The sequence below is a fragment of the Zoogloea sp. genome (genome assembly GCF_028689785.1).
GTDB lineage: Bacteria > Pseudomonadota > Gammaproteobacteria > Burkholderiales > Rhodocyclaceae > Zoogloea.
On sequence record NZ_JAQVCN010000032.1, the window covers coordinates 1 to 50425 of the forward strand.

Genomic DNA, 50425 nt, shown 5'->3' on the forward strand with positions numbered 1-50425 from the left:
ATCTCCTACGGCTCAATTCGACGGTCAAGGCCGGAATAAAGAACAAGCGCCTGCTCGCCTCCGCTTCCGATGAGTTCCGGGCGGAGGTGCTCGGGTTTATGACGTAACGGTGCGATTGCCCTGCCTGGGTTATGGCCTCAAATACACCGCAGGATTCAAGTTTACCCACTTGGGTATCATTGGCCGGTAACGCCGACACTTAACGTACAACAACCACCCAACCAAGCCCCATGCAGCGCTTTCTCTCTCCCAGCAAATACATTGACTTCGACGATCCCCAGGTTTCAGCCCTCGCACGTGATCTGGCACGGGGTGCCACCTCCGAGAGTGATCTGGTCAGGCGGTGCTTCGAGTTCGTCCGGGACGAAATCCGTCATAGCGTCGATTTCAAGCTCAACCCGGTCACCTGCAAGGCTTCGGATGTTCTGCGCTACCGGACGGGCTATTGCTATGCCAAGAGCCATCTGCTCGCGGCACTGCTGAGGGCCAATCGTGTTCCGGCTGGTCTCTGCTATCAGCGCCTCTCGGTTGGAGATGGGGGGCCGCCGTATTGCCTCCACGGCTTGAACGCCGTTCATCTCCAGGACCACGGGTGGTACAGGATTGATGCCAGAGGCAACAAGCCCGGAGTCAATGCACGCTTCTGCCCACCGGACGAAGCCCTTGCTTTCTTCATCCACGAAGCGGAGGAGCGCGACTTGCCCGAGATCTGGGCCGAACCCCTGGCTCCGGTCATCGAGGCGCTGGAGCGTCATGAGCGTTACGACGAAGTGCTTGCCAATCTCCCCGATGTCCTGCTCGCCTACTGACAAAGGGCAACGCCCACTCCAGGAAGACAGGCAGGACACCGCCATGAACAGCACGATCAGGTTTGTTGCGCTGTTTGAAGCCCTCAAGGGGCTGGTCGTTCTGCTTGCGGGGACAGGCCTGCTGAGCCTCGCACACCAGGATCTGCACGCACTGGCGCTGTCACTGGTCCAGCATGCCCATCTCAACCCGGCCGGAAAGTATCCGCAGATCTTTCTCGACGCCGCGAACAACATCCATGAATCCCGCCTGATCCTGCTCGCCTGCGGCGCCCTGGCCTATTCGGCCCTGCGCTTTGCCGAGGCCTTCGGACTGTATTACCAGCGCGCCTGGGCCGAAGTGCTCGCCGCAGCGAGTGGCGGTATCTACCTGCCCTTCGAGCTGCTGGCCTTCCTGCGGGAGAGCACCCTCCTCCACGCCACGCTGCTCATCGCCAATGCCGCTGTGGTGTGGGTAATGGTGGTCGCACTGATGCGCAGGCGTGGCTGAGCCTTGCACGCCATGTCGTGGTGCTCTCGAATGGCCAGCGTTGTCCTTCGCCTGCGGCTAGTCAGTCGCTCTTTCCCGACCATCACCCCAGGACTCCCTCATGCGTACCCCCAAGCTCTTGCCCCTGCCTTTCCTGGTCTGGACTGCATTCTTGTCGATGACAGCATTTGCGGGCCAGAGGCCCACATTTGACTGTGCCAAGGCGCAAGGGGCGGTCGAGAAGGCCGTCTGTGCCGATGCCACCCTTGCCGCCCTGGATGTAAGGCTGGCCGAGGTCTATCAAGCAGCCTACGCCAAGGCACAGGGCGAGTTTGCCAAGCGTCTGCGGGTCGAGCAGCGCGGATGGGTCAAGGGACGTGATGATTGCTGGAAAGCCAGGGGCGTCGAAACCTGGATCACCGCTACCTGGACGGTCAGATCGGTGAGGGAATGCGTCGATGCCCGTTATCGGCTACGCATCTCGGAGTTGCAGTCAGTGTGGCGCCTGATGGAGCCCCGGACGGTCTCCTACATCTGCCAGGGCAAGCCCGCCAACGAGGTGGTCGCCCACTTTTTCGACACCCAGCCGGCTACCATCCGACTGGAGCGGGGCGACCGGACGATGACGCTATGGCACGTAGGTCAGGCTGGCGGCACCTACGAGGGGCAGAATGTGAGCGTGGCGCACGAGGGAGGCAGCCTGAAGGTGAAGTGGTTCAACACCAACACCGGCAAGGGCGAGGACTTGCAGTGCGTGGCAAGGTAAATCACGAGGCCGGGGCTGACTGCCGCAATTCGTCGTTACTTCGCGAACCAACACCAAGCCCTGCATCACGGGCTGCAGCCAGCAAAAAACACCTTCCAAAAAGCTAATTGGGCTCGGTCGGACACTTCCAGCCAGCAATCCAGCGTCGCAACTCTTCGACACTCACTTTTGGGGCGGCCTGCACACAGAGGCATACGCGCCCGGACTCCAGCAGACCCAGGGCAGCCCAGGAGCCTGCCTCAAGTTTGCGAGCTTCCACCCCCGGAAGACGGACGGTGGCGATCTGCCCCGCGTTGTGCGCCCCCTGCTGATCAAAGATGACGCTGACGTCCGTCGCTTCGGGCAGCGCATTGGCCATTGAGGGCGAGGCGAGGATGCCAAAAAAACCTTTTGAAGCCGGTTTGATGGATTGCACTTTAACAAGTGCAGCCATATCACTGGCCCTGCCAGCAGGCCACTCCCATTTCAGTTCCAGATTACTGGATGCCATACAAGCACCTCCAACTAAAGCAAATACCACCACACCATTGCGTGGCCTGGCGATGGCAGAACAAGTTCTCAAGAACCGGCTCGGCAGGTTCATGGCGCAACCGGCTCAACGGTCAGCATATAGCCGGACCCGAAGCTGGAAAATCCGATATACCCCGACGCAACGGAGAGTTTCCCGCGCTTCTCCACACACAACTGTTTGTAAAGATTGTTCGGCGTATCCAGCCCGGGGATTCCCGCACTCAGAATGCCCGCCTTGCGAAAGGCCTGCGAGGCATGTGTCGAACAGTTCCACCCCAGAAGCTGGAAACTGCCGGGGTCTTTGGTCATGTCCTGCCATGCGCCATCAAACAAGGCCGCCTCTGCCGCCGAGACCTGAACAAGGAGCACCGTGGAGACCGTCTTGGTGGCCCTGGCCACCGCAAGATCCACATAGTTGGCGCGGTTTCGCGCCAGCCCGGCCTGGTCATACACCACGCCTGTCATACCCATGCCGGAAGAATTCGAGAAGCTGGCGCTCGATCTGCTTGACGCCCCTATCCCGGAGGAGCCACCACCGGAGCTGCCGGTATTTCCGGCGCCAAAGAAACCCACTGGCGCCCCGGTGGAAAGAATGCAATCCGCATGTTGCGCAAACACGCTCGGGTCGTCTTCGTGGGACGATTTCCCCCGAACAATGAGACCCACGCGATCGCCTCCGGCGAAGACCACGTTGAGAGCCATTTCTTTCTTCCTTTACGAAAAAAAATGATCGGGCGATCAATGCCTCATTGATCTTCGGACACGACGCACAATAGGGCTCGAAACAGGTTTCAGGACTCCGCTTGTTGCTGGCCCAGCCCAGGCCCGCGGTTCTCGATGCGTTCCCGCCGGCACAGCGTCACCGTCTGCGCCCATCTGCAGCTGAAAGCCGGCCTCAGCTACGCAAGACAGCGCCTGGAAAAGGCGGGAATCATCGATGAAACGTCCTCGTTGGCTTGCAGAATGATGACCCCGGCCCCGGATGGGTCCATCTTTCTGACAAGGGGCATATTCAAATGCTGCCGCTGATTTTGCAACATCATTTTTCAGATCCATCCCCTTGTATGCCCCTCCAAACCGACCCTTGTCAGCCCCGCCGACGGCCAACTAAGATTCATACGCCCTTGGCGGGCCGTCCTCCACACTCCCGGTAAGCCCTCGATGAAACTCCACGCCTTCGTGGCCATGCCCTTCGGCACCAAGCCGAATGACAAGGGCGAGCAGATCGACTTCAACCGCATCTATGATGAACTGATCAAGCCGGCCCTGGAGGATGCCGGGTTGGAGGTGTTGCGGGCCGACGAGGAGCAACGGGCTGGGGACATCCGCCTGGACATGTTCCAGGAGTTGCTGATGGCCGACCTGGTGGTGGCCGATCTGAGCATCGACAATCCCAACGTGTGGTACGAGCTGGGCGTGCGCCATGCCCTGCGCGCCCACGGGGTGATCCTCGTCCAGGGGCCGCGCGGCAACAAGCCCTTCGACATCTACACCGACCGGATGCTGACCTACCACCTCAAGGGCGGCGCGCCTGACCCAGCCCATCTGGTCGACGACCGCAAGGCCATCGCCGACATGACCATCGCCACCCTCGCCGCCTGGCACGAAGGCCCGCTCAGCCCGGTGTATGCCCTGCTCCCCAACCTGCAGGAGCCCGACTGGAAGAGCCTGCGCATTGGCGCCGTGCGGGAGTACTGGCAACGTCACGATGCCTGGGCTGCGCTCATCGAACGAGCCTGCAAGGCCGGCCGACCCGAGGATGTGCTGGTGTTAGCCGACGAGGCGCCCGTCACCGCCCTGCGGGTCGCGGCCCGGCTCAAAGCTGGCACCGCCCTGCTCAAGGGCCAGCACTACAACTACGCCCTGGAGCAGTTCGAACTGGCGCTCAGCTTCGACCCTGCCAACCCGGAGGCCGCCCGCCAACGCGGCATCTGCCTGCAACGCCTGAAGCGGACGGACGAGGCCCGCGAGGTCTACAACGCCATCCTGGCCAAACGCCCCGGCGACGTGGAAGCCCTGTCTCTCCTCGCCCGCCTCGACAAGGACGCGTGGACAGACGCCTGGAACCGCCCGGAGCACAGCCCGGCAAAGAAGCGTGAAGACGCAGCCTACGAGGAAGGCTTGCTGAAGGCCGCCATCACCGGCTACACCCGCGCCTTCCGTACCGCACCGGGCCACTACTACTCGGGCATCAATGCGGTCACCCTGATGCATCTCCACCACCACCTCACTGGCAAGGACAGCTTCAACGCCGAGACCCATGCCATGGCCGGCGGCGTGGGCTGGGCGGCCACCTGCGAGCAGGCACCGGCCCAACGCTTCTGGGCTGCGGCCACCCTGGGCGATCTGGCCGTGCTCAATGGAAGCGCCGCCGAAGTGACGGCCGCCTACCAGGCCGCTATCGCCCTGGCCGACAAGAACTGGTTTGCCCTGGATGCCTGCCTGGCCCAGCTCCGGCTACTGGCCAGCCTGGGCTTTCGGCCTGACGAGGTAGGTGCCGGCATCACCACCTTCGAGCGCGCGCTTACCCGGCTTGAGCCTCCCACCGAAAAGGGCTGGCAACCGCGCAAGGTGTTTCTGTTCTCCGGGCACATGATCGACGCACCCGGCCGCCCCACACCACGCTTCCCGGCCGACAAGGAGCCCATTGCCGCCCGGGCCATCGCCGACACCCTGGCCAGACTTGGCGCGGGCAAGGACGATCTGGCCATCACCCAGGGCGCATCGGGTGGCGACCTGCTTTTTGCCGAGGCCTGCATCGCCCTGGGCATGCACGTGCAGCTTCTGCTACCCCTGCCCGAGGCCGACTTCATTGAACAATCCATCCTCCCGGCCACCAATGGCGATGCCTGGCGCGAACGCTACCTTGCAGTCCGCGACCACGCCCTCACCCTGCCCAATCGGGTCATGCCGGAAGTCCTTGGCCCCTTGCCCAAAGACGCGTCTGGCAAACCAATGAGCCCTTTCGAGCGCTGCAACCACTGGCTGCTGCACAGCACCCTGTCCCTGGGCATCAAGCGCGGCTACATGATCTGCCTGTGGAACGGCAGTGGCGGTGATGGCCCCGGCGGCACCGAACACATGGTTCGTGATGTAAAGACACGCACAGGCCAAGTGGTCTGGCTGGACACCCGCAAGCTCTGGTAGGCCTTTTCTGCACAGAAACCCACCATACCCACCCTCGCGAGGCACACCAAGGCCACCAACACGCAGGCCTTAGAGTCGGCAGACTTCATCAAGAGACTCAGGAAGCGGGGATGGCCGGCACGGCCTCTGAATGGAAACGGCCCCCTCGAAAGGGGGCCGCTCATCCGCAGCAACAAAGCCACGGAGACCTCAGCCGGCACAGCCCGGAAAATCGGACTGTGCCCGGCAAACGCAATTACTTGCTGTTGTGCAGCTTGAACACCCACACGGAACCGCCCTGCTCCAGGTAGTTCACGCGACGGGCCACGTCGCCGCCCCACAGGGGAACAGCACCACCCCAGCCGGACACCACGGCCACGTACTGCTCGCCGCCTTCCATCCAGGTAACCGGGGGAGCCACCACGCCGGTGCCGGTCTGGAAGGACCAGACTTCCTTGCCGGTCTTGGCGTCCAGCGCCTTCAGGTAGCCCTCGGGGGTACCGTAGAAGGTCAGGTTGCCGCCGGTGGTCAGGACACCGCCCCACAGGGGAGCGAAGTTCTTGTTTTCCCAGACGATCTTGCCGGTGGTCGGATCCACGGCGCGCAGGGCGCCGATGTAGTCGTCGTGCAGGGCCTTGATGGTGAAGCCGGCGCCCAGGTAAGCGGCACCGCGCTTGTAGGAGACGGGCTCGTTCCAGATGTCCATGCCCCACTCGTTGGCCGGCACGTAGAACAGGCCGGTCTGCGGGTTGTAGGCGATCTGCTGCTGGTTCTTGCCGCCCAGGAAGGACGGTGCGGCGAAGACGTTCTTGCCCTTCTTGCCATCGGCGCTGCCGGACGGGTCGCCCGGACGGTTCTCATCGACGTAGATGGGACGGCCGGTGGTCATGTCGAAACCCTTGGCCCAGGTGATGTCCTTGACGAAGGGGAAGATGTTCAGCGGCTTGCCGTTGGTACGGTCGAGCACGAAGAAGAAGCCGTTACGGTCAGCCTTGCCGCCCGCCTTGATGATCTTGCCGGTCTTCGGGTCCTTGTAGTCGAAGGACACGAATTCGTTCACACCGTCAAAGTCCCAGCCGTCGTGGGGGGTGGTCTGGTAGTGCCAGACGATCTTGCCGGTATCCGGGTCGATGGCCACAGTGGCGGAGGAGAACAGGTTGTCGCCAGGGCGCAGGTGGCTGTTCCAGGGAGCGGGGTTGCCGGTGCCGGCAAAGACCAGGTTGGTGTCGGGATCGTAGGTGGCGCCGTTCCAGGTGGCCGCGCCGCCGGTCTTCCAGAGGTCGCCGGTCCAGGTGGCGTTGAGGGTGCCGGAGATGCCGTTCTCGACCTTCTCGCCATTCACCCACTTGTAGCCCATGTGGCCTTCAACGGTCGGACGCACCCACACCATCTTGCCGGTCTTGGCATCGCGGGCTTCCATGCGGCCCTGCACGCCGAACTCGCCACCGGACACGCCGGTAATGACCAGGCCCTTGACGATCAGCGGAGCCGCCGTGGCAGAGTAGCCGGCAGCGTAGTCGTCGATCTTCTCCTTCCACACCACCTTGCCGGTGTCCTTGTTCAGGGCCACGAGCTGGGCGTCGAGGGTGGCGAAGATCACCAGGTCGCCATACAGGGCGGCGCCGCGGTTGACCACGTCACAGCAGGGCATGATGCCCTCGGGCAGGCGGTGTTCGTACTTCCACAACTTCTTGCCGGTCTTGGCGTCCAGGGCAAAGATGCGGCTGTAGGAAGCCGTCACGAACATCTTGCCGTCATGGATCAGCGGCTGGGATTCCTGACCACGCTGCTTCTCACCACCAAAGGAGAAGGACCACACCGGAACCAGGTTCTTGACGGTCTTGACGTTGACCTTGTCCAGCGGGCTGAAGCGCTGACCTTGCTGACCAAGGCCGAAGTGGGTGACGTCGCCGGTGGTCTTGGCGTCGTTGGCAATGTCAGCATCCGTAACTTCCTTGGCGTGGACCGAACCGGCCACCATCACGGCTGCCGCGATCAGGCTCAACGCAAACGGTTTTTTCATTGTTTTGCTCCTTTGGATCATTGAATGTCTCCTTCGAGAAGGTGCTTAAGCGCAACCTGGGGCGACCACCTCCCGGCCCAACCAGGTCGTGCAGCGCTTTCCATGCGCAAGAGCTGTGCCAAGGACTCGGCGCCGCGCCGGAAAATAGATCGGCCGGGAAAAATTCCCGATAGAAAACGGGAAGTTGGCTCTGGCTGAAAACACGTTCGAATGGGAAAAATGCAGCCAATCTGGGCTATTCCGCCCAGCTTCTGCTTCATTCCACACCAACTGCTCCAAGCTGGAGCACCCCGAAGCAGAACAGGCGCGACAGCTGTACCACTTGCGACAGATGTCCGCAGCACAGAACAAGCGAGCCCGTGGCTCTCCGGTCCACGCAAACCCTTGCCCCCCGTGCCGAAGACCGTTTCCGGCTGACGGGCCGCCGACCTTTCGGGCCATGGCACAGCTCTTGCAGCACCTTTCGCAGCAAACAGAGCGCGCCGCCACCGGCAGGCCGCCGTCAGGAGACAGAATGAAGAAGCAAGCCCTCGCGGCCTTCGCGGCCCTGTGGATGGCCTGTGCCTGCACTACAGGCCATGCGGCCACCCCTGCCGAGCGCCGCACCGACCCCCTCGACTCGCCCCGCTGGGCCGACATGCGCAAGGAGATGTTCCCCGCGTCGTCTCAGGTCGTCTTTGACGACCGGGTCAAGGTCACCGCCCCCCTCACCGCCGAAAACGCCATGAACGTTCCGGTGAGCGTGGACGCCAGCGCCCTGCCGGGTGTGCGCGAGGTGCTGGTCTTCGCCGACTTCAACCCCATCGTGCGCATCGTCCGCTTCGAGCCCAGCGGCGCCCACGCGGCCCTGGGCTTCCGCATCAAGCTGCAGCAGTCCACCCCCGTCCGCGCCGCGGTGCGCACCGCCGACGGCACCTGGCACGTGGGTGGCACCTGGGTCAATACCGCCGGCGGCGGCTGTACCCTGCCGTCCACCAGCAGCGGCTCCCCCGAATGGCAGAAGCGTCTGGGCGAAGTGAGCAGCCGCGTGTGGGCCCGCAAGGAAGGCGGCGAGCGCATCCGTCTGCGCATCATCCACCCCATCGACACCGGCCTCGCCGCCGGCATTCCGGCCTTCTTCCTGCAGGACCTGGATCTCAGCGACGACCAGGGCAAGGCCCTGATGCACATCGAGGGCTTCGAGCCCATCGCCGAGAACCCGGTCTTCACCGTCGACATCCCTGCCGCCCGGGCCGCCGCCGGATATCGAGTCAGCGGCCGCGACAACAACGGCAACGCCATCTCGGCAGAGATCGAAAAATGACCGCCCTCCCGCGCCCCATCTCCTGCTTCGCCCGCGGCCTGATTACCGTCTTCGCCCTCGGCTGGACCCTGCTCCTGGCTGCCGCCGACCGGGACTATGGCCTCGCCCCCGTGCGCATCGCCGAAGACACCTGGGTGCTGGTCGGGCGCAGCGAAGACTTCAGCTTTGCCAACGGCGGCAACATCGTTAACACGGCCTTCATCGTCACCCGTGCCGGCGTGGTGGTGATCGACAGTGGCCCGTCACGGGTCTATGGCGAGCAGCTCAAGCGCGCCATCGCCCGCATCACTGACAAGCCGGTGACTCTGGTGCTCAATACCCACCACCACCCGGACCACTTTCTGGGCAATCAGGCCTTTGCCCCCGACACCCTGGCGGCACTGCCTGCCACCATCAAGGGCATCCACAGTGAAGGCGGCAGCCTCAACGAGAACATGTACCGCCTGGCCGGTGACTGGATGGCCGGCACCGAGCCCGTCGCCCCGGCTCGCCCCCTCGCTGCCGGCCCCCTGGAGATGGGCGGGCACCGCTTCGAGCTGATCGCCCTTGCCGGCCACACCGTGGCCGACCTGGTCATCCTCGACCGCAGCACCGGGGTGCTCTTTGCCGGCGACCTGGTGTTCAACGACCGCACCCCCACTACGCCCCATGCCAACCTGCCGCGCTGGCAGGCTGCCCTCGACCAGCTCGAGAAGACCCCCTTCACCACCCTTGTCCCCGGCCATGGCCCGGTGGCTGGCGATGCCGGCCCGATCCGCCAGACCCGTGCCTGGCTGGCCTGGCTGGACCGTCAGCTGCGCCAGGCGGCCAACGACGGTCTTGACATGACCGAAGTCCTGGCCCTGCCGCTGCCGGCGGAATTCCGCAGCCTGGCCGTGGTCGACGCGGAATACCGCCGCTCGGTCGGCCAGCTCTATCCGGCCTACGAGCAGGCGGCCCTTTCCGGCGACCGCCACAAGCCATGAACACCGCCCTGCCGCTGCCCGCCATCGCCTGGCCACGCCCCGCAGCGCTGCCGCGCCCCCTGCGGCTGGCCATCGGCCTGTCGATCGGCATCCACGCGCTGGCCCTGCTGGTACAGGGCAAGGGCCTGACGCCTCCCCCGGCCCCACCGCCTACCCTCGAAATCGTGCTCCGCGCACCGCTACCCTTGCCACAACCCGTCCAGCTTGCGCCGGTCAGCCAGCCGTCTGTTGAAAGGCAGCCACCAGCACAACTGCCTCCCCGCATCGAAACCCGCGCGCGCGCGCCGCAGGCTGCGCCCCACCCGGCGCCCACCCTGCCCCGCCCGCTTGCCCAGCCCTCCAGCACTGCGCCGGCCCTGCGCTCCGACCCCAGCCCGACCACCTCAGCACTTGCCGCGCCTGTCATCGAAAACCCAGCCCCCCCTGCAGTCGCCATCGCCGCTCCGCGGCCGGTCCACGCCGAACCTGCCGTGGTCGCCGCCCCAACTGCCGATGAGCCCCTCGATCCGGCCCTGCTCGAACGCTACGGGCGCAGCCTCTCCAGCCTTTTCGCACGCCAGCAGAACTACCCTCGGCTGGCCGCCATGCGCGGCTGGGAGGGCGAAGTGCAGGTGCGCATCACCATCGCCCGCAAGGGCAACATCGTGGCCGCCCAGGTAGTGCGGTCAAGCGGCTTTGAAGTCCTCGACCAAAGCGCCATCCAACTGGTCTCGGGCGCAGGCCAACTGCCCCGACCGCCTGAAGCCCTGCAGAACCGCGAACTTCAGATCGTCGTCCCCGTGCTCTTCAAACTGGAGAAACCGGCATGAACGCAGCCGCCGGCACCCTTCCCTCCGGTCCCGAAATCAACATCACGCCCAGCCCTGTGGGCAACAGCCAATCCCTGCGGCTGCGGGTTAGTCTGGTGCTCACTGCGCTCGCCGCCGCCTTTGTGATCGCCAGTGCCGCCCTGTGGGTACGCGACGCCCGCACCGCCATCACCGAAGAGATCACCGCCGCCCACCGGGTGGCCGCCCAATGGTTGTCCGTATCCGCACAGGGCACCGCTGCCGGTGATCCGGCCTGGACGGAGGCCCGACTGCTCGCCCACCTCAACGCCGTCGGCCGCATCCGCGCCCACCAGCTCGAAGCTCGCGACGAATCAGGCCGTCTGCTGTACACCTCTCCACCCTCCGCTTACAAGCCCGGGCGCGACGCCCCCGACTGGTTCACCCATTGGATGGAGCCCGGCATCCCGGCCATGACCCTGCATGCCGGCAAACTCACCCTGCACCTGCAGCCCGACCCTTCGCGAGCCCTGGTGGACCTGTGGGACGACGTCAGCGCGGCGGCGGCCCGCGCCCTGCTGGCCCTGACCGGCCTGTTCATCGGCAGCTGGTTTGCCATCCACCATGCCCTCAAACCCCTTGAAGACGTGATGGCCGCCCTGGACCGCACCGGCCAGGGCAAGTTCGACACCCGCCTGCCCACCGACGGCCCCGCCGAGCTGGCCCGCCTGGGCCACGCCTTCAACGGCATGGCCCGACGCCTAAACGAAGCCGTGATCGAGAACGTCCGCCTGACCCACGAACAGGCCGTGGCCCGGGCCATCACCGAGCGCCTCGAAGCCGACCGCCTGGCCATCGCCCGGGATCTCCATGACGAACTCGGCCAGAGCATCACCGCCGTCGCCGCCCTCGCCGGCGCCATCGTCCAGCGCAGCACCGACACACCCCAGATCCACCAGAGCGCCGAGGTCATCCGCGACGTGGCCTCACGCATGCAGGGCGATGTGCGCGCCCTGCTCACCCGCCTGCGCCCCCCTGGCAGCAGTGCCCAGCGCGAAACCCTGGACGACGCGGTGCGCAGCTACCTCGCCAGCTGGAGCCGCCATCACGCCGACATCGAGCTGTCCACCGAGCTCTTCGCCGGCCCCCAGCCCCTGCCCGACGACATCACCCTGGCCACCCTGCGCATCGTTCAGGAGTCGTGCACCAACATCGTCCGCCACGCCCTGGCCAGCCGGGCCCGGGTGCGCCTGCTGCGCGAGGGCGACACCCTGACCATCGAGATCAGCGACAACGGACGCGGTATCTTGCCCGCGCCGGGCCAGGCGGGCTTCGGCCTCGCCGGCATGCGCGAACGGGTCATCGGCCTGGCCGGCGACCTGGACATCAGCAGCCCGCCGGGCGGTGGCACGCGCATCCGCGCCCGCCTGCCCCTCACCCCGCTGGAGCCCCCTGCCCCTGCCCCCCTCCCGGAAGGCCGCCCCTCATGAGCGCACCCGCCCCCATGTCCACCCTGTCACTGGTCCTTGCCGATGACCACGCCATCGTCCGCATGGGCTTCCGCCTGCTCCTGGAGGGCGTCGGCGCCCGGGTACTGGCCGAGGCCGACAGCGGCGAGGCCGCCCAGCAGCTGATGCACGAGCTCGACCCCGACGTGCTGGTGATGGACCTCTCCATGCCCGGTTGCGGCGGCCTTGCCGCGCTGGAGCGCATCCTCGCCCGCAAGCCCGGCCAGAAGGTGCTGATCGCCTCGGCCCACGCCGACGCCCTCACCGCCGAGCGGGCCCTCAAGGTGGGTGCCGCCGGCTATCTGTGCAAACGCAGCCCCCCCGACGAACTGCTCAAGGCGGTGAGTCTGGTGGCTGTCGGCCAACGCTACATTGACCCGGAGATCGCCGCAGCCCTGCGCCGTGCCGATCGCCCGGAACACCCCGCCGAGACCCTGACCGACAAAGAATTCAGCGTCTTCCTGCAACTGGCCCAGGGCCGCTCGGTAGCTGAAGTGGCCGAAACCTTCCACCTCAGCCCCAACACCGTCGGCACCCATCTCTATCACATCAAGCAGAAACTCGGCGTGCAGAACATGGCCGAACTGGCCATGGCTGCCGTGCGCTCCGGCCTGATCGAGGTTTAAGCCACACGGCCTGCCGCCCCCCTCCTTTCCCCACCTGAGAGAGCTCCATGAACAACAAAGCCGCAGTCCTCATTGCCACCCTCGCCCTGGCCGCAGCCACCCCAGCCCTGGCCGCCCGCCAGCCCCTCAAGGTTACCGAGCATATCGACATCTCCGCCCCGCCCGCCAAAGTGTGGGAAGTCGTGCGCGACTTCGGCAACCTGGCCTGGCATCCGGCCGTGGGCAGCACCACCATCGACAAGGGCGTCAAGGACAAGCGCGGTGCCGTGCGCACCGTCACCACCAAGGACGGCGCCAAGCTGGTCGAAGAACTGCTCAGCCACCAGGACTCCACCCGCAGCCTCAAATACCGCATCATCGACTCGCCGCTGCCGGTAAGCGACTACGTGTCCACCCTCAAGGTCAAGGCCGCCAAGGGCGGCAGCCGCGTGGAGTGGTCGTCCACCTTCAAGCGCAAGGACGAAAAGCCCGCCGAAGGGGCTGACAACGCCGGCGCCAAGAAGGCGGTCACCGGCATCTACACCAGCGGTCTGGACGCCCTCAAGCAGCAGCTCGAAGCCAAGTAAGCCCCAACGACGCCCATGGATGCACGCCGCCTCCTGCGCCGCGCTGCATCCGGCGCCGCCCTGCTCCTCGCCAGCCTGGGTCTGCCGGCCCTGGCTGGCGACCTGAACCAGGCCGACATCGCCCGGCGCTTCCAGCCCCCCCTGCATGTGGGCGACAAGCTGCGCGATGTCCCAGCCTGGCCCATCACCAGCGAACTCGAACCCGAAGCTGGCCCGGTGGCCTACGCCTTCGAATCCATCGACCTGGCCCCCATCCCGGGTTTCGAGGGCACCCCCATGAACCTGCTGGTCAGTATCGACCGCAAGGGCAACTTCATGGACGTGGAGCTCTTGCGCCAGCACGAGCCGGTGTTCCTGTCCGGCCTGGGCGAAGGCCCCCTGCGCGACTTCCTGGCCCAGTACGCCAACAAGAGCCTCAAGCAGGAAATCACCGTCTCCAGCCTGTACGGCAACACCCGCGCCGGTGCCGGCGGCAACCGGGTGGTGCTGGACGGGGTGAGCAAGGCCACCGCCTCGGTGCGCATCGTCAACCAGACCATCCTCACCTCGGCCCTGGCCGTGGCCCGCGCCCGTCTGGGTTTTGCCGCGCCGGCAGAAAAGGGGCCACTGGCACGCGTCCGGGACGATCTTTACGAGGCCCGCAGCGTTGACGCGCTACTCAAGTCTGGCGCCATCGGTCGTCTGCACCTGAGCAATGCCGATGTGGAGCAGCGCTTCGCCGGCAGCGACGGCGCCGGCGTGGATGCAGAGGCCCTGGCCCGCCCCGGTGAGACCTTCATCGACCTGTACGTGGCCTACCTCAACGCCCCCACCATCGGCCGGGCCATTCTTGGCGACGCCGGCCACGCCGACCTGATGCGCCGGCTGGAGCCTGGCCAGCACGCCTGGTGGGTGGCCAGCGCCGGGCGCGACGCCTATATCGACGAGAACTTCACCCGCGGCACCGTACCCGCCCGCCTCGCCTTCAGTCAGGGCGGTGCGCCGGTCGAGCTGCGCGACCTGGACCTGTCACCCCGCCCACCCAGCGGCGCACCGCCCCTTAACGCCGCGCTGGTGCTGCGTGTCCCCCCCATGTCCGGCATCGACCCGGCCAGCCCGGTGCGCTTTGAGCTCACCCTGAGCCGGGCCAAGGGCTCCATGCTCCCGGTGATCACGCAACGCAGCGCCCACCTGGACTACCAGGCGCCGGAAGCGCTGTTCTACCGTCCCCCGCCCCCCCTGCCCGACTGGCTCATCGCCTGGAAAGACCGCCGCGTCGAGCTGGGCATCATCATCACCGCCCTGGCCCTGCTGTCGGTGGTGCTGGCCCGGCCCCGCTGGATCTCCGTATCGGCGCCCCGGCTGAAGGCCTTCCGCCTAGCCTTTCTGGCCTTCACCCTGGGCTACATCGGCTGGTATGCCCAGGGGCAGCTGTCCATCGTGCAGATCACCGGGGCGATCAAATCCCTGGTGGCCGGCGCCGGGCTGAAGAGCTTTCTCTACGACCCGGTGAGCCTGCTGCTGATCGCCTTCACCTTGATGAGTTTCGTGGTGTGGGGCCGCGGCACCTTCTGCGGCTGGCTGTGCCCCTTCGGCGCGCTGCAGGAGTTCGCTGCCCTGCTCGCGCGCGCCCTGCGTCTGCCCCAGCTCAAGCTGCCCACTCAGCTGGCTGGCCTGCTGGACCGGGGCCGCTTCGTCATTCTGGCTGCCCTCGCCGCGCTGGCCGCCATCGCCCCCCAGTGGGCCGAGAAGGGCGTCGAGGTGGAACCCTTCAAGACCGCCATCACCGTGGGCTTTGACCGCAGCGCACCCTTCGTCGCCTATGCACTGATCCTGCTCGTGCTCGGGGGCCTATACTACAAGTTCTTCTGCCGCTACCTGTGCCCCCTGGGCGCCGCCATGGCTCTGGGCGGCAAACTACGCCTGCTCGACTGGTTGCCCCGCCGCAGCGAATGCGGCCAACCCTGTCAGACCTGCCGCCACCGCTGCGCCTACGACGCCATCGAGAAGAGCGGCGCCATTCGCTATGAGCGCTGCTTCCAGTGCCTCGACTGCGTCGGCATTTACCACGATGCCGGCCGATGTGCGCCAATCATGCTGATACACAAGAAGGACAAGGGCCGAAGCGATGGCCCCCGCCGTGGCGGGCGGCAACCTGAACCAGATCATCGAGCCGGGCAGGCATGACGAGCTTGATGCGATCCCTACCCCCTGGCCCTGGCCATCCATCGCTCAGTAACGGGCCCGCACAGTCAGCACCACGTTTCGCGGATCGCCATAGAGGTTGTAGGTGTTGGTGCCACCCAGCCGGGTGTAGTAGTCGCTGTCGAAGACATTGTTGACGTCCAGGGTCGCCGACCAGTTGCGGTCGATGGCGTAGCCGACCTGCAGCTTGTACACCGTGTAGGCATTCTGGGTGCGGGCCGCCACCGTGGAGGTGGCGGCCCCGCTGGCACTCGTCCCCTGCCCCTGGAGGCCGAACCCGATGCTGAAGCCGCGCAGGGGGCCGCTGTCCGCAAAGCGGTAGCGGGACCACAGCTTGATCAGTTCCTTCGGATACCAGAAGCTCACCGGCAAGCCGGTGCTGGCGCCATTGTTCACCCAACGTGTGTCCATCCAGGTGTAACCGGCGGAGACGTCCCAGCGAGGCATGATCTGCCCCACCAGCTCCAGCTCGCGGCCTTTGCTCTCCAGCTCGCCGGCGGTGGTGAAATAGCCGGGATTGGCCGTATCGGACTGGGCCCGGTTGGTGTCGCGGATGTTGAACACCGAGGCATTGACGGACAGGCGGTCATCCAGCAACCCGGCCTTGGCACCAATCTCGTACTGACGCCCGACTCGCGGATCGAGGATGCTGTTGTCCACCCGCTTCTGGGTCTGGGGTACAAAGATGTCGGCGTAGCTGGCGTAGAGGGTGAGTTGACGGCTTACGTCCCAGGTGAGCCCTGCATAGGGGGTGAACTCGCCCTCAGCCCGTGCGCCGCGCGCCCATGCCGTGGGGGTGGGGTTGGGGGCTGTCGTGCGGGACTTGTAGGTGTAGTCCGAGAAGCGGCCCCCCAGGATGAGCTTCAGCGGGTCGGCCAGATTGAGTGTCAGGCGGCCATACAAACCGGTCTGAGTGGTTACGCTGTGGCTGCCGGTGCGATACGTCACTTCCAGCTCCGGCACGGCCGGGGGGTCGGCGAGGAGCACGTTGGTGTAGGTCAGGCTGGAACTGCCCGGCGAGTTCGGATTGGCACCCCGGCCGCGGCTGTCGAAGCTGCTGAAGTTGGCCCCGACCAACACGTTGTGCTCACGTCCGAACAAACTGAACGGACCGCCAGCGTAGGCATCCACGGCTTCATGCACGTAGTCGTATATGAACTCCCGGCGGGCATAGCTGGCAATCACGTTGGTCGCCGGGTTGACGCCGGCATTGGCATAGCCGTCCTTGAAGAACTGGCTCTGATCGCGCCGCTGCAGCTTCAGGGTGGCGGTCCAGCGATCACCGAAGCGGTGGCTCAGGTCGGCGCCGATATCGGTGGTGTCCCACTCGATGCGGTTCCAGTCCGGATACGGGTTGAAAGAGCGGGGCACCGACAGCTGGCGTCCATCGGTGTAGGTCGGCAGACCGGAAAACCCGGTCGAGTCATTGGTGAGATTGGCCACGAAGAGATTGAGGGTGGTCGCCGGGGAGAAGTCATAGTCCACGGTCAGATAGCCCAGCCACTTGCGGTCATGGACGCGATTGAATACGTAATCCCGGTCCACCACCGACAGCACACCCCGGGCGCGCAGGCTGCGGGACTCATTCACGACCGCGCTCACGTCTGCCTCAAGTCGGTTGTTGTTCCAGGTCCCCGTGGAGGCCAGCGCCGATGCGGCGAACACATCATTCGGACGCTTGCGCACCAGGTTGACTGCCCCCGAGAAGGAACCAGCCCCCTGGAGCAGGCCCGCCGGGCCACGCATCACCTCAACGCGGTCGTACAGGGCCAGGTCGAACTGCTGATAGCCGGAGAGGGGCAGGGTGGACGGCAGACCGTCCTGCTGGACTTCGAGGGCGCCACCCCGCGAATGGAACTGGCCCTGGGTGATGTCGTTGGCGATGGCCTGAACACCGGTGATCTGGGACAGGGCGTCCCAGGGGGTGACCATGTTCTGGTCGTCCATCTGCTGGCGGGTCAGCACCGATACCGAGTTGGGAATCTCCCGAGGCGACTGGGGCAGCTTGCCGGCCACCGTAGCCGTCTCGGCCCCGTAGGACGACACCCTTGATGCCTCCACCCTGACTTCGGGCAGGATCGGAGCGGGCCCAGGCGCCCCCTCTGTCGGGGAGGCAATGGCGCCTCCGGAGTGAATGGCACCGATCAGCGCGGCAAATCGCAGCGGAATATGCATGAAGACAGTCTCTTTGAACGCAATCTGGATGGCAGGGCCGGCAACAGCCGCCGGCCCTGCGGAAGGTGCGATTCTAGAAACATGTCCGGCAACGGGTTTGCGGCCTATTGCCGCAGCCGCTGGACGCGAAGCCCTTCAGGGTGCCAGATCAAAGACCAGAACCTCCGCATCGTGTCCGTCGGCCAGGCCCAGCACGGGCTCGTTGGCCAGCAGCAATGCATCCCCGGCCCGGAGGGGCTGGCCATTGACGGTCAGGGCACCACGAACCAGATATACATAGGCCTTGCGGGCAGGGTCGAGGGCCAGGTGGGCGGACTCGTCGCCATCGAACAGGCCAGCGTAAAGGGTTGCGTCCGCGTTCAGGGTCACCGCCCCGTCGGCGCCGTCGGGTGCCGCCACCCGACGCAGGCGACCCAGCTTCTCGGCTACCGGAAACAACTTTTGCTCGTAACCCGGGGCCATGCCCACCCGGCGAGGCTCTATCCAGATCTGCAGGAAGTGGGTGGTGGCGTCGGCCGCGTGGTTGAACTCGCTGTGGCGTACGCCCGTGCCGGCACTCATGCGCTGCACCTCGCCCGGCAGGATCACCGTGCCATTGCCTATGCTGTCCTTGTGGGCAAGGGCACCAGACAGCACGTAGCTGATGATCTCCATATCCCGATGCCCGTGAGTGCCGAAACCGCTGCCCGGGGCGATGCGGTCCTCGTTGATGACCAGCAGGTTGCCCCAGCCCATATGGGCTGGATCGTGGTAGCCGGCGAAGGAGAAGCTGTGACGGCTGAGCAGCCAGCCATGATCGGCAAGGCCGCGGTCTTCGGATTTACGCAGGGTAAGCATGGTGTGACCTCCTGTAATGAAGCCCAGTGTAGCGTCCGTTCCAACCCCGATGATCCAGGGGCTTTGATGGCATCATTCAATTAATTTGAATCAAAACAACTGTCGATGTCCAAATTTCGTCTCTCGCCCCGGGATGTCCTCACCCCCGACGCCCTCGCCATGCTCCAGCGCATTGCCGAGGCGGGGAGCTTTGCAGCCGCGGCCCGGGCAGCGGGCATGGTGCCCAGCGCCCTCACCTACCGGGTCCGGCAGATCGAGGATGCGCTGGATGTGCTGCTGTTTGACCGGAGTTCGCGCCATGCCCGGCTTACGTCGGCAGGGGCGGAACTGCTGCGGGAAGGTGCCCGCCTGCTGGACGAGCTCGACGCCGTGGCCAACCGGGTAAAGCGGATCGCCACGGGCTGGGAAGCCCAGTTCACGCTGGCGGTGGATGGCGTCATCAACCGGACAACCCTATTCGAATTGTGCGAGGCCTTTCTCGCCCTCGAACCGCCGACACGCCTGCGCCTGCGGGACGGGATCCTGTCGGGAACCCTGGAGGCCCTCACCTCCGGACAGGCCGATCTGGCCATTGGAGTGGTCGCCGAAACGGTGATGCCCGAGAACGTCGAGTCCCTGCCCCTCGGCAGTCAGCGCTTCATCTTCGCCGTCGCGCCCCACCATCCTCTGGCCACGGCCACCTCAGCGCTGGACGACGCGACCATCGGCCGCCATCGGGCGGTGGCCGTCGCCGACTCCACCACCCGGGGCAGCGGCATCACCATCGGCCTGCTGGGTGGTCAGGATGTATTCACCGTACCGGGGCTCGCCGAAAAGCTGGAAGCACAACTGCGAGGCATCGGCGTGGGCTTTCTGCCCGAATGCCTGGCGCGCCCCTATATCGAATCCGGCCGCCTGGTGGCCCCACCGGTGGCCCGCCAGGAACGTGTCGCCCACATCCGCTATGCCTGGCAACGGTCGTCCGGGCTATCCGGCAAGGCGATGGTCTGGTGGCAGGCCCGCCTGGCCGATCCGGTGACGAGGGAAGCACTGCTGGAACGCCGCTCCCTCCCACGATGAAGCGTGGCCAGGATCAATCGCAGCGTGGAAGTAAGGCAGGCCACGTCTCAATGCCCTGATGGAAGGCACGGCTGCCCCGTGTATTCGGTGTCGACCATTTTTACACATGGACAGGAAGGCCATGCCCAATACGCCCGGACAGCCGCGCCGGCGCTGGGAAATTCACAAAGGGTATGTAAATTGCATCAATCCGGAACTGACGGGGTCGCACCCCTTGCGACCGTCATTTTCAGGACAGGAAAGCATGTTGAACCCGCTGCGCACCCTTAAGAACTCAAAATCCCGACTTGCAGGCGGCATCTGCAGCCTTCTCATCGCTTGCGCATCCCATCAGGCCCAGGCGAGCCTGATCCAGCTGGACGCCAGCCAGAGCCAGGTGACCTACAGCAGCACCTTCGTGATCTGCGACGCCTTCGGCTGTGCCCCTCCGGCTCCGCAAACCTTCACGCTGTCGGGCGCCCTGCAGGTGGACGTGCAGAGAAAGACATTCACCGTCGGCTTCCTCCCGACCGACCCGACCATCGAGGTGGACCTGATTCAATTCACCCCTGTCGCACTCAACCTCAATGGCGCGGACGCCCTGGGTTTCTCCTTCCCGACCTTTGTCGGGATCCTGAACGGCAATACCTACGTGGGCAAGGAAGACCCCTGCACCCTGATGCTCCTCCAGGGCGTGAGCTGCATGTCCATGGGCAGCTTCGGTGATTTCGAGGCCACCTATGACGGGCATACCCTGAGCGTGGAAGGCACCGACCCCAACAATGGCATCTTCGATTCGTTCCGCTATCGCTTTGTCGGTCAGAGCATCGCCAGCCAGACCGTGCCCGAACCCGGGGGCCTGGCACTCACGGCCCTGGCCGGACTCGCCGCAATCCGGCGGCGCCGGCAGCGCTGAGCGGGCCTGGCGCAAAGCCTGATCCCATATGACAGGGGCCGATACGCATATCGGCCCCCGCGGTCACACGATGTCGAAGACGCTCAGCGCTTCGGCACCATGATCTCCGCTTCGCCTTCCAGCACCACCTTGCCCTTCACCGTGCACACGGTGTCGAACTTGGCCTTGCGCTTTTCGGGGGTGAGTTCCTTGATGGTGCAGCGGGCCACCACGGTGTCGCCAATCTTGACCGGCGCCTTGAACTTGAGGGTCTGAGAAAGGTAGATGGAGCCCGGCCCGGGGAACTTGGTGCCGAACACGGTGGAGATGAAGCCGGCGGACAGCATGCCGTGGGCAATACGGCCCCCGAACATGCTGGCGGCGGCCAGCTCTTCATTGACGTGCACGGGGTTGAAGTCGCCGGTGACGCCGGCAAAGGCCAGGATGTCAGCCTCGGTCACGGTGCGTGCATAAACACCGCTCTGCCCCACCGCCAGGTCTTCGAACTTGGCGCCGTAAAACTCTTCGAAGTCGTTTGTCTGCTCGCTCATTGCTGCTCCCTTTGCGCGTGTTATTGGATAGGGTGAAGCCGTGTGGCCCAAGGCACATCAACAGCCTGCCCGGGACACTTCCGCAGCATACCGCAAAGCCGTGACGGCTTTGAGACGGCAAGCGCTCAAGCGCCCACCAGCAGGCCCTGTTTTTCGATGAAGGCGATGATCTCGGCGAGACCCTGGCCGGTCTTGAGGTTGCTGAAGATGAAGGGGCGCTCGCCGCGCATCTTCTTCGCGTCCCGGTCCATCACTTCCAGGGACGCCCCCACCAGCGGCGCCAGGTCGATCTTGTTGATCACCAGCAGGTCGCTCTTGGTGATGCCCGGGCCGCCCTTGCGCGGAATCTTGTCGCCGGCCGACACGTCGATCACGTAGATCGTCAGGTCGGACAGCTCAGGGGAGAAGGTGGCCGCCAGGTTGTCGCCGCCGGATTCCACAAAGATCAGCTCCACGTCGGGAAACAGGCGGATCAGCCGGTCCACCGCCTCCAGGTTGATGGAGGCGTCCTCGCGGATTGCGGTGTGGGGGCAGCCGCCGGTCTCCACACCGATGATACGCTCGGGCGTGAGAGCTTCATTGCGCACCAGAAACTGGGCGTCCTCGGCGGTATAGATGTCGTTGGTCACCACGCACAGGTCGTACTTTTGCCGCAGTGCCTGGCACAGGGCCAGGGTCAGGGCGGTCTTGCCGGAGCCGACGGGGCCGCCGATGCCGACGCGGAGGGGTTGGCCTTTCATGGAATGTCCTTGTGAGGTCTTGTCTGTGGATTCGGGAGGGGTCAGCGGGTAACAAGGGCCTGCCACTGGCGGGCCAGCCCGGCATCGTCGAGCAGCCCTTCCAGGGCGGCCGGCGCGGGCCAGGCGGGGTTGGGATAGGAGAAGGCGCACACCTCGTTCATGCAGGCGTGGGGGCGGATCAGCTCGCCGGCCACAGCGGCCCGATGGGCAGCGGCAATGCCCTCGGCCATCAGGGCGTCGATGAAGTCCGGGTCCCGGTCGAGCTTGGAGGCGTAGTCGAGGCGGTACGGGGCCAGGGGACCTTCGTCCCGCTGGCCAAGGCGCACGAAGGAGACGGTCACCGGTTTGTAGTCGGCCAGCGGGCCCTCCAGCTTCGGCAGCTCGGCCAGCTCGAAGGCGATGCGATTGACCACGTCGATGGCGCGCAGCTCCTGGGCCAGGGACAGGTTGCCGGCCAGCTCGTTGCGCCGGTCGGCCTGCTCGTCGGGCGTCAGGGGGCCGGTGTCGGGCCCCTCATAGCGGTTCGGATTGATCTGGATGACCCACAGCAGGTCGGGCTTGCAGTCCCGCGGGCGGCCGATGAAGAAGTCATTGATGGGCGGGTTCTGGGAATACAGGCCATCCCAGAAATAGCGGGCCTCCCGCCGGCCCGTACCGTCACGACTGTCCACAATGAGGGGCTGGGCCACGAAGAGCTCGGGGATGCAAGCGCTGGCCAGGAGTTCATCAAGACGCAGGCCATCGGCCGGCCGGTCGGGGAAAGTACGGAAGGCGGTCTGGGGTTCGCCATCGGGATTGACCACATCCACCGCCCCCACAAACAGATCCAGCCCCGGCCGGCCGGTGAAGCGGTCGGCGTGATCGGGCACGCCGGTCACGGCACGCAGGTCGTCCTTCATGCGCGACTGCACCAGGGATGACATGAACGGCGAAGGCGGCAGGCTCACCGATGGCAGGTAGTCCTGCCAGGCCGCCAGGGCCCGGCTGGTGGCGTTGCTGAAATACTCGCCCCACCAGAAGGCCAGCTTGCCCCGGGGGTCCAGGCTGGCCTTGTTGCGGTTCCAGTAGCGCAATACCCGGCGCGCGCCTTCGGCCCAGCTGCCGTCCGGCGCCTCGCTCCAGGCCATGGCCGCGGTGATGGCGCCGCCCGAAGTGCCCGACAGGCCCACCAGCTCGAACCAGCGCCCCTCCTCACCCTGGCTGCGGAAATGCTCGAAGGACAGGAAGAGGTAGGCCAGCACGCCTGCCGTAAAGGCGGTGTGGGCACCGCCGCCTTGGCAGGCGATGGCGAGTCGGGGAACGCGGCGGCTTGCAGTTGGCATGGTGTCAGGATCGGAAAAGCCGGGAATACTGGACCTCGTGCTGCGAACTGGCAATGGCCAGCCCGGGCTGAAAATTGCACCACGCCTCGGGCGGCAGGCTCAGCGCCTCGGCCACCCGCGCCGGCACCGCCTCGGCCAGCGTCGACAGCAGCCGCTGCCCGGCGGCCTGCCCCAGGGGCACGGCCTTGACCGCCGCCATCACCTGATTCTCGATCCACGCCCAGGCATAGCCGTTGAGGGCCGGCTCGGGCGCAACGCCCCAGGCCACCGCCGCCGCAGCCCACACGGTGGGAAAGACCGGCTCATGGAGGGCCCTCAGGCGCTCGACCCAGCCCGGCAGATCACGAAAGGCCGGCAGATCACGAAAGGCCGGCAGATCCACCAGCAGCCGCACCAGGGAATAGCCCATCTGCACGGTTTCGGCCCGCAACTCGGAAGTCTCCCGGCTGGCCAGGCACTGGGCGTTGAGTTCGCCCACGGCGGCCTTGTCCCCCTGCTGCCAGGCCACCATCAGGCGTGCGAGCAGCGGCAGTTCGTAACGGCCAAAGGCCCCGGCGAGAGCATCGCCGATCCACTCGCCCACCTGGGCTTCGGTCTTCACCGCCCCGGTATCCACCACCCACTCCAGCCCCTGGGAATAGGTGTAGGCCCCCACCGGCAAGGCCGGGCTGACCAGCTGCATCAGGCGGATCAGCGGCAGGCTCATGACTCACGCGCCCGCCTGAGTGGGGTCAGCCCCCGGCCTACCGCAGCTTCCCGTGGGGTCGAATGATGCTGCCCCCATGAGGTGGGCTTTGAACTGGACTCACAGCTCATTTGTACTGGTGAATCTTCGCCTCGGTAGCGCCCCGCTCCGCATGGTGGTGACCATGGGCGTAAGCGCCTGCTTCAGGCTCGAAGGGTGCCGACAGGGCATGCACCTCAGCCCCCAGCCCCGTGAGCATGGTCTTCAGCACATGATCCGTCTGGATGCGCAGCCAGCCCTCACCCACCTGCACCGCCACATGGCGGTTGCCCAGGTGATAGGCCACCCGGGCCAGGGCGAAGGCATCGGCACAGCGCGCCTCCAGCAGATCTTCCGGCGCCGACACCACCTCCACCACCCGCCCGTCCTGGGCCAGCAGGCGGTCACCGCCGCGCAGGATGGTGCCCCGGGGCAGGAACATTCCCACCTCCTCCCCGCCCACCAACTGGGTGCGCAGGCGGCTCTTGGTGCGGGCATCGAAGTTGAGTTCAAGACGCGCGGCCGGGGCCACGTCACCGGTGTAGAGGGATTCGATCAGGAGCAAGATTCAGCTTTCCTTGTTTAGTTTATTGAGGCCCCTGCTTTTACGGACAGCGGTGAAGGTCACTGCTGCACCCGCAAGGTGCGAGCCCCATGTGTGAGCCCGGATTGCAACACTGGCTGCGGTATTACCGTGACACAAGGGTTCTATCAGCAACACGGTCAACTCTCCGTACTGTCCAAGCGTGCCAGAAGCCGTCCGTTGCGACGCACCGAAAGCGCATTCAATATGCCGATAGAAAATAAGAGCGACACAATCCCGATTTCAATTGCGTTCATAGGGTCAGGAATCATCGCGGGTATTGCAAACAGTGCACCAACAAAAAACATCACCCATGCCTTGTTACGTGCTCGGCTTACCATGGAGACAAGCGAACCCGTCAGCTTTCCTCGCCCTTGGTCTCGCCAAGCAAGCAGCCCCTCCGGCTCACCTCGGGCAGACATTCGGACCAGCGCAGGCACATCCTGCCACTGCCCCTCCTCTGGCTTGTCGATCATCAAGAGGCTCCATTCCTTGCGCCCATCGTATTCCACCGAGAAAGCCCAAGCCTCATCTCTTCCAATAATGCTCCGTGAAACATCAAATACCCGGAGATAGCCCAACTTCAGAACAGTCACATTTGTCATAGTGACCGAAAGTCTAAAACAGGAAATACCTCTGGGCCATGGGCAGCACGCTGGCCGGTTCGCAGGTGAGGACTTCGCCTGCAGCCCGCACCTCGTAGGTTTCGGGGTCGACGCTGATCTCGCCCTGCCAGTTGTTGAGGATCATGGATGACTTGGTGACGCCGCGGATGTTGCGCACGGCTTCGAGGGGCTTCTGGAGGCGGAGTTCCTCCAGGTTGCCGCTGGCCAGGGCGGCCTGGGAGACGAAGGTGAGGGAGGTTTTGAGGCCGCCACCGAAGGCGCCGAACATGGGCTTGTAGTGCACCGGCTGGGGCGTGGGGATGGACGCGTTGGCGTCGCCCATGGCGGCGGCGGCGATCATGCCGCCCTTGAGGATGAGGCTGGGCTTGACGCCGAAGAAGGCGGGCTTCCAGATCACCAGATCGGCCAGCTTGCCCGGCTCGATGGAGCCCACCACGTGGCTGATGCCGTGGGTGATGGCCGGGTTGATGGTGTACTTGGCAATGTAGCGGCGGGCGCGGAAGTTGTCGCTCCTGGCCGTGTCGCCGGGCAGCGCGCCGCGCTGGACCTTCATCTTGTGGGCGGTCTGCCAGGTGCGGATGACCACCTCGCCCACCCGGCCCATGGCCTGGGAGTCAGACGAGAACATGGACAGGGCGCCGATATCGTGGAGGATGTCCTCGGCGGCGATGGTCTCGCGGCGGATGCGGCTCTCGGCGAAGGCCACGTCCTCGGCGATGGCCGGGTCCAGGTGGTGGCACACCATCAACATGTCCAGGTGCTCGTCGATGGTGTTGATGGTGTAGGGCCGGGTCGGGTTGGTGGAGCTGGGCAACACGTTGGGCAGGCCGGCCAGCTTGACGATGTCCGGCGCATGGCCGCCACCCGCCCCTTCGGTGTGGAAGGTGTGGATGCTGCGGCCCTTGAAGGCGGCGGCGGTGGCCTCCACGAAACCCGCCTCGTTGAGGGTGTCGGAGTGGATGGCCACCTGGATGTCCATCTCCTCGGCAACGGTCAGACAGTTGTCGATGGCCGCCGGGGTGGTGCCCCAGTCTTCGTGCAGCTTGAGGCCGATGACGCCGGCCTCCACCTGCTCGCGCAAGGGCTCGGGCAGGCTGGCATTGCCCTTGCCGAGAAAGCCCAGATTCATGGGGAAGGCGTCCGCCGCCTGCAGCATGCGGGCGATGTGCCAGGGCCCCGGGGTGCAGGTGGTGGCGTAGGTGCCGGTGGCCGGGCCGGTGCCGCCGCCAATCATGGTGGTCACGCCGCTCATCAGGGCCTCTTCGATCTGCTGGGGGCAGATGAAGTGGATGTGGGTGTCGATGCCGCCGGCGGTGACGATCATGCCTTCGCCGGCAATGACTTCGGTGGCCGCGCCAATGGCGATGGTCACCCCGGGCTGGATGTCCGGGTTGCCGGCCTTGCCGATGGCGCTGATACGCCCGCCCTTGATGCCGATGTCGGCCTTGACCACGCCCCAGTGGTCGAGGATCAGGGCGTTGGTGATGACGGTGTCGGCCACTTCCGCCGCCAGGCGCTGGCCCTGCCCCATGCCGTCGCGGATCACCTTGCCGCCGCCAAATTTCACTTCCTCGCCGTAGAGGGTGAAGTCCTTCTCCACTTCGATCCACAGCTCGGTGTCGGCCAGGCGCACCCGGTCGCCCACGGTGGGGCCAAACATTTCCGCATAGGCGCGGCGCGAGATCTTTGCCATGTCAGGCCTCCAGGTGGATTGAGGGGCGATGCCGATCCCGTGGGGTCGAATTCATTCGACCTCGGTGGTGGATCGACGTGTGCTGGTCGAATGAATTCGACCCCACAACAACTGCGTACCTGCCGCTCATAACGCCCCCATGACCTGCCCGTTGAAACCAAAGACCTTGCGGTCTCCCGCCAGGGCCACCAGCTCGACCGTGCGGGTCTGGCCGGGCTCGAAGCGCACGGCGGTGCCGGCGGCGATGTTGAGCCGGTAGCCCCGCGCCGCGGCCCGGTCAAAATCCAGGGCCAGGTTGGTCTCGGCGAAGTGGTAGTGGGAGCCCACCTGGATCGGGCGGTCGCCGGTGTTGGCCACCGTGATGGTCAGGGTGGCGCGGCCGACGTTGAGCTCCAGCTCGCCGTCAAGGGTGTCGATTTCACCGGGGATCATGATTGCGCCTCACACAATGGGCTGATGGACGGTGACGAGCTTGGTGCCGTCGGGAAAGGTGGCCTCCACCTGGATGTCCGGAATCATCTCCGGCACGCCTTCCATCACGTCGGCGCGGGTCAGCAGGGTAGTGCCGTAGTTCATCAGTTCGGCCACGGTACGGCCGTCGCGGGCCCCTTCGAGGACGGCGGCGCTGATGTAGGCCACGGCCTCGGGGTAGTTGAGCTTGAGGCCGCGGGCCTTGCGCCGCTCGGCCAGCAGGCCGGCGGTGAAGATCAGCAGCTTGTCTTTCTCGCGGGGGGTCAGTTCCATAGTGAATCCTTCCTTTCGTGTCAGTGTGGGGCACCGGCCGGCAGCTGGCCATCCGCGCCCGTGAATATCAGGTATGCCAGATCCGGGGCACCGCTGCCGGGCGCCCCACGATGGCCGGGCGCAGCACCGCCCAAAGGGCGACGAACCAGGCCCGGGCCGCCTCGGCCGACGGCCCCAGGTAGCGGGCCACCAGCAGGTCGGGCAGACGAGTCACGGCGCCCTCCCCCACCTGCGGCCGAATTGCCCGGCAGGCCTCCAGCAGGCTCCCATCGAGCGCTTCAGACGCCACCAGCAGGCTGCCGGTGACCGGCTGCCCGCACAGGCCCACCGGCGAATCCAGCAGGCGCGAGCCCCCTTCGATCAGCCCCTGCTCGCTCCAGATCAGCCGGCCATCCCGCTCGATGCGCGACGCCAGCCGCAGCTGCCCGCGGGTCAGGCGCTCGCCGGACGCGGTACGGCCGAGGCACAGCAGATCCAGCCCGATGAAGGTGGCGTCGCCGGCCAGACGCCCGACGGTCTCGGTGCGCCCATTCACCCGGGCGAAAACAATGCTCTCCTGGGGCAGCCACTCCAACACCCCGCCCGCCCCCACCTCGAAGTCCAGGCGCTGGGTGGCCAGCGGGCCATTGCTGCGATACCACTTGCCGGCCCCCGGCGTGGTGATCAGGGCCTTCGCCCCCTCGCCCACCCGCACCTGCACCGTCAACGCATCCCCCCCGGCGATCCCTGCCGGCGGGTGCAGCATCAGGGCGTGGCACACCTCCGGGCCCTCGGGATAGAGCGCCTTCTGCACCCTCAAGGGGCCTTCATGGCGCCTATGCACCAATACCGTGCCATGGCCAGCGCGAGCCTCGAAGCCAAGCTCCAGGCGGGCGCACCAATTGCGGGCGTTATTGTTTGATAAATCAGCGGCCTCGGAAGGCCTCACCCCGTCGGGGGAAGAAATTGTCACCAACATGGAGCATCAGACAGCAAAAGGCATGCCGGGGACGGAGATGAAGCCTGGTACGACCGCAATAACAAGGAGTCTTTTCAGAATATTTAAATTGAATATAATTCAATGGATCCAAAAACTGAATTTTCATACACTCCATGGAACATATCCGGTCATACCTTCTCAGTGCCTTCCTCCTCGTACCCGGGCTCGCGGCATCTCAAACCCCGGACGTCCGCGAGATCCCCATCCGGATCGCGGGCGGTCAGACTGTTCAGGTCAAAGTCGGGCCGCGAGGCGCCAAGCCTGCCGAAAACGAGCGCGTCAGGATCACAGCCGCCGCGATCATCATCACTCCGCCCGACACCCTCGACGGCCACCCGTCGCTGGTGTGGTCCTTTGGCCTCGAGGCCAAGACCTCCGACCCCATCACCCGGATTACCGTGGAAAACGTATTTCCCAGCGACCCGGCCGTGCTGTTGCACACCGATGAGGCCCCCCGCCTGAAAGACGGCAACTGGATCGGACAGGCGAACAATGGTGACCCCATGGCCAAACAGAATGGCTGGTTGCAGCAAAAGGGCCTGTCAGCCTTTGTCTTCCGCTTCACCCTCCGCTACCAGGACGGCACCGAAGGCGTCCTCCATCAGCTCGCGGCCTTTGGCGACGACGACAAGCGCTTCTTTCTGGACGCCACCCGGCAGGCGTCAGAGCGCTTCACCATCAAGAGCAGCCAATAAGACAGCGCAGCCCCTCACACCGACAGCATCTCCCGCACCTGCTTGGCCTCCATCTCGTCGCCGCGGCCGGCGCTGATGATCTCGCCGCGTTCCATCAGCAGGTAGTGGTCGGCCAGGGAGCGGGCGAAGTCGTAGTACTGCTCCACCAGCAGGATGGCCATCTCGCCGGTTTCGGCCAGGGCGCGGATGGCGCGTTCGATGTCCTTGATGATGGAGGGCTGGATGCCTTCGGTGGGCTCGTCGAGGATCAGCAGCCTGGGCCCCGGGGCCAGGGCGCGGCCGATGGCGAGCTGCTGCTGCTGGCCGCCCGACAGGTCGCCGCCGCGGCGCCGCATCATCTGTCTGAGCACCGGAAACATCTCGAAGATGCGGGCCGGCACCTCGCTGCCGGCGGGCCGGGTGGCGAGGCCCATCAGCAGGTTCTCCTCCACCGTGAGGCGCGGGAAGATCTCGCGCCCCTGGGGCACGTAGCCGATGCCGGCGCGCACGCGGCCATAGCTGGGCGCCCGGGTGATGTCCTCGCCGCCCAGCTGGATGCTGCCGGTGGCGGCGGGCACCAGGCCCATCAGGGTCTTGAGCAGGGTCGTCTTGCCCACCCCGTTGCGCCCGAGCAGGGTGGTGACCTTACCCATGGGCACGTCAAAGCTGACATTACGCAGGATGTGGGAGCCGCCGTAGTACTGGTTCAGGTTGGTGACGGTGAGCATTGCGTGTTCCTCTTTCAATATTCCCTTTGGGGTCGAATTCAATCGACCTCGGTGGCTCATCGACGCATGCAGGTCGAATGAATTCGACCCCACAGGCCTCGTTATCGGCCCAGATACACCTCAATGACCCGTGGATCGGCCTGCACGGTGGCCAGGTCGCCTTCGGCGAGCACCGAGCCTTCGCACAGCACCGTGACCTTGCCGCCCAGGGCTTCGACGAAAGCCATGTCGTGCTCGACGACCATCAGCGAGTGCTTGCCCTTGAGGCTCACAAAGAGTTCGGCGGTGCGCTCGGTCTCGTCGTCGGTCATGCCGGCCACGGGTTCGTCCAGCAGCAGCAGTTTCGGGTCCTGCACCAGCAGCATGCCGATCTCCAGCCACTGCTTCTGGCCGTGGGAGAGCAGGCCGGCGGGCCGGTCGGCCTGGTCGGCAAGGCGGATCTGCTTAAGGGTGTCGGCGATCTTGTCCAGGTCGTCGCCAAACAGGCGGGCAAACAGGCTCTTCTTGACCCGCTTGTCGGTTTTCAGGGCCAGCTCCAGGTTCTCGAACACCGAGTGGTTCTCGAAGATGGTGGGCTTCTGGAACTTGCGGCCGATGCCGGCGTGGGCGATCTGCGGTTCGGTGAGGCGGGTCAGGTCGATGGTCTGGCCGAAGAAGGCCTTGCCCGAGTCAGGACGGGTCTTGCCGGTGATGACATCCATCATGGTCGTCTTGCCCGCGCCGTTGGGGCCGATGATGCAGCGCAGCTCACCGGCGTCAATTTGCAGCGACAGCTTGTTGAGGGCACGGAAGCCATCAAAGCTCACCGTGATGTCGTCCAGGTAGAGCATGACCCCGTGGGAGAGGTCGAGCTCGCCGGGCTTGAGCACGTGGCCGGTGTTGGCGGCCCCGTCCCAGTGTTCCTTCTGGCCGTCGGCCGGGGCATTGCGGGAGATGGAGGATTCGACGCGCATGCTCAGGCTCCTTTGGCTGCGGTGCCGTTGGGTATTTTGGAATCGGCAGCCGGGGCGCGGGGCGCCGGTGCTGCCGCCACCTCGGCCCGGGACGCGGCGATGGCGGCCTTCTCGGCCCGGCGGGCCTTGATCTTGGCCCACAGCCCGACCACGCCCTGGGGCAGGTAGAGGGTGACGAGGATGAACAGGAGGCCCAGGAAGAACAGCCAGTATTCCGGGAAGCTGGTGGTGAACCAGGTTTTGGACAGGTTGACGATGCCCGCGCCCAGCACCGGCCCGACCAGGGTGCCGCGCCCGCCCACCGCCACCCAGATGGCGATCTCGATGGAGTTGGCCACCGACATCTCGGAGGGGTTGATGATGCCCACCTGGGGCACGTAGAGCGCACCGGCCAGACCGCACAGCATGGCCGACAGGGTCCAGATGAAGAGCTTGTAATGCACCGGGTTGTAGCCGATGAACATGACGCGGTTCTCCGAATCGCGGATGGCGGTGAGCACCTTGCCGAACTTGGAGGCAATGAGCACCTTGCCCAGGATGATTACCGCCAGCAGCAGGGCCACCGAAAGGCCGAACAGCACCAGCCGGGTTTCCGGCGCGGTGATCGAGTAGCCGAGGATGCGCTTGAAGTCGGTGAAACCGTTGTTGCCGCCGAAGCCGGTCTCGTTGCGGAAGAAGAACAGCATGGCCGCGTAGGTCATGGCCTGGGTGATGATGGAGAAATACACCCCCTTGATGCGCGAGCGAAAGGCGAAGTAGCCAAAGATCCAGGCCACCACGCCGGGCACAGCAATGGCCAGGAACAGAGCCCACAGGAAGTGATCGGAGCCGGTCCAGTACCAGGGCAGCTCCTTCCAGTCCAGGAAGACCATGAAGTCCGGCAGGTCGCTCTGGTAGCTGCCCTCGCGGCCGATCTGGCGCATCAGGTACATGCCGAAGCTGTAGCCGCCCAGAGCAAAGAACAGCCCGTGGCCCAGGCTCAGGATGCCACCAAAGCCCCAGATCAGGTCCATGGCCACCGCCACCACGGCGTAGCACAGGATCTTGCCGATCAGGGTGATGGCGTAGGTGGATACATGCAGCGGGTGGCTCTCCGGCAGCATCAGGTGGGCCACGGGGACCAGCACCCAGGCGATGAAGGCGATGGCCGCCACGGCCAGCCAGCCCCGCGGGCCGAGGCCCGCGAAGAGTTTGACGGTCAAAGGTGTGCGCATGGGCGTGCCCTCCGCTCAATCGACGAACCGGCCCTTGAGGGCAAACAGCCCCTGGGGTCGCTTCTGGATGAAGATGATGATGAAGACCAGCACCAGGATCTTGGCGATCACCGCCCCGGCCCAGCCTTCGAGGAACTTGGTGACGATGCCGAGGCCCAGGGCCGCCCACACCGCGCCGGCCAGCTGGCCCACGCCACCGAGCACGACGACCATGAAGGAATCGACGATATAGCCCTGGCCCATGTCGGGGCCCACGTTGGCGATCTGTGACAGGGCCACCCCGCCCAGCCCGGCAATGCCGGAGCCGATGCCGAAGGCCAGGGTGTCGATGCGCGCCGTGGGCACGCCCACGCAACCGGCCATGGGGCGGTTCTGGGTGACGGCGCGGACGAACATGCCCAGGCGGGTCTTGTTCATCATCAGCCACACCAGCAGCAGCACGAAGCCGGAGAAGGCCACGATGACCAGGCGGTTCCAGGGCAGGGAGAGGTTCTCGGCCAGCTGCACGCCGCCGGACATCCACGCCGGGTTGGCCACTTCCACGTTCTGGGCGCCAAAGAGCAGACGCGCCGCCTGGATCAGCACCAGGGACAGGCCCCAGGTGGCGAGCAGGGTTTCCAGCGGCCGGCCATACAGATGCCGGATCACCGTACGCTCCATCAGCATGCCCACGGCCGCCGCCACGAAGAAGGCCACCGGCACCGCCGCCAGGACGTAGTAATCGACGAACTCGGGAAACTTCGCCCGGAACAGGGCCTGCATGGCGTAGGCCGAGTAGGCCCCCACCATCAGCAGCTCGCCGTGGGCCATGTTGATGACGCCCATCACCCCGTAGGTGATGGCGAGCCCCAGGGCCGCCAGCAGCAGGATGGAACCCAGGGAGATGCCGGTGAAAATCTGGCCCGCCGTGTCGCTCCAGGCCAGACGTGCGTCAATGGCCTTGATGGCCGTGCCGGCCTCCAGGCGCAGCTTTTCTTCGGGTTCGTTCGCCGGGTCGAGCAGGGGCAGGAGCAGGGCTTTGACTGCCGGGCTGCCTGAGCCGGCCAGGTCACGCACGGCCTGAAGGCGGCGCGCCACGTCCGGGCTGCCGAGGGCGGCCTGGGCGGCAAGTTGCACCAGGATGGGCTTGATCTCACGGTCCTGCTCCTGGGCCAGGGCCTTGTCGAAGAGGGGCAGCAGGGGCGCGCCCTCACCCATGTCGGCCAGCAGGGCCCGCGCAGCGGTGAGGCGTTCGGCCCGGTCGGTGGATAGCAGGCGCACGGCGGCCAGAGCGCCATCCACCTGCTGGCGCAGGCTGTTGTTGAGATTGATGGATTCAGGATTGGCCGGCGCGGGCTTGATCGCCGCGCCCGTGGCGGCGTCCAGCACCTGGTCACCGGCCACGATGACGAGCCGCTCACCGGCCACCGCCACCGCATCCTCGGACAAGGCCTTGAGCAGGCGCTGGGCGTCGGTGTCGTCACCAGCGGCGGCCAAGGTGGCCACGGCGGCCTGCTTGACGTCGAAGTCGTCCGAGGCCAGGTCCTTGAGCCTGGCCGGGTCGAGAGCAGCGGCCACGCCGCCGGCCCACAGATACAGGCTGATCAAAAAGAGGAGTCGTTTCATGGGTGTTCCCCGGATGCGGGTGGTGTAGGGGCGGCTTCAGCCGCCCGCCGACATCGATCAACGGACCGTGCCGGTTTGGCGGGTCGCGGGCGGCAGAAGCCGCCCCTACAGGGCCCCCGCAGGGCCCCTGCAGGCCTGCCGCTTACAGTTTCTGCTTGCCTTCGTTGCCAGGGATGAAGGGGCTCCACGGCTGGGCGCGGATCGGGCCCTTGGTCTTCCACACCACGTTGAACTGGCCGTCGGCCTTGATCTCGCCGATGAACACCGGCTTGTGCAGGTGATGATTGGTTTCGTCCATCTTCAGGGTGAAGCCGGACGGCGCCTTGAAGGTCTGCCCCGCCATGGCCGCAATGACCTTGTCGGTGTCGGTGGACTTGGCCTTCTCCACGGCCTGAGCCCACATGTGGATGCCCACGTAGGTGGCTTCCATCGGGTCGTTGGTGACCACGGTATCGGCCTTGGGCAGCTTGGCCTTCTTGGCCCAGTCGCGATACATCTTGATGAACTTGTCGTTCTCGGGGTTCTTCACCGACATGAAGTAGTTCCACGCGGCCAGGTGGCCGACCAGCGGCTTGGCATCCACGCCGCGCAGCTCTTCCTCACCCACCGAGAAGGCCACCACCGGCACGTCCTTGGCCTTCAGGCCGGCGTTGCCCAGTTCCTTGTAGAAGGGCACGTTGGAGTCGCCGTTGATGGTGGAGATCACCGCCGTCTTCTTGCCCTCGCCGGCAAACTTCTTGATCTTGGCGATGATGGTCTGGTAGTCGGAGTGGCCGAAGGGGGTGTATTCCTCCATGATGTCCGCATCCGCCACGCCCTTGCTCTTGAGGAAGGCCCGCAGGATCTTGTTGGTGGTGCGCGGATACACGTAGTCGGTGCCCAGCAGCACAAAGCGCTTGGCCGAACCACCTTCCTTGCTCATCAGGTATTCCACTGCCGGGATGGCCTGCTGGTTGGGGGCCGCACCGGTATAGAAGACGTTCTTCTCGAGCTCTTCACCCTCGTACTGCACCGGGTAGAACAGCAGGCCGTTGAGTTCCTTGTACACCGGCAGCACCGACTTGCGGGACACCGAGGTCCAACAGCCGAAGGTCACCGCCACCTTGTCCTGGGACAGCAGCTGGCGAGCCTTCTCGGCGAACTTCGGCCAGTCGGAGGCCGGATCGACGACGACCGGCTCAAGCTTCTTGCCGAGCACGCCGCCCTTGGCGTTGATTTCCTCAATGGTCATCAGCGCGGTCTCCTTGAGCGCAGTCTCGGAGATGGCCATGGTGCCGGACAGGGAATGCAGGATGCCGACCTTGATGGTGTCGGCAGCCCAGGCGCTGCTGGACAAACCACCGATGGCGGCGATGGAGGCGGAAAGAACGGCGGCCTTGACGAAGGAACGGCGGTTTTGCATCGAAGACTCCTCGGTAGTTAAATTGAGTGTGTGTAATGCGGTGCAGCAATGGCGCCAGATTACGGAGCCCCCTCTTCCGCCGAAATACGTCAGATTGCGTAGGTGCTACGTAGCCCTCCGCCTCGGCTAGAATCAAGGCGCTCCGTTCCGCGTGCGCACCAACGCCCACTCCCGTCCCTGTCGATGTCGAATGCCTTCGTTGGCCAAGGTGCGTTTCATGGCTGCGGAAAATGGCTTCGAACTAATGGAAGACATCTGAACTCCATACCAGCATGCCTGTCCCGCCCATCTACCCTGTCGCAGCGATCCGCGCCATAGAAGCCCTGGCCCTGCCCGGCGCCGTACCGCCCCTGATGGAACGGGCCGGTACAGCCGCAGCGGCGCTGGCCATGGAGCTGCTACCCGACCAAGGCGCACCCGTTCTGGTGGCCTGCGGGCCTGGCAACAACGGTGGCGACGGCTTTGTCGTCGCCCGCCGCCTGCATGCCGCCGGCTACCGAGTAAGTGTGGCATTTGCCGCCGACCCCACCCGCCTGCCCGGCGACGCGGCGGCAGCCCACGCAGGCTGGTTGGCCTTCGGCGGCACCATCCACCCCACCCTGCCGACGCCCCCCGAGGGGGGCTGGGCACTGGTCATCGATGCTCTGTTCGGCATCGGCTTGCAGCGCCCCATCGAGGGCCTTTACGGTGACTGGATCGCAGAGATGTCAGCCACTCCGGGTCTGCGTCTGGCCCTCGACATCCCCAGCGGCCTCGATGCCGACACCGGCCATTGCCCCGGCGCCTGTTTCCAGGCCGATCACACCCTCACCTTCATCGCCCTCAAGCCCGGGCTGCTCACCCTCGACGGGCCCGACCAGTGCGGCACCCTCCACCTGGCAACCCTCGATCTGGACGCCGAAGCACTGGCCCCGGCCCCTGGCCACACGGTGCGCCCGGCCCTGTTTGCGGGGCATCTGCAGCCCCGCCAGCGCAACAGCCACAAGGGCAGCTATGGCGACGCCGCGATCATCGGCGGCGCTCCGGGCATGGTCGGTGCAGCGCTCCTGGCCGGGCGGGCAGCAGCCTACCTGGGGGCCGGCCGGGTGCTCGTCGGCCTGCTCGACCCGGCGGCCCTGGCCGTCGACCTGCTGCGCCCCGAGCTGATGTTCCGCAGCGCCGACGCGCTGCTCACCGAAGCCGGCCTCGGCGCTCTCGCCATGGGCCCAGGCCTTGGCCAGTGCCAGGCAGCCCGCGCCTTGGTGGCCACCGCCGTGGCAGCGGCAACGCCCGTGGTGCTCGATGCCGACGCCCTCAACCTGGTGGCCCGCGATACCACTTTGCAGGCCGCCCTTGCCGGGCGGACCCTGCCGGCTGTGCTCACGCCCCATCCGGCCGAAGCTGCCCGCCTGCTGGCATGCGCCACCGCCGACATCCAGGCTGACCGTATCGCTGCAGCCTGTGCCCTGGCCCGCCGCTACCAAGCCTGGGTGGTGCTTAAGGGCTGCGGCAGCGTGATCGCCGGGCCCGATGGCGCCTGGTGGATCAACACCACGGGCAACCCGGCCATGGCCACGGCTGGCATGGGCGACGTACTCACCGGCATGGTCTGCGCCCTTCTCGCCCGCGGCTGGCCGCCCCGGGATGCCCTGCTGGCCGGCGTGCATCTCCACGGCCTGGCCGGCGACAGCCTGTGCGCCCAGCTGGGCCTGGACACCGGCCTGCTGGCCGACGACATGGCCGGCGCCGCCCGCGGGGTGCTGAACCAGTGGCTACGCCCCCCGGGCCGAGTGTCATGACGCCGCCCTGGCAAGCCCCCCACTGCGGCACGCTAAAGGACATCCGCTCCCCCATCACCTTGCGCTTGCCGGCAGAGATGCCCCTGACCGAAGCCCTGAACACGCTGCTGCAGCATGGGGTCTCGGGGGCCATCGTGATGTGCGATGAAGGCTACGTGGGCATCATAACCGAACGCAGCGCAGCCCGTGCCTGCCTGGATGGCGACCCCGCCAGCCTGATGCTCGGCGAGGCCTGCGACCCCAACCTGCCCGTCGGCCACCCCGACACCGATCTGCGCGAGGCCTATCGCCTGCTGGTGCGCCACGGCAGCCGGCATATCCGCATCGAGGACACCCCTGACGACCCCGGTGTACTGATCTCCGAAACCGAGCTGCTGGGCGCCCTGGGCGTGGAGCACTTCACCCACCTGGCCACCGTGGGCCATGTGATGAGCCCCCGCCTCCACACCATCCCCGCCACCTCGGGGGTCGATCAGGCCATTCGCCAGATGCGCCAGTACAACATCGGCTGTGTGGTGGCCGAGTCCGCCGGGCAGCCGGTGGGCGTCTTCACCTTTCACGACCTGACCTTGCTGCTGTCCCGCAACGCGCGGATCGCCGACATCACCTTGGCCCAGGTGATGACCCCGAACCCGCTGAGCATCCAGACCTCCACCTCGGTCTGGTCTGCAGCCCGGACCATGCAGCAGGCCCGCATCCGCCACCTGCTGGTGATGCACGGCGGAAGTCTGGTGGGCATCCTCTCCGAGCACGACATCGTGACCAGCCTGGAGGGTCGCTACGTCGCCTTCCTGCGGGAAGTCATCGCCGAGCAGGAGCAGGAGCTCATCGACCAGCGCGTACGCCTGGCCCGGCGAGAAGGCGAGGAACGCCTGCACCGGATCATCGAATCCACACCTGACGTGATCCTTGTTAAAGACGGGGAGAACCGCTGGCTCATCACAAACCGGGCCGGGCTAGAGTTCTTTGGGCTCACGGGCGTCAATTATGTCGGCCACACCGAAGAGGAGTTGGCCGGGCTTACCGAGCCCCCCCGGGCAGCCCCCCTGCTCAACTGTGCCGCCACCAACGAGCAGGCCTGGCTCACCCCGGAGGGCTGCCGCTACATCGACCGCCTGCCTGGGCCCGACGGCACCATGTGCCACCTGGACGTCATCAAGACCCCGGTCTTCAACCCGGACGGTAGCCGCCAGATGCTGGTCGTGGTGGGCCGGGACATCACCGACCGAATGCAGATGGAAGAGCAGGTCCGGGCCCTCAACGCCACCCTCGAAGAACGGGTGGCCCGACGCACCGACGAACTCAGCGCCACCCTGGCCGAGCTTGAATCCTTCAGCTATTCCGTCTCCCACGACCTGCGCCCCCCCTTGCGGGCCATCGAGGGCTTCTCCAGCGTGGTCATGGATGAACACGCCGCCACCCTCGGCCCCGAAGGCATGGACCACCTCAACCGGGTACGCGAGGCCGCCCGACGCATGGCCAGCCTGATCGACGACCTGCTTGATCTTTCACGCCATGTCCGCAAGCCTCTACAGCGCCGCGACACCGATCTCTCTGCCACGGCCAGCAGCATCGCCCGGGATTTTGCCGACGCGTCTCCCGAGCGCGATGTCTGTTTCGAAATCGAATCCGGTATCCATGCCGAATGCGATCCGGTGCTGCTGCGCACTGTGCTCGAGAACCTGATCGGCAACGCCTGGAAATTCACCCGCCCGGTGGCCCGGCCGTGCATCCGCTTCGGGCAGCGCCAGGAGCCGGAGGGCACGGCGTATTTCGTGGCCGACAACGGGGTGGGCTTCAACCGTGCCGACGCCACCAAGCTGTTCACACCCTTCCAGCGCTTTCACGCCGCCGCCGAGTTCGAGGGCAGCGGCATCGGCCTGGCCACCGTGCATCGCATCGTGCGCCGCCACGGCGGCTGGATCCGTGCCGAGAGCCGTCCCAACCAGGGCGCCCTCTTCATGTTTTCCCTCGGCGCGTGAATCATACCCAGCGTCCGCTGCTCGGCATCGGCCTGGCCATGGTCTCGCTGCTGCTCTTCGTCATGCTCGACGTCACCACCAAGCACCTGAGCACACGCTTCTCGGTGCCACTGCTGGTGTGGGCGCGCTACACCGTACACCTGCTACTCATGCTGGTGATGCTCGGCCCGGCCCTGCGCAGCCGGCTCTTCGCTACCCGGCGGCCGGGTATGCATCTGGTGCGTGGGCTGCTCCTGCTCGCCACCAGTCTGTGCGGCGTGGCAGCATTTCAGTGTATGCCCCTGGCCGAAGCTACCGCCATCATCTTCGCTTCGCCGGTCATTGTGGTGCTGCTGGCCCGCCCCCTCCTCGGCGAGAGGATCGGCGCCCTGCGCTGGCTGGCCGTCATCCTGGGCTTCGGCGGGGTACTGCTGGTGGCCCGGCCCGGAAGCGGCCTGGTGCCCGAAGGCATCGCCTTCGCCCTCTCCGCCGCCGTGGTGTATGCGCTGTACCAGATCCTCACCCGCAAAATGTCGAACACCGAAAGCCCGGTCACCCTGCTGTTCTACACCGCCCTCATCGGCAGCGCGCTGACCACCGCCGCCCTGCCCTGGATGAACCACGGTCCGGAACCCGCCCTCCCCGACTACCTGGCCATGGCAGCCATGGGCGTGCTGGCCGGCTGCGGGCACTTCCTGCTAACCCGCGCCTTCCGCGAAGCCCCCGCCTCCCTGCTCTCGCCGCTGCTCTACGTACAGCTGCTGTGGGCCACCTTGTTCGGCTGGCTGGTGTTCGGGCAGCTCCCCGACCGGATCGCCCTGGGCGGCATGCTGGTGATCGGAATGGCTGGCGTGCTCATTGCCATCGACAGCCGTCGTGTGGCCCGGGCCGCTAGCGCTTGAGCGGCGCTCTGCCGTCCGCGACGACCACCTCCGGCAGAGGCAATATCGACGCAGCGCTTGACAGCCTGCAAAGCGCTTACTACAATGCGCGCTCTTCACCTACCGGGCGGTTAACTCAGCGGTAGAGTGCCACCTTCACACGGTGGAAGCCACTGGTTCGATCCCAGTACCGCCCACCAGATTCAGCGTAATTTTTTCAATTGTTTGGCAAAATTACGCAGCAAAAAAGGCACCTTCGGGTGCCTTTTTTCATGTCCACCTCCGGCCTTTCAGGCGTGCCAGCTCACCCGCCCCTGCCCGACTTCGTTCAAGCGGGCCACCAAGGCTTCCGCCTCCCCTTCAGCCACACTGAAGCTCAGCTCCACCTGCTCGCCGTGCTGCACGCCCTGCAGGCTGCCGCCGGCTGCGTCGATCTCGCGCCGGAACAAGCCCTCCTGGGCGTAGGGCACGGCGCACAGCAGGGTACGCAGCCGGACGAGGGGAATCTTGCGGGCGCTCTTCAGGGCCTGGGCGACGCTGTCGGTATAGGCGCGGACCAGGCCGCCGGCGCCCAGCCGGACGCCACCGTAATAGCGCACCACGGTGGCGAGCACCCCTTCGAGATCCTGGTGACGCAGCACGTCGAGCATCGGGCGGCCCGCGGTACCTCCGGGCTCGCCGTCGTCCACCGCGGCAGAATGCCCGCCGGCCAGCAGCGCCCAGCATACATGCGCGGCGCCCGGATGCTCGGCACGCAGGGCGGCCACGATGGCCTGAGCCGCCACCCGGTCGGGCACGGCCTGCACGCAGCCAATGAAGCGGCTCTTCTTGATGAGCAGTTCGCTGCAAACAGGTGCGGCAATGCTGAAAGCCATGAAAGCACCGCTATCCGGTCAGAAAGCCAGCCGGCCAGTCCCGTCGTGCGGGGACGGGTTGGGTACGCCAAGCAGCTGCCGCGCCTGGATCAGCAGGCTCCGGCCCAACAGGAGCCGCCGCATGCTCGCCGCCAGACGCACCCCCAGGCTCACGTCGCTAGCCCAGGCGTACGCGTCCACCTCGGGCACCGACTCCCCCGTACGGTAATGGGGAAAATAGCTCGTGCAGGTACATTGCTCCGGCCGGATCTCGGTGGAATCGACGCCCACCGCAAACAGATGCAGATCCTTGCCGCGATAGTAGGCGTGGCGCCCCAGGTTGATCAGGGAGGCCGGCTCGAAGGCCAGCCCGAACTCCTCGTGTGTTTCGCGCAGTGCGCAGTCGATCGGCGCCTCGCCAGGTTCGATCAGGCCCTTGGGCAGATCCCAGTGCTCGTTGCCCGTGGAATGCCCCACCAGCAGCTCGGCCCGCTCATTGATGATGAGCAGGCCGCAGGACAGAAACTTGGCGCTCACCGGGCAAGGCCCCGATGACGGAATGGAGTGACGTGGATCATGGGAAGTCAGGGAGGCTGCGCGCACCGGCTTTGAGACACCCCGCGCAAGGCCCCGGATTCTCTCCTGTAAAGGCAATTCCCATTGACAGCTTTTGTCACACCTTGGTTCGGAGGACTCGATCCTTCACGCGATTATTTCCCCAGCCTGTAAACCTGGAAGCGATCCCCGGTCTTGTAGCCGAAGATCTGGTTCCCGCCCGCGGCAACCGCCACATACTGGACGCCATCGATCTGGTAGGTGATCGGCGGGGCGTTCACCCCGGCGTCCAGCTGGTCGCTCCACAGCAACTCGCCCTTCGCAGCGTCGTAGGCATTGAAGCGCCCGCTGCCCTCGCCCATGAAGATCAGGTTGCCGGCGGTTGCCAGCAGGCCGCCCACCAGGGGCTGCTCGGTTCTCTTCTGCCACTTGATCCGGCCCGAGGCCAGGTCGATGGCCGACAGCACACCCCAGCGCGGCACGTCCATCAGCGGCTCCAGGGTGGTGTACTCCACGGCCGGCTTGCTCGCCGTGGCGGGGATGAGCTGCTTGGTGTATTTCACCGGCCAGTGGATGGCCGGCACGTAGGCGGTCAGGCGCGCTTCGTCCACCGAGGTGGGCGACCAGTTGATGCCGCCCAGCACCCCGGGCAGGATCACCTGCCCCTCCGGCGTGGGCCGGGTGAAGGTATTGCGGTGCTCCACGAATTCGTCCGACTTGCGCAGCAGCTCGCCGGTCAGGCGGTTGTGGATGTAGTACCAGCCGATTTTGGCGGCCTGCCCCACGGCGGGCACCATCCTGCCCTGGTGGGGGTAGTCGAAGAGCACCGCCGGGCTGGCCACGTCGTAACCCCACTGGTCGTGGGGCACCTGCTGGTAATGCCAGCGGATCTTGCCGGTGTCCACGTCCAGGCACACCAGGGACACGCTGTAGAGGTTGTCCCCGGGCCGCGAGGTGCCATCCATCTGGGGCGAGGGGTTGCCGGTGCCGAAGTAGAGCAGGCCGTGGCGGGCGTCGATGGCCGGGGTGGACCAGGCCGAGCCGCCACCGTAGCGGGCCGCGTCGGGGTATTTGGCCAGATCGGCGCGCTCCCGGGCGATGTCCCGGTGCAGGGGCATACCGTCGGGGGTGGTGGCGCGGAACTCGCCCTCCCAGTTCACCGGGGCGATGGTGTCGAACTGCCACACCCGCCGCCCGGTGTTCACATCAAAGGCCGCCAGAAAGCCCGAGCGGCCGTAGTTGCCCGCAAAGCCCACCACCGCCCCCAGGGGCGCGCCGTCCCGGTCTGAATCCAGATGCAGGCCGTAGCCCACGCCGGTCACGCCGATCAGCACCTTGCCCTTGTACACCACCGGCGCCATGGCAATACCCACGCCCGAGGTGCCGGCAATGCTGGCCTTGCGCAGGGGGTCCGAGTCGGTGAGGGTGTTCACCGACTCGGCCGGGGCGCTGCCGGCATCCGCCACCTCGATATCCCACAGCAGCTTGCCGGTTCTGGCGTCCAGGGCCACCAGCCGGGCATCCACAGTGCCCATGAACACCTTGCCATCCGCCACCGCCACGCCCCGGTTGCCCGGGCCGCAACACAGGGGGTAATCCTTCTTGCGCGCGTGCTCGTAGCGCCACAGCTCCTTGCCGGTCACCGCATCCAGGGCCACCACGTGGTTGAAGGGCAGCGACAGGAAGATCGTTCGATCCACCATGATGGGGGTGGCCTGAAAGGTGGCCTTCACCCCGCTGCGGTAGGTCCAGGCCCGGACCAGCCGGGCCACGTTGCCGGTGTTGATCTGGTCGATGGCGGCATAGCGCCGGTTGCTGTGATCGAGGCCGTAGGTCGGCCAGTCGATGTCAGCGGCCCAGGCCGGTACGAGCGCGAGGGAGCCCACAAGGGCGAGCAGACAGCTGGGGAAACGCATCATCAGTCCCTTTCGTGTCGCGCTCAACGGGCGGAGCGCAGGCTTACGCCATGGCGCTTGAAGATGGCCTCCACCGTGCCGTCCTGCTGCAGCGCCGCCAGGGCGGTGCTCAGGCTGCCGGCCAGTTCTTCCGACTCGGCCTTGACGGCCATGCCGATGGGCCAGCTCTTCTGGCTCAGTTCGCCCAGCTTCACCTCGTCGATGACAAAGCGGCGGTCGCCCTTGAGGGCCGCCTCCAGCTCGCCGATGGGTGCCATGATGGCCACGATGCCGTCCTCGCGCAGGGCCTTGGCAGCCTCCTCGATCGAGCGGTAATGCACCACATTGGAACGGATGCGCCCCTGCATCACGCCGCCCAGGAAGGAGTCGGCCAGGGTATCACCCTCTACACCCACCTTCTCCCGGGTGAACACCTCCAGCGCGATGGCTGCCGAGCCGCTGGGCACCGGCACGCGGCTGGCCACCCGGGCCATGCCCATCACCTCGCGCTGATAGGCGCCGAAGATGCGCGCCTTGTCGTTGGCCTCGGCAAACACGGGATCCACCGGCACCCGCATCATCACATCGGCCGGATCACCGCGCAGGTAGTGGCCCTTCCAGACCATGTTGCGCAGATCGTCGCCCATGTCCTCGCCACTCATGAAACTGATGATCTCGGCCTCCACGCCGAGCCTTGCGGCCAGCGCCTGACCCAGCTCCACGTCGATGCCCTTGCCGGCATCGGAATACGGCGGAAAGCTGTTATAAACCGCCACCTTCAGCCGCCCGCGCTTGCGGATGGTGTCCATCTGCTCATCGGCCTGGGCCGGCAGGCAACAGGTCAGCAAGGAGGCGGCAAGCGCCAGGGAGAAGTAACGTCGGGTGGGGCGCATGGGGCTTGTCTCCGTGTATTGGACGGCGTTGTAGTGTTCTTCCAGATTCTAGACACCCCGCGCCAGGCCGATAGCCCCCGTCCCCACAATGGGCAAAATCGCCCCCGACACCGGGCAAATTGCCCGCCCCAGGGCCTGAGCATGATCCTGCCAGCGAAGATCGAATGAACTCGACTCCATGGGGCTGCCGCGCTCAGCTACGGGGCCACAGGATCATCTGAGTGCAGCGGAACAGGGCGATCTTCCGGCCAGTGCCTTCATCGGTGACCACGGCATCCCACACTTGGGTGTTGCGCCCCAGGTGCTGGGCTGTGGCATGGCAGGCGATGCTGCCCTCCTTCACCGTGCCCAGGTGGTTGCTCTTGAGCTCGATGGTGGTGAACGACGTAGCCCCGGCCGGCAGATGGGCCACGGTGGCGTAGCCGCAGGTGGTGTCGGCGAGGGCCACCACGCTGGCGGCATGCAAGAAATCATTGGGGGCAAAGTGCAGCTTCTTCACCGGCATACGGCTCTTCAGGCTGCCTTCGCTCAACTCGACCATCTCGAGGCCCAGGGCCCCCGGCAGGTATTCCTGGCCGATTTCGTTGAGGTGGCCGATGGAGATGTCGTCTCGGAGTGTGCTCACGGTGCGGTCTTTCCTTTGTGGTTGGGGGGGGGTACGAAAGGCGTGGGGTCGAATTCATTCGACCTCGGCACCTTGATCATCGGCATGGCGCTCACCACCGTCCGCGGTCGAATAAATTCGACCCCACGGGAAAGGCCATGGCGCCTTAGGTGGCAAACGACTTCAAACTGAGGAAAGTAGGATGAATTCGACCCCACGGGCTAGGGATCAGGCGGGCTGGGCGGCGGGCTGCACCGGGGCTTCGCGGATGGGCAGATTGGCCAGCGCGGCGAGAGCGGCCAGAGCCATGTCGGCGTACCACATCCACGAAAAATCGCCGAACTGCGTCACTGCCAGCCCGCCCAGCCAGGCCCCCAGGAAACCGCCGATCTGGTGCGACAGCAGGGTGAGCCCAAACAGGGTGCCCAGGTAGCGCGTGCCGAACAGCTTGCTCACCAGGGTCGCCGTGGGCGGCACCGTGGCCAGCCAGGTAAAGCCCAGCCCGGCCGCAAACAGGTAGTAGGTCCATTCGGTGCGGGGCATCAGCAGATACAGCCCGATCAGCAGCGCCCGCGACGCATACATGACGGCCAGCACATGCTTGCTCCGGTAGCGCGTCACGCAGGCCCCGGCATACAGGCTGCCCGCCACGTTGGCCAGCCCGATGATGGCAAGGGACCAGCTCGCCACGCTGGGCGGCAGGCCGCACAGATCCACCTCGCCCGGCAGGTGCGTCACCAGAAACGCAATGTGGAAGCCGCAAGTGAAGAAGCCCGCGTGGAGCAGCAGATAGCTGCGGTCGCGCAGGCTGTCGCGCACCGCCTGCCCCAGGCCGCCCTGCCCGCCGGCATCGGCGGCCGGCACGGTCGCTGCGGTGGTAAGCCGCCCCACCAGGGGCAGGGTGGCCAAGGCCACCACCGCCATCGACCACAAAGCCCCCATCCAGCCAAACGACTGGATCAGGCGCTGCAGCAGCGGCGCAAACACAAACTGGCCAAACGACCCGCCTGCGTTGATGATGCCCGACGCCGTGCCCCGGGCCGTGGCCGGCAGGCGCTGGGCCGCAGCCCCGATGAGCACCGAGAAGGCACCGGCCCCCGACCCGATGGACGCCAGCAGCCCCAGCGTCACCGCCAGCCCGAAGCCGCTCTCCATGAAAGGCGTGAGCAGGCAGCCCAGGGCCAGCAGCACCAGCCCCGCCCGCAGCACAGGCGCCGGGCCGTGGCGATCGGCCACCGCGCCAGCAATGGGCTGGATCGCCCCCCAGGCAAACTGCCCGACGGCCAGGGCGAAGCTGATGGTGGCCACCCCCAGCCCCGTGGATGTATTGATGGGGCTGACGAACAGGCCGAAAGACTGCCGGATGCCCATGGTGACCATCAGGATGCCAGCCGCCGCCAGGGTCACGGCCAGCACATCGGGACGACGCACGCTCTGAAACACGATTCACCTCCTTGTGAGCCCGATTGTGTCGCCCGCGCGCGCGCCGCCACAAATCATTTAAGATGCGCCATACAATAGTTTTTCTATTCCATGAACAGCTACCCACCCCTCAAATCGCTCGTTTTTCTTGATTCAGTGATGCGGAACAGCAGTTTTTCTGCAGCCGCGGCCGAACTCTGCGTCACCCCCGGCGCCGTCGGCCAGCAGATCCAGAAGCTCGAAGCCTGGCTCGGCCTGCCCCTCTTCGTGCGTCAGGTGCGGCAGCTCAGCCCCACCCCCGACGGCCTCGCCTACTGGCAGCAGATCCAGCCCGCCCTGGCCCGCATCGCCGACGCCAGCCGGCGGGTGCGCCACCAGCGCAGCCGCAGCGTGGCGCTGTCCATGCCACCCACCTTCGCCGCCAAGTGGTTTCCCCGGCGCATGGCCGGCTTCCTCACCCGCCACCCGGACATCGCCCTGCACCTCAACTCCACCACCACCCTGGTGGAGTTCGAGCGCGACGGCATCGACCTGGCCATCCGCTACTTCGACGGCCACGCCCCCGATCTGGAAACCACCCTGCTCCACAGCGACGAAGCACGGCTCTACTGCCAGCCCGGCTACGCCGCCGCCATCGGCCTCGCCCAGCCCGAGCACATCGCCCGAGCCACCCTGCTCACCACCACCATGCACCCCCACTGGCCCACCTGGCTGGGGCGCTTCACCCCGCTGAGCGCAGCGCAGATCGATGCGCTCCCGCAGATCCGCTTCGACCAGGGCGTGATGGCCATCGAAGCGGCCAAGCAGGGGCAAGGCCTGATCCTCACCAGCCCCCTGCTGGTGGAAGAAGAACTCGCCCAGGGCAGCCTGTTTGCCCCCTTCGATCACGCCCTGCCCCTGGCCGCCGGCTACCATGTGATCCACCCCCGCGCCCTGCCCCTGCGCCCCGCCGCCCTTGCCCTCAAGAAGTGGCTCATCGAGGTGGCCGCCGAGCCCGGCCCGGCAGACCGAATGCATTTAGAATAAGCGCCATCGCGCCCCGCGGCGCACCACCGGTTTCCCATGAGCACGCGACATCAACGCAAACCCAAGCGCCACGGCGGCGGCCCCCTTGCCGCGGTCTTCGCCGTCGTCTTCATCGCCGTACTGGCCGCCCTGGCCTTCAAAGGGCGCCTGTCCTATATCGTGCCGGCGGTGTATGCCGGCGTCAGCATCGTCACCTTCATCGCCTACGGCTTCGACAAGATCGCCGCCGAAAAGGGCGAGTGGCGCACACCCGAAAGCACCCTGCACTTCCTCGACCTGGCAGGCGGCTGGCCCGGTGGGCTGGCCGCCCAGCGCCTCCTCCGCCACAAATCGTCCAAGTCGTCTTTCCAGGGCGTCTTCTGGACCACCGTCGCGCTAAACGGCGGCCTGCTGGCCTGGGGTATGTCGGCCCAGGGGCCGATGCTGCTCAAGTTCCTCCTCGGGGCGGCCTGAACCCGAGCCGCACCAAGGAGCCGGGTGAAGATCTGGTAAGTTTGCGTCCGCCATCACCGGCATGGTCGCCATGGCCCGCGACCACCCGGCTGGTCAGACCTGAAACGACACCCTAGAATGGACCAGACTATCGATTCACGAATCCATTCAAAAACATGGACACGCACGCCGACGCCGTCAGGCTGCGACTCACCCGCGGCCCCCAGACATCCCGCCAACTCACTGAAAAAATTGGCATAAGCCAGCCCAGCCTGTCCCGCCTGCTGGGCACAATGGCGGCAGAGGTGGTGCGCGTCGGCGCGGCAAGATCTATTCAATATGCCCTTCGCGACCCACGCCGCGGGCTCCCGGACATCCCCATTCACCGGGTCGACCCCGAGGGGCGTATCCAGCTGATCGGCACACTCATCCCCGTCTGCCCGGACGGCTTCGTCATGCAGCCTGTCGACGGCCCCCATCTGCACAGCCCCGGCCTCCCATGGTGGCTGTATGACATGCGCCCCCAGGGCTACCTCGGCCGGGCCTACGCCGCCCGCCACGGCCACGCCCTGGGCCTGCCCCCGCGCCTGGGCGACTGGACCGACACCCACGCCCTGCGCGCCCTGCTCGCCCACGGCCACGACCTCATCGGCAACCTGCTTACCGGCGACCAGGCCCGGGAGCACTTCATCGCCGCCCCCCAGCCCACCCCCATCCTTCCGGAAGACAAGGCCGAGGCCTACGTCCGACTCGCCCGCGAAGCCGCCCAGGGCGACCTACCCGGCTCCTCCGCCGGCGGCGAGCAGCCCAAGTTCACCGCCTGCGCCCAGACCCCCGACGGCCCCCGGCACGTCATCGTCAAGTTCTCCGAAGCCGAAGCCGGCCCCGTGCCCGAACGCTGGCGCGACATCCTGCTCGCCGAACACCTCGCCCTCGAAACCCTGCGCCACGCCGGCATCCCCGCCGCCGCCAGCCGGATCATCGACCACCATGGCCAGCGCTTCCTCGAAGTCGAACGCTTCGACCGCATCGGCACCCTCGGCCGCCGTGCCATCCTCTCCCTCGCCGCCCTCGACGCCGAATTCCTTGGTGCCGGCCGCGGCCCCTGGCCAGAACTCGTCCAACGCCTCGCCACCAGCCGCCACATCCAGCCCGGCGCCGCCCACAACGCCGCCCGCCTGTGGGCCTTTGGCACCCTCATGGGCAACACCGACATGCACAGCGGCAACCTGAGCTTCATCACCGATCAAGGCCGCCCCTATGCCCTCGCCCCCGCCTACGACATGACCCCCATGGCCTTCGCCCCCCGCAACAGCGGCAGCCTGCCCGACACCCTGCCAGCGGCAAACATCCACGCCAGAGTAAGCAACGGGATCTGGCGGGAGGCGGAAGAGCTGGCGCGGGACTTCGTGGCGCGGGTCCGGGCGGCGGAGGGGTTTAGCGCGCGGTTTGTGGGGTGTGTTGATGCGCTGGTGGCGCATGGGGAAGCGGCGGGGGAGAGGATTGGGCGGTTGGGGTAAGAACGCCCTCTTCTGGCGGCCGAGCAAGTGAACCACTTCACTGCCCCCCGCAGGCACAAGTGTCATGCTCTGTTCATGACAGCCGGCGCTCACCATAACGACACCCTTGAGAGGCCGTATTCGTCGGGGGTAGCGCAGGAAGTTGTGGGGTGAATGAACGTCGTTCGGCCGATACGGACGGTCATGCCGATGAGCCAAGATGACGGCTGTCGGCCATGAGCGGACCTTCAAGAAACTGCTCCATAGCTGCCATTCGCCAGAATATTCTTGCTGTTTGCCGGCAGGATTTTCGCCGGATCGTATTATCATCGCATATGCGGACAGTCTTTCAGAGCAGCCCGTAAATGAACCAATCAGCCCCATGAAAATATCATTTTTCGCGATTATCAACATGCGGAAAAGCTGGTTCGTTGAATAACTTTTAGCTGCCTCAAGTTTACGCAACTAGGCCATAAGCCATGAAAATCAGTCAGCTCACTCGTCGGGACATCATTGATTCAATCGCTGCGGAAAATGTCGAATGGAGCGGCCACCTAGAAGAGACTGAATTCCTTTCAAGAATCTTCGACTTAAGTAGCCTTCCCTCAACAGACTCACGCTTCAAGGATGCTGCAGGTGACATCTGGCAGCATCGAATGAACAACTATGACTGGGACGCTGACTGGGTTTTCCATGACATTCGATTTAACCTCATGAATGGTGACGATGAGGTCTTTCTTCGGTTTTTGGCAGAAATGCTCCACCCAGTCGTCCGCTCCGATGTCACTGAAGCAGAAAGGCTTGTGCAACTCTTCAACCAGTTCTTAAAATGCGATGGCTTTCAGTTGGTTGAACGCACAAGGCTTTCAGGAAAACCTGTCTATGTCGGGCGGTACGTTGGCCTTCAAACCACTCCTGGCCTAAATGCAGCGCGAGCAGCACTCGTTGGAACAGATCCGTCCTACGTATCACAGCAGATCACAAGAATTGAAGCCGCTATTCAAAATGATCCTTCACTAGCAATTGGCACAGCAAAAGAGCTTGTAGAGACATGCTGTAAGACGATTCTGACAGAACGGGGCGTACAATTCTCAAAGAATGCAGACATCCCAGAGTTAGTCAAATTAACCGCCAAAGAGTTGGAACTCACACCAGAAGACATCCCAGAGAAAGCCAAGGCATCTGACACGATCAAGCGCCTTCTAAGTAATTTGGCAACAATTACTCAAGGTGTCGCAGAACTTCGAAATCACTATGGCACAGGCCATGGGAAGGTCGCCACAGCCAAAGGTTTGCAGCCCCGCCACGCCAAGCTGGCCGCTGGTGCCGCATCAACATTAGCAGTGTTCCTCGCAGAAACACACAATGAACGGCCAAAGCAATAGCCAACGGCTAAGGAATCTCTGATCAATTCGGAGCTGGTAAAATACTAAAGTCATAAAACGTGCTGACGCCATGAAGCAAGCCACCTTCGCCTCCCTGGCCTTCGAGCAAAAGAAGAAACAGACCCGCCGGGAACGCTT

At 65.6% G+C, this 50425-nt stretch carries 47 protein-coding genes and 1 tRNA gene; 22 read left to right on the plus strand and 26 right to left on the minus strand.

The features are described 5' to 3' along the window. Nucleotides 1-230 precede the first annotated feature (230 nt). The 3 genes from PHI64_RS14210 to PHI64_RS14220 all read left to right on the plus strand — a co-directional run bounded on the left by PHI64_RS14210 (nucleotide 231) and on the right by PHI64_RS14220 (nucleotide 2041). The gene (locus PHI64_RS14210) at nucleotides 231-809 is read left to right on the plus strand and encodes a transglutaminase family protein (protein ID WP_299883907.1); all 579 of its coding nucleotides are present in this window, start codon (nucleotides 231-233) and stop codon (nucleotides 807-809) included. A gap of 43 nt (nucleotides 810-852) precedes the next feature. Continuing rightward, nucleotides 853-1296 carry a DUF2127 domain-containing protein gene (locus tag PHI64_RS14215; RefSeq protein WP_299883909.1) on the plus strand — a complete coding sequence of 148 codons (444 nt, stop codon included), beginning with the start codon at nucleotides 853-855 and terminating at the stop codon, nucleotides 1294-1296. 100 nt (nucleotides 1297-1396) lie between these two features. Next, the gene (locus tag PHI64_RS14220) at nucleotides 1397-2041 is read left to right on the plus strand and encodes a lysozyme inhibitor LprI family protein (protein ID WP_299883911.1); all 645 of its coding nucleotides are present in this window, start codon (nucleotides 1397-1399) and stop codon (nucleotides 2039-2041) included. Nucleotides 2042-2144: 103 nt separating this feature from the next. Here the strand turns inward: PHI64_RS14220 and PHI64_RS14225 are convergent, their stop codons facing one another. Further along, nucleotides 2145-2531 (minus strand): hypothetical protein, encoded by a 387-nt coding sequence (locus PHI64_RS14225; RefSeq protein ID WP_299883913.1) that lies wholly within the window; start codon nucleotides 2529-2531, stop codon nucleotides 2145-2147. 89 nt (nucleotides 2532-2620) lie between these two features. After that, on the minus strand, nucleotides 2621-3253 hold the full coding sequence (locus PHI64_RS14230) for a hypothetical protein (protein WP_299883915.1): 633 nt from the start codon (nucleotides 3251-3253) through the stop codon (nucleotides 2621-2623). Nucleotides 3254-3712: 459 nt separating this feature from the next. Between PHI64_RS14230 and PHI64_RS14235 the strand changes: the two genes are divergently transcribed. Further along, nucleotides 3713-5698: a tetratricopeptide repeat protein gene (locus PHI64_RS14235; protein WP_299883918.1), complete on the plus strand. Its 1986-nt coding sequence runs from the start codon at nucleotides 3713-3715 to the stop codon at nucleotides 5696-5698. Between the two features lie 235 nt (nucleotides 5699-5933). Here PHI64_RS14235 and PHI64_RS14240 read toward each other — a convergent pair whose 3' ends face one another. Beyond that, the gene (locus PHI64_RS14240) at nucleotides 5934-7700 is read right to left on the minus strand and encodes a PQQ-dependent methanol/ethanol family dehydrogenase (protein WP_299883921.1); all 1767 of its coding nucleotides are present in this window, start codon (nucleotides 7698-7700) and stop codon (nucleotides 5934-5936) included. Between the two features lie 553 nt (nucleotides 7701-8253). On the opposite strand from PHI64_RS14240, the gene PHI64_RS14245 reads away from it, so the two are divergent. The 7 genes from PHI64_RS14245 to PHI64_RS14275 are packed head-to-tail and all read left to right on the plus strand — an operon-like array spanning nucleotide 8254 to nucleotide 15601. Beyond that, entirely contained in the window at nucleotides 8254-9003 is a 750-nt protein-coding gene (locus tag PHI64_RS14245; RefSeq protein ID WP_299884003.1) for a quinoprotein dehydrogenase-associated SoxYZ-like carrier, read from the plus strand. Next, nucleotides 9000-9968 carry a quinoprotein relay system zinc metallohydrolase 1 gene (locus tag PHI64_RS14250; protein ID WP_299883923.1) on the plus strand — a complete coding sequence of 323 codons (969 nt, stop codon included), beginning with the start codon at nucleotides 9000-9002 and terminating at the stop codon, nucleotides 9966-9968. The genes PHI64_RS14245 and PHI64_RS14250 overlap by 4 nt, the downstream gene beginning before the upstream one ends. Next, nucleotides 9965-10777 (plus strand): energy transducer TonB, encoded by an 813-nt coding sequence (locus PHI64_RS14255; RefSeq protein WP_299883925.1) that lies wholly within the window; start codon nucleotides 9965-9967, stop codon nucleotides 10775-10777. Before PHI64_RS14250 ends, PHI64_RS14255 begins: the two co-directional genes overlap by 4 nt. Beyond that, on the plus strand, nucleotides 10774-12225 hold the full coding sequence (locus PHI64_RS14260; RefSeq protein ID WP_299883927.1) for an ATP-binding protein: 1452 nt from the start codon (nucleotides 10774-10776) through the stop codon (nucleotides 12223-12225). The genes PHI64_RS14255 and PHI64_RS14260 overlap by 4 nt, the downstream gene beginning before the upstream one ends. Continuing rightward, a complete protein-coding gene (locus tag PHI64_RS14265) occupies nucleotides 12222-12869 on the plus strand; it encodes a response regulator transcription factor (RefSeq protein ID WP_299883929.1) in 648 nt (215 codons plus the stop codon). The genes PHI64_RS14260 and PHI64_RS14265 overlap by 4 nt, the downstream gene beginning before the upstream one ends. Before the next feature lie 47 nt (nucleotides 12870-12916). Continuing rightward, a complete protein-coding gene (locus PHI64_RS14270; protein WP_299883931.1) occupies nucleotides 12917-13435 on the plus strand; it encodes an SRPBCC family protein in 519 nt (172 codons plus the stop codon). Nucleotides 13436-13450: 15 nt separating this feature from the next. Beyond that, on the plus strand, nucleotides 13451-15601 hold the full coding sequence (locus PHI64_RS14275) for a 4Fe-4S binding protein (RefSeq protein ID WP_299883933.1): 2151 nt from the start codon (nucleotides 13451-13453) through the stop codon (nucleotides 15599-15601). A gap of 45 nt (nucleotides 15602-15646) precedes the next feature. Here the strand turns inward: PHI64_RS14275 and PHI64_RS14280 are convergent, their stop codons facing one another. After that, nucleotides 15647-17794, minus strand: coding sequence for a TonB-dependent siderophore receptor (locus tag PHI64_RS14280; protein ID WP_299883935.1), 2148 nt, complete (start codon nucleotides 17792-17794; stop codon nucleotides 15647-15649). A 135-nt stretch (nucleotides 17795-17929) separates the two neighbouring features. After that, complete coding sequence (locus PHI64_RS14285; RefSeq protein ID WP_299883937.1) at nucleotides 17930-18631, minus strand: pirin family protein; 702 nt, start codon at nucleotides 18629-18631, stop codon at nucleotides 17930-17932. A 105-nt stretch (nucleotides 18632-18736) separates the two neighbouring features. Between PHI64_RS14285 and PHI64_RS14290 the strand changes: the two genes are divergently transcribed. Beyond that, nucleotides 18737-19690, plus strand: coding sequence for a LysR substrate-binding domain-containing protein (locus tag PHI64_RS14290; protein WP_299883939.1), 954 nt, complete (start codon nucleotides 18737-18739; stop codon nucleotides 19688-19690). Between the two features lie 244 nt (nucleotides 19691-19934). Continuing rightward, entirely contained in the window at nucleotides 19935-20585 is a 651-nt protein-coding gene (locus PHI64_RS14295) for a PEP-CTERM sorting domain-containing protein (RefSeq protein ID WP_299883941.1), read from the plus strand. 83 nt (nucleotides 20586-20668) lie between these two features. Here PHI64_RS14295 and PHI64_RS14300 read toward each other — a convergent pair whose 3' ends face one another. The 10 genes from PHI64_RS14300 to PHI64_RS14345 all read right to left on the minus strand — a co-directional run bounded on the left by PHI64_RS14300 (nucleotide 20669) and on the right by PHI64_RS14345 (nucleotide 28499). Then, nucleotides 20669-21115 carry a MaoC family dehydratase gene (locus PHI64_RS14300; protein WP_299883943.1) on the minus strand — a complete coding sequence of 149 codons (447 nt, stop codon included), beginning with the start codon at nucleotides 21113-21115 and terminating at the stop codon, nucleotides 20669-20671. Between the two features lie 125 nt (nucleotides 21116-21240). Then, a complete protein-coding gene (gene ureG / locus PHI64_RS14305; RefSeq protein ID WP_299883945.1) occupies nucleotides 21241-21855 on the minus strand; it encodes an urease accessory protein UreG in 615 nt (204 codons plus the stop codon). A gap of 41 nt (nucleotides 21856-21896) precedes the next feature. Next, the gene (locus PHI64_RS14310) at nucleotides 21897-23177 is read right to left on the minus strand and encodes a patatin-like phospholipase family protein (protein WP_299883947.1); all 1281 of its coding nucleotides are present in this window, start codon (nucleotides 23175-23177) and stop codon (nucleotides 21897-21899) included. 4 nt (nucleotides 23178-23181) lie between these two features. Further along, entirely contained in the window at nucleotides 23182-23883 is a 702-nt protein-coding gene (locus PHI64_RS14315; protein WP_299883949.1) for an urease accessory UreF family protein, read from the minus strand. 106 nt (nucleotides 23884-23989) lie between these two features. Beyond that, a complete protein-coding gene (gene ureE, locus PHI64_RS14320; RefSeq protein ID WP_299883951.1) occupies nucleotides 23990-24466 on the minus strand; it encodes an urease accessory protein UreE in 477 nt (158 codons plus the stop codon). 158 nt (nucleotides 24467-24624) lie between these two features. Next, a complete protein-coding gene (locus PHI64_RS14325) occupies nucleotides 24625-25080 on the minus strand; it encodes a hypothetical protein (RefSeq protein WP_299883953.1) in 456 nt (151 codons plus the stop codon). Between the two features lie 22 nt (nucleotides 25081-25102). Continuing rightward, nucleotides 25103-26803 carry an urease subunit alpha gene (gene ureC / locus PHI64_RS14330; RefSeq protein ID WP_299883955.1) on the minus strand — a complete coding sequence of 567 codons (1701 nt, stop codon included), beginning with the start codon at nucleotides 26801-26803 and terminating at the stop codon, nucleotides 25103-25105. Nucleotides 26804-26929: 126 nt separating this feature from the next. Further along, entirely contained in the window at nucleotides 26930-27235 is a 306-nt protein-coding gene (locus PHI64_RS14335) for an urease subunit beta (RefSeq protein WP_299883957.1), read from the minus strand. A gap of 9 nt (nucleotides 27236-27244) precedes the next feature. Further along, the gene (gene ureA / locus PHI64_RS14340; RefSeq protein WP_299883959.1) at nucleotides 27245-27547 is read right to left on the minus strand and encodes an urease subunit gamma; all 303 of its coding nucleotides are present in this window, start codon (nucleotides 27545-27547) and stop codon (nucleotides 27245-27247) included. Between the two features lie 67 nt (nucleotides 27548-27614). Further along, nucleotides 27615-28499 (minus strand): urease accessory protein UreD, encoded by an 885-nt coding sequence (locus tag PHI64_RS14345; RefSeq protein WP_299883961.1) that lies wholly within the window; start codon nucleotides 28497-28499, stop codon nucleotides 27615-27617. A 140-nt stretch (nucleotides 28500-28639) separates the two neighbouring features. Between PHI64_RS14345 and PHI64_RS14350 the strand changes: the two genes are divergently transcribed. Beyond that, nucleotides 28640-29221, plus strand: a complete 582-nt coding sequence (locus PHI64_RS14350; protein ID WP_299883963.1) for a hypothetical protein — start codon at nucleotides 28640-28642, stop codon at nucleotides 29219-29221. Nucleotides 29222-29235: 14 nt separating this feature from the next. Here the strand turns inward: PHI64_RS14350 and urtE are convergent, their stop codons facing one another. From urtE to urtA, 5 genes are all read right to left on the minus strand, one after another. Continuing rightward, nucleotides 29236-29928, minus strand: coding sequence for an urea ABC transporter ATP-binding subunit UrtE (gene urtE, locus PHI64_RS14355; RefSeq protein ID WP_299883965.1), 693 nt, complete (start codon nucleotides 29926-29928; stop codon nucleotides 29236-29238). 101 nt (nucleotides 29929-30029) lie between these two features. Further along, entirely contained in the window at nucleotides 30030-30881 is an 852-nt protein-coding gene (gene urtD, locus PHI64_RS14360) for an urea ABC transporter ATP-binding protein UrtD (protein WP_299883967.1), read from the minus strand. A gap of 2 nt (nucleotides 30882-30883) precedes the next feature. Next, nucleotides 30884-32095, minus strand: a complete 1212-nt coding sequence (gene urtC, locus PHI64_RS14365) for an urea ABC transporter permease subunit UrtC (protein ID WP_299883969.1) — start codon at nucleotides 32093-32095, stop codon at nucleotides 30884-30886. A 15-nt stretch (nucleotides 32096-32110) separates the two neighbouring features. Further along, a complete protein-coding gene (gene urtB / locus PHI64_RS14370; RefSeq protein WP_299883971.1) occupies nucleotides 32111-33700 on the minus strand; it encodes an urea ABC transporter permease subunit UrtB in 1590 nt (529 codons plus the stop codon). A gap of 142 nt (nucleotides 33701-33842) precedes the next feature. Beyond that, nucleotides 33843-35102 (minus strand): urea ABC transporter substrate-binding protein, encoded by a 1260-nt coding sequence (gene urtA / locus PHI64_RS14375; protein WP_299883973.1) that lies wholly within the window; start codon nucleotides 35100-35102, stop codon nucleotides 33843-33845. Nucleotides 35103-35374: 272 nt separating this feature from the next. Here urtA and PHI64_RS14380 point away from each other — a divergent pair, with 272 nt between their 5' ends. The 4 genes from PHI64_RS14380 (at nucleotide 35375) to PHI64_RS14395 (ending at nucleotide 39922) form a co-directional block, all read left to right on the plus strand. Next, nucleotides 35375-36880 carry an NAD(P)H-hydrate dehydratase gene (locus PHI64_RS14380; protein ID WP_299883975.1) on the plus strand — a complete coding sequence of 502 codons (1506 nt, stop codon included), beginning with the start codon at nucleotides 35375-35377 and terminating at the stop codon, nucleotides 36878-36880. Further along, the gene (locus PHI64_RS14385; RefSeq protein WP_299883977.1) at nucleotides 36877-38862 is read left to right on the plus strand and encodes a CBS domain-containing protein; all 1986 of its coding nucleotides are present in this window, start codon (nucleotides 36877-36879) and stop codon (nucleotides 38860-38862) included. The genes PHI64_RS14380 and PHI64_RS14385 overlap by 4 nt, the downstream gene beginning before the upstream one ends. Further along, the gene (locus PHI64_RS14390) at nucleotides 38859-39743 is read left to right on the plus strand and encodes a DMT family transporter (protein WP_299883979.1); all 885 of its coding nucleotides are present in this window, start codon (nucleotides 38859-38861) and stop codon (nucleotides 39741-39743) included. Before PHI64_RS14385 ends, PHI64_RS14390 begins: the two co-directional genes overlap by 4 nt. A gap of 104 nt (nucleotides 39744-39847) precedes the next feature. Continuing rightward, nucleotides 39848-39922 (plus strand) — tRNA-Val (locus tag PHI64_RS14395). Between the two features lie 90 nt (nucleotides 39923-40012). Here PHI64_RS14395 and PHI64_RS14400 read toward each other — a convergent pair. The 6 genes from PHI64_RS14400 to PHI64_RS14425 form a co-directional block, all read right to left on the minus strand. After that, nucleotides 40013-40597: a YigZ family protein gene (locus PHI64_RS14400; protein ID WP_299883982.1), complete on the minus strand. Its 585-nt coding sequence runs from the start codon at nucleotides 40595-40597 to the stop codon at nucleotides 40013-40015. Between the two features lie 18 nt (nucleotides 40598-40615). After that, complete coding sequence (locus tag PHI64_RS14405) at nucleotides 40616-41113, minus strand: NUDIX domain-containing protein (protein WP_299883984.1); 498 nt, start codon at nucleotides 41111-41113, stop codon at nucleotides 40616-40618. 173 nt (nucleotides 41114-41286) lie between these two features. Next, nucleotides 41287-43050, minus strand: coding sequence for a PQQ-binding-like beta-propeller repeat protein (locus PHI64_RS14410; RefSeq protein ID WP_299883987.1), 1764 nt, complete (start codon nucleotides 43048-43050; stop codon nucleotides 41287-41289). A gap of 20 nt (nucleotides 43051-43070) precedes the next feature. Then, a complete protein-coding gene (locus tag PHI64_RS14415; RefSeq protein WP_299883989.1) occupies nucleotides 43071-43919 on the minus strand; it encodes a transporter substrate-binding domain-containing protein in 849 nt (282 codons plus the stop codon). Between the two features lie 193 nt (nucleotides 43920-44112). Beyond that, complete coding sequence (locus PHI64_RS14420; RefSeq protein ID WP_299883991.1) at nucleotides 44113-44544, minus strand: PaaI family thioesterase; 432 nt, start codon at nucleotides 44542-44544, stop codon at nucleotides 44113-44115. Between the two features lie 207 nt (nucleotides 44545-44751). After that, nucleotides 44752-45966, minus strand: coding sequence for an MFS transporter (locus PHI64_RS14425; protein WP_299883993.1), 1215 nt, complete (start codon nucleotides 45964-45966; stop codon nucleotides 44752-44754). A gap of 90 nt (nucleotides 45967-46056) precedes the next feature. Between PHI64_RS14425 and PHI64_RS14430 the strand changes: the two genes are divergently transcribed. The 4 genes from PHI64_RS14430 (at nucleotide 46057) to PHI64_RS14445 (ending at nucleotide 50287) form a co-directional block, all read left to right on the plus strand. After that, nucleotides 46057-46971, plus strand: coding sequence for a LysR substrate-binding domain-containing protein (locus tag PHI64_RS14430; RefSeq protein ID WP_299883995.1), 915 nt, complete (start codon nucleotides 46057-46059; stop codon nucleotides 46969-46971). Between the two features lie 36 nt (nucleotides 46972-47007). Then, complete coding sequence (locus PHI64_RS14435; protein WP_299883997.1) at nucleotides 47008-47424, plus strand: DUF1294 domain-containing protein; 417 nt, start codon at nucleotides 47008-47010, stop codon at nucleotides 47422-47424. Nucleotides 47425-47579: 155 nt separating this feature from the next. Then, the gene (yjjJ, locus tag PHI64_RS14440; RefSeq protein ID WP_299883999.1) at nucleotides 47580-48923 is read left to right on the plus strand and encodes a type II toxin-antitoxin system HipA family toxin YjjJ; all 1344 of its coding nucleotides are present in this window, start codon (nucleotides 47580-47582) and stop codon (nucleotides 48921-48923) included. A 458-nt stretch (nucleotides 48924-49381) separates the two neighbouring features. Further along, complete coding sequence (locus PHI64_RS14445; protein ID WP_299884001.1) at nucleotides 49382-50287, plus strand: abortive infection family protein; 906 nt, start codon at nucleotides 49382-49384, stop codon at nucleotides 50285-50287. Nucleotides 50288-50425: the final 138 nt, after the last annotated feature.

Bases quoted from the DNA above. Each gene is read 5' to 3' on its own strand.
- ureA (WP_299883959.1), bottom strand. From the start codon at position 27,547: ATGGAACTGACCCCCCGCGAGAAAGACAAGCTGCTGATCTTCACCGCC.
- PHI64_RS14435 (WP_299883997.1), top strand. From the start codon at position 47,008: ATGAGCACGCGACATCAACGCAAACCCAAGCGCCACGGCGGCGGCCCC.
- yjjJ (WP_299883999.1), top strand. From the start codon at position 47,580: ATGGACACGCACGCCGACGCCGTCAGGCTGCGACTCACCCGCGGCCCC.
- PHI64_RS14285 (WP_299883937.1), bottom strand. From the start codon at position 18,631: ATGCTTACCCTGCGTAAATCCGAAGACCGCGGCCTTGCCGATCATGGC.
- ureC (WP_299883955.1), bottom strand. From the start codon at position 26,803: ATGGCAAAGATCTCGCGCCGCGCCTATGCGGAAATGTTTGGCCCCACC.
- PHI64_RS14265 (WP_299883929.1), top strand. From the start codon at position 12,222: ATGAGCGCACCCGCCCCCATGTCCACCCTGTCACTGGTCCTTGCCGAT.
- ureG (WP_299883945.1), bottom strand. From the start codon at position 21,855: ATGAAAGGCCAACCCCTCCGCGTCGGCATCGGCGGCCCCGTCGGCTCC.
- urtA (WP_299883973.1), bottom strand. From the start codon at position 35,102: ATGCAAAACCGCCGTTCCTTCGTCAAGGCCGCCGTTCTTTCCGCCTCC.
- PHI64_RS14415 (WP_299883989.1), bottom strand. From the start codon at position 43,919: ATGCGCCCCACCCGACGTTACTTCTCCCTGGCGCTTGCCGCCTCCTTG.
- PHI64_RS14385 (WP_299883977.1), top strand. From the start codon at position 36,877: ATGACGCCGCCCTGGCAAGCCCCCCACTGCGGCACGCTAAAGGACATC.
- PHI64_RS14300 (WP_299883943.1), bottom strand. From the start codon at position 21,115: ATGAGCGAGCAGACAAACGACTTCGAAGAGTTTTACGGCGCCAAGTTC.
- PHI64_RS14240 (WP_299883921.1), bottom strand. From the start codon at position 7,700: ATGAAAAAACCGTTTGCGTTGAGCCTGATCGCGGCAGCCGTGATGGTG.
- PHI64_RS14290 (WP_299883939.1), top strand. From the start codon at position 18,737: ATGTCCAAATTTCGTCTCTCGCCCCGGGATGTCCTCACCCCCGACGCC.
- PHI64_RS14215 (WP_299883909.1), top strand. From the start codon at position 853: ATGAACAGCACGATCAGGTTTGTTGCGCTGTTTGAAGCCCTCAAGGGG.
- PHI64_RS14225 (WP_299883913.1), bottom strand. From the start codon at position 2,531: ATGGCATCCAGTAATCTGGAACTGAAATGGGAGTGGCCTGCTGGCAGG.
- PHI64_RS14235 (WP_299883918.1), top strand. From the start codon at position 3,713: ATGAAACTCCACGCCTTCGTGGCCATGCCCTTCGGCACCAAGCCGAAT.
- urtD (WP_299883967.1), bottom strand. From the start codon at position 30,881: ATGCGCGTCGAATCCTCCATCTCCCGCAATGCCCCGGCCGACGGCCAG.
- PHI64_RS14410 (WP_299883987.1), bottom strand. From the start codon at position 43,050: ATGATGCGTTTCCCCAGCTGTCTGCTCGCCCTTGTGGGCTCCCTCGCG.
- PHI64_RS14270 (WP_299883931.1), top strand. From the start codon at position 12,917: ATGAACAACAAAGCCGCAGTCCTCATTGCCACCCTCGCCCTGGCCGCA.
- urtB (WP_299883971.1), bottom strand. From the start codon at position 33,700: ATGAAACGACTCCTCTTTTTGATCAGCCTGTATCTGTGGGCCGGCGGC.
- PHI64_RS14275 (WP_299883933.1), top strand. From the start codon at position 13,451: ATGGATGCACGCCGCCTCCTGCGCCGCGCTGCATCCGGCGCCGCCCTG.
- PHI64_RS14310 (WP_299883947.1), bottom strand. From the start codon at position 23,177: ATGCCAACTGCAAGCCGCCGCGTTCCCCGACTCGCCATCGCCTGCCAA.
- PHI64_RS14260 (WP_299883927.1), top strand. From the start codon at position 10,774: ATGAACGCAGCCGCCGGCACCCTTCCCTCCGGTCCCGAAATCAACATC.
- PHI64_RS14280 (WP_299883935.1), bottom strand. From the start codon at position 17,794: ATGCATATTCCGCTGCGATTTGCCGCGCTGATCGGTGCCATTCACTCC.
- PHI64_RS14350 (WP_299883963.1), top strand. From the start codon at position 28,640: ATGGAACATATCCGGTCATACCTTCTCAGTGCCTTCCTCCTCGTACCC.
- PHI64_RS14430 (WP_299883995.1), top strand. From the start codon at position 46,057: ATGAACAGCTACCCACCCCTCAAATCGCTCGTTTTTCTTGATTCAGTG.
- PHI64_RS14335 (WP_299883957.1), bottom strand. From the start codon at position 27,235: ATGATCCCCGGTGAAATCGACACCCTTGACGGCGAGCTGGAGCTCAAC.
- PHI64_RS14295 (WP_299883941.1), top strand. From the start codon at position 19,935: ATGTTGAACCCGCTGCGCACCCTTAAGAACTCAAAATCCCGACTTGCA.
- urtC (WP_299883969.1), bottom strand. From the start codon at position 32,095: ATGCGCACACCTTTGACCGTCAAACTCTTCGCGGGCCTCGGCCCGCGG.
- PHI64_RS14255 (WP_299883925.1), top strand. From the start codon at position 9,965: ATGAACACCGCCCTGCCGCTGCCCGCCATCGCCTGGCCACGCCCCGCA.
- PHI64_RS14230 (WP_299883915.1), bottom strand. From the start codon at position 3,253: ATGGCTCTCAACGTGGTCTTCGCCGGAGGCGATCGCGTGGGTCTCATT.
- PHI64_RS14250 (WP_299883923.1), top strand. From the start codon at position 9,000: ATGACCGCCCTCCCGCGCCCCATCTCCTGCTTCGCCCGCGGCCTGATT.
- PHI64_RS14245 (WP_299884003.1), top strand. From the start codon at position 8,254: ATGGCCTGTGCCTGCACTACAGGCCATGCGGCCACCCCTGCCGAGCGC.
- PHI64_RS14380 (WP_299883975.1), top strand. From the start codon at position 35,375: ATGCCTGTCCCGCCCATCTACCCTGTCGCAGCGATCCGCGCCATAGAA.
- urtE (WP_299883965.1), bottom strand. From the start codon at position 29,928: ATGCTCACCGTCACCAACCTGAACCAGTACTACGGCGGCTCCCACATC.
- PHI64_RS14315 (WP_299883949.1), bottom strand. From the start codon at position 23,883: ATGAGCCTGCCGCTGATCCGCCTGATGCAGCTGGTCAGCCCGGCCTTG.
- PHI64_RS14220 (WP_299883911.1), top strand. From the start codon at position 1,397: ATGCGTACCCCCAAGCTCTTGCCCCTGCCTTTCCTGGTCTGGACTGCA.
- PHI64_RS14400 (WP_299883982.1), bottom strand. From the start codon at position 40,597: ATGGCTTTCAGCATTGCCGCACCTGTTTGCAGCGAACTGCTCATCAAG.
- PHI64_RS14445 (WP_299884001.1), top strand. From the start codon at position 49,382: ATGAAAATCAGTCAGCTCACTCGTCGGGACATCATTGATTCAATCGCT.
- PHI64_RS14210 (WP_299883907.1), top strand. From the start codon at position 231: ATGCAGCGCTTTCTCTCTCCCAGCAAATACATTGACTTCGACGATCCC.